This window comes from Pontibacter sp. E15-1 (assembly GCF_022601975.1).
Classification (GTDB): Bacteria; Bacteroidota; Bacteroidia; order Cytophagales; family Hymenobacteraceae; genus Pontibacter.
The window spans coordinates 1-57,671 of the sequence record NZ_JAKVIR010000001.1 but is presented as its reverse complement, the minus strand read 5'-3'; the positions used below and the strand labels follow the sequence as shown (position 1 = coordinate 57,671).

Here is a 57,671-nt window from a genome sequence, read left to right as displayed (position 1 = left end):
GAAAAAGATATTGCTGATAGAGGATCAATTTGAGATACGCGAGAACATCGCTGAGATTTTAGCGCTGGCCAGTTACGAGGTGCTGGAGGCCGAGAACGGGAAAGCCGGTGTGGAACTGGCCAAACGCGAACTACCGGACCTGATTATCTGCGACATCATGATGCCGCAACTGGATGGGTATGGCGTGCTGCGCATGCTAAGCGGAAACACGGCCACGGCCAGTATCCCGTTTATTTTCCTGACCGCGAAATCTGAAAAAGAAGACTTCCGGAAAGGGATGAACCTGGGCGCCGACGACTACCTGATCAAGCCGTTTGACGATCTGGAACTGCTGGATGCGGTGGAGATGCGCCTGAAAAAGAGCGAAACACTCAAGTCAGGTTTCCAGAAGAACGCCGAAGGGCTCAGTGATTTTCTGCAGGAGGCCAAAGGGCAGGAGAACCTGGAGAAACTGACATCGGACAAAAAGAAACTGCAGCGCTTTAAAAAGAAACAGACGCTGTTTCTGGAGGGCAACTACCCGAATGCGCTCTATTTCCTGAACCAGGGCAAGGTAAAAAGCTACAAATCGAATGCGGATGGCCGGGAGTATATCACCAACCTCTACAAAGCCGGCGATTTTATCGGGTACCTCGACCTGATTGAGGATACCGCCTACCGGGAGTCGGCGGTGGTGATGGAGGATGCCGAGATTTACATCATCTCGAAGGAAGACTTCTTCCTGCTGCTGCACAGCAACCGCCTGGTGGCAAACCAGTTCATCAAAATCCTGTCGGACAATCTGGCCGAGCGCGAGGAGCGGCTGCTGAGGCTGGCTTATAACTCCGTTAGGAAGCGGGTGGCCGAGGCGCTGCTGTTTGTCGAGAAGCAGTATGCCGGTAACGCCCAGCGCACGGAGTCGGAGGTGACGATCTCGCGGGAAGACCTGGCCAGTATTGTGGGGGCCTCTAAAGAAACCGTAATCCGCACCCTGGCTGACTTTAAGGACGAGAAGCTGATCAAAAGCCAGGGCAGCAAGATCACCATCATCAACGCGGACAAACTGCGAAGCATGCGGAACTAAAGGCAGGCGCCATACCTCTTTTGTAATCCCGGGTTTCAGCCAATCCCTGCTATTCTGCGCTGTTCAGGATCATGCCGCGCACTGACAAGCATCATCTTTTTTGACTGTTGTTTTGCACAACTTTGCCTGTAAACCGCGGAGAAAGATGCATGCAACCTTAAGAGTACTGACATTATCCTATAAAAATGCCCCCATCGCCATCCGGGAGGCTGTATCCCTGAACGAGGTCGGCTGCCGAAACCTGCTGGACAAGGTGAAAGAGTATACTGCCTGCACGGAAGTGATGGTGCTGTCTACCTGCAACCGCACCGAGGTATACTATACCGCTGAAAAGGCGTGCACACACGAGCTCGTGAAACTTATTGCCCTCGAAAAAGGCTTCATTGCCACTAAAGGGATTTTGCCCTACTTCAAGGCGATCAACGATCCTAAAGCCGCCATGACGCACCTGTTCCGGGTGGCACTCGGGCTGGAGTCGCAGGTGGTAGGCGATATGCAGATTATGAACCAGGTAAAAAACGCGTACCACTGGGCATCGGAGGCCAATGCGGTAGGCCCGTTGCTGCACCGCCTGCTGCACACCGTTTTTCATGCAAACAAGCAGGCAGTGAACACGACAAACTTTCGCGATGGGGCCGCCTCCGTAGCCTATGCTACCGTGGAGATGGTTGAAACCCTGACAGCAAACATAGCCCATCCGCGCGTGCTGTTGGTGGGGCTGGGGGAAATCGGCCGCGATGTGTGCCTCAACTTCCGGAAATCGCGGATAAAGCAGCTTACCGTGGTAAACAGAACGCACCACAAAGCCCTTGAGTTGGCCCAACGGGTAGGAGCCCGCGCCGTGTATTGGGAGGATGTATGGCAGGAGATGGAAAAGGCAGATGTGGTGATATCGAGTGTGCCCGGCGATTGCTTTTTCATTTCAAAAGAGCGGGTAGCCGCATCCCCGCACAAGCCCAGGGTGTTTCTGGACCTCTCGATGCCGCGCAGTATAGATGCGGCGCTGGAGAACCTGCCCGGCATTTCGGTATACAACATCGACACCATACGGAACCGCACTTCCGAAACGCTGGCGTTGCGGCTGGCGTCTGTACCGGCAGTGGAGCTACTTATAGCAGAGGCAGTTGCCGACTTTACGGTATGGGCCGAGGAGATGGCTTTTTCCCCCGTCATTCAGCGGTTCAAGGGCTACCTCGAACAGATCAGGCAGCAGGAACTGGCCCGTTACGTGAAAAAGCTCAACGACGAGCAGGCGCAACTCCTGGATGCCGTGACGCAGCGCATGCTGAACAAGATCGTTAAACTGCCTGCCATGGAACTGAAGGCAGCCTGCCAGCGCGGCGAACCGGGCCAATTATCGGACAGCCTTAGCGCCTTGTTCAATCTGGAACCTGAGAACGCCCAAAACTAAAATTTATACCCCCTCGCTTTTACGATGCAAGCTTTGGTGCTATGCGGTTTTTGTATCGCAGGGCTATCGGCGCGCGTTCGCATTCCGTTGATGATCGGGGAGGTATGGATGCCTCAACATTCTGTACTGCTTCAGCCCATACCCGGGCGGCATGTATAAAACCGTGAACTCGGGCATAGCTTTACATTAACCTGCTATCAAATAAATATTTATGCTTTGGGAAAGTACAGTTTAGCTAGATCAGGGCAAAATGATTCCCAGTTTTCCCGGGAGGCACCGGGGGTAGGGGCCCTCTTCTTGTAGGTGTTGCGGTGCCGAACGTAGTGAGGCAGCCTGAGCAGAGCGAAAGAGGGCCCCTACCCCCCGGCAGCTTCAACTACACAGTGCCGAGCGGGAAAACGCGCCCCAGCTTAAGAAGGGCCCCTACCCCAGGCGTGGAGCGCAAAGCCAGCTATGATAACAAGGTTGTTCAAGTTTAGAAGTAACCGTTATATTTCCGAGTTAAAGTTATAAAATGCGAAGTTGCAAGATCCCAAAACCCCGCACAAACAGCCGGCCATTTCCGGGAGCAGTAACTCACGGAAATGGCCAGCTGTGTTGGTTCTGTTGGGCTGATGCGAATAGCCAGTACTCTAGCTATACCAACGGGTATACCTTCCTGAACCACTCTGGTGGATTAAACAGTATTTATGAAGCCGTGACCTCGGCAAGTTGTAAGTCTTGCTCGGCTTCCAGCAACTCTTTTAGCGTCATCACCTGCCGGGCCACGTCATCTTTATACAGCGCGGGCAGTTGCTGCCTGTAATACTGTATCCCTTTCAGCAGACTTTCCCGGAAGTTTTGCAGGTATTTATACTGCCGGTCGGAGAGCAGCAGTAACTCGTCTTCTCTCTTTTTTGTCCAGTAGGCGACATACATCCGCAGCTCATTCACAAACATGTGCGGCCGGTATGTGGTGTTCAGCGCGTTGAACCGGCCATAGATATGGTCTACCATTTCCCGCAGTTTGAACACGCCTGAGAAGTAGGCCAGATTGGGTCCCGGGCAAACAGTCACGGCGCGCGTGGCCGCTTTTTTACTGGCAATGAATACCTGTGTGGCAGCGTTGGCCAGTCCATCGCACAGGCACTCCTTTGCCAGTACTTTCGCCTCTTCCGCCAGATACGTCGCCGCGTCAGAATGTGTGGCTCGCAGCTGCTCCAGCTTTCGGCGCTGGTATTGGCGCGAGGCCGTGCAAAGAGGCTGTTCTGTAAACTCCATGTCCGATACCAGGTGCTTTTTGATGCAGGGGCTTCCCGGTTTGCCTTGCCCGATGCGGGCATTCTTCAGCCGTTCGCCGGACGTGTTTCGGAGCGCGTTGAACGGCACGCCCAGCGGGGAGATCGGGCTCAGGTACAGATCGTCCTCCCGCGCTGCAGCCAGTTGGAGCAGCGTTGCCCCGTCAACGGTGGTTGCCTCAGGCACCAGCAGAAAAGGGGTCCCCCAGCCGGTGGCATCCAGGCCATAATGCTGCAGCAGGAACCTGTGCTCCTGTGCCGTGCCGATGCCGCCCTGCACCGTGACGCGCTGCCCCGGGATATCGACCGGAACGTGTATACCCTTGCTGGCAAGCGCCGAGCACCAGATGCTGTAAAGCTCAAGGCGCAGCGCCTCCCGGTTTTGCTTAAACTCCTCCAGTATGGGGCCCAGCAGGTAGCCATCGGTGGCAAAAGCGTGGCCACCGCAGTTCAGGCCAGACTCCACCCGAAACTCCGATACCCAAAGCCCTTTCTTGGCCAGCACCTTTCCCTGTACCATCGCCGAGCGGTAGTCGCTTACCTTCAGGATGATCTTCTTCTCGAAAACGCCGGCCGCATTTGGCAAAAAGCACGGGTACTGCTCCATAGAACCAAACAGGCGCATGTTCATACCCGCCGAGAAGATGACCGATGCGTGCAGGTTGCTGTTGGCGAAACCGCGCAGGGCTGCCGTTGCATCAGAAAATTCCTGAGGCAGCGGCTTCCCGTGCTGATCGTAATTAGTTTTGTCAAGCTTTGTCATGATGTTCACATCGATGCTGCCCGGCACGAGGGCGGCGCGGAGTTCCTGCTGCAGCTGTAGCTTTTCCGGCTGCGCCGAAGTATGGCGCATCTGGTTGTATCGCGCTTTCAAGGTGGCCGTGTCTGGCAGCATCTCGAAGTAATTTGTCAGCTCCGAGGCAGGTGTAAACGCTTCGTCACGCAGTTTTTGCATTTGTAGCTGCACCACTTCCTGCACCATGTTCAGGCAGGCCGTGATGCGCCTGGCCCGGTAATCGTCGTCCTTCGGTGCAATGGGCTGGTATGGGAGATCGTATTTCCGGCTGTAGTAGGCGCGCATCTGCTCCAGCAGGGCGTCGTCGGCCAGCGAGAGAGCGGATGCAATGCCAAAGCGGGCAACTTTAAGCGGTGTGTCGATGGAGAATGCCAGCCCCATAACGGGTATATGAAATGTGTGCAAGGTGTCTTGTGCCATATAATGTGTCTTTTTACAGATAAGTGTATAAATATTCGGGTATACATGCGTCGGTCGGCCGCTTAGTCGAGGGGCCTGACGGTAGCAATTATTTGGAGTTGAAAGGTAGGCAAAGGGCCGCCGCTCCGCTATGACCCTGCTCACCAGCGAAAATGACGGATGTCATAGACATTCTTGTATGGGGTATGGATGCCGCCCGTGGGGCAAGAGATAGGTATGAACTGTGTCGGCAGCACGATCATACCCGAGAAGTGAAGTATAATTAAGGAAGGGTATGGGTTGAAAGAATGACGAAGATTACCTGCGGCTAGATCCTGATGCGTTTTATGCTGGATGCCTCCCCATACCTTTATAGTGTTGATCGATTTCTGACACCTAATCGAAACACACACAGAAACCCTGGATGTATCTGGCCTGGAGCCACAGGTGGTGAAGTAAAAGAGACAAAAAAAGCGGTTAGGCCATCGGGTCTGCCCGCGCTGGTTTTGGCCAATTTGCTTTGTGAATCCATTCTTTGCCAAGGGCTATAAAGGCCGCAATGCTTACTGTTTGCTGAATGATTTTCGCCTCCGGAAGCAAATTTTATACATGCGCTGAAAAGGTGTATACCCTATCTCTCTGAATTTTTGCTAACTTCATACCTCAACACGCAATGTTACAGTTGCGAAATTAACGTAGCTCGACGTTAGCATTAGGCTGAACAAAAGGCTTTTTAATTTTTGCATGTCATGATTTTGGACCGACATACAAAAATGAGATTGCGCAATAGCCCTACTTCACCGAAGGTGCAATTTATACATACAGGAAAAACTTTCACCTAGGTTTACCCATCCCTCCGAGGAGGGAATGCGGGAAAAGTAAAAAAAACATTTCTTGGGGTATGGGTGGGTTTATACATAGCAGTTGATCGCAACTTCAGTTATATAGCCCTAATGGCTGTTCCTGAATTCTAAAAACGCTCACGTCAAGGGTAAAATGTCAATAGCCAACGCCCCCGGAAGGGCTTTGGCCGCATCGAAAACCCGGGTTTAAAATACAGCTCATGGACGATCTTTTAGCAGCTCGCCTGCAGATGGCGGTATCCTTAGGGTGGCACATCGTGTTCGCCTGCATCGGCATGACCATGCCCGTGCTGATGGCGTTTAGCGAATGGAAGTGGCTGCGCACCCAGAAGCAGGAATACATCGACATAGCCAAGGCGTGGTCGAAAGGTGTGGCTATCTTCTTTGCGGTGGGCGCAGTGTCCGGCACGGTCCTGTCGTTCGAGCTGGGCCTGCTCTTTCCCGGCTTCATGAAACATGCCGGCCCCATCATCGGGATGCCCTTTTCGTGGGAAGGCACCGCCTTTTTTGTGGAGGCCATCGCACTGGGCGTTTTCCTGTACGGCTGGGACAGGCTGAACAAATGGGCCCACTGGCTGTCAGGGGTTGTGGTGGGTATTTCCGGCGTCATGTCCGGGATATTTGTGGTGGCCGCCAATGCCTGGATGAACAGCCCTGCCGGGTTTACGTGGGAGAACGGCGAGGCAACCAACATTGACCCCGTTGCCGCGATGTTCAACGATGCCTGGTTCTCGCAGGCGCTCCACATGACGCTGGCCGCCTTTGTGGCCACCTCGTTTGCCGTGGCCGGTGTGCACGCGTTTCTGCTGCTGAAAGACAGGGGAAACACTTTCCACCGGACGGCGGTCAGAATAGCCTTGTCGTTTGGCGCGGTGGCGGCCTTTCTGCAACCCATTAGCGGGGACATCTCGGCCAAAGACGTGGCCGAAAGGCAGCCGGCAAAGCTGGCCGCGCTCGAGGCCTTATACCATACAAGCAAACCCGCCGACCTGGTGATAGGCGGTATACCCAACGAACAGGAGGAGCGGGTAGACTATGCGATCCATGTTCCCGGGTTCCTCAGTTTCCTGGCCCATGGCGATTTTGAGTCGGAGGTGATCGGTCTCGACCAGTTCCCGAAATCGGAAAGGCCACCGGTGCTCATCACCCATATTGCCTTCCAGATAATGGTGGGGATCGGCTTTCTGCTTGCCTTCGCGGGCTTGCTGTTTCTGGTGTTCAGCGCCCGCTGGAAGCACCTCCTCTCCAGCACCTGGTGGCTGACGTTTATCGCCTGCCTGACGCCGCTCGGCTTTATCGCTGTGGAAGCGGGCTGGACAGTGACCGAGGTAGGCCGCCAGCCCTGGGTGATCTATGGGGTGATGAAAACCAAAGACGCCGTGTCGCCCATGCCGGGGCTGCAGTACTCCTTCTATACCATCACGACTGTATACGTGCTGCTAACCCTGATCCTTGTCTGGCTCATGCGCAGGCAAATAGCCACCATCGAAACCTACTATCCGTCGGCAAGAAAAAAAGACTGAGCCATGCTGCAGATCATTATCATCATACTCGGCGTTTCCTTCATTTTATATACCCTGCTCGGAGGGGCTGACTTCGGGGCGGGCATAGTGGAGACGTTTGCCGGCAGGAAAGGGGAGCGGACCATCTCGAAGGCGATTGCGCCTGTTTGGGAGGCAAACCATGTATGGCTTATCCTCGCCATAGTGATCCTGTTCTCGGGCTTCCCACAGGTATATGCTGCCATCAGCGTGGCGCTGCACATCCCGCTGATGGTCGTGCTGCTCGGCATTGTCCTGCGCGGGTCCTCGTTCACGTTTCGCCACTACGACGTGACACACGACAGCAGCCATAAATACTATACCTTCTTCTTTAAGGTGTCGAGCTTTGTGACCCCTGTTTTCCTGGGCATCACCCTGGGCGCCATGATCCTTGGGAAGATCAGCCTGGAGAATACAGGAAGCTTTTACGAACAGTATATTATGCCCTGGTTCAATGTGTTCTGCCTCTCGATGGGCTTGTTCTCGGCCGCGCTCTTTGGCTATATCGCGGCGGTGTTCCTGATAAGCGAGGCCACCTACCCGATCGAGCAGAAAAGGTATACCCGGCTAGCAAAGGTGTTCCTGCTCCTGACCCTAGCCATGGGGATGCTCGTTTTCGCCACTGCTGAGGCGGAGGATCACCACCTGTCCAACGCCTTCTTTGCCTCGCGCCTAAGCATCGCCGCCTTTGGCATCGTGGTCCTGCTCACGCCCGTTATCTTCTATCTGTTCCGCCACCCGGACGCGCTGAAGCTCAGGGCAGCCGTGAGTGTGCATGTGACGTTGGTGATGCTGGGGTGGTTCGCCATCCAGTTCCCTATACTGGTGTATGAGCGGAACGGCAACCACCTCACCTTTTACAATACCCAGGCACCCTACGCCACCCTTTACCAGTTGGTGATCGCTCTGTTTGTGGGCTTGCTGTTGGTGCTTCCGTCCTTCTATTTTCTGTTCAAGGTGTTTAAAAAAGGCGACGAGCAGCAACTCCACTCATGACGAAACAGCGCCTGTCCAGCAAATAAAAATGCCAAACCACTTGAAATTCACAAATAGTTTGCTTAATATTGGTTAACCAATTACTGGTTAGCAGTCAAACTTAGCATAAGATTATGGAGGTTATAAATAATTTTCGGGAAATAGTAGTTGAAAAACCTGCTGACAAGATCATCAAGCAGATTAAGCAGCTTATCTCGTCGGGGCAACTGCAGCCGGGGGATAAATTGCCGCCGGAGCGCCAGTTGTGTGAGAAGCTGGGCGTGGGGAGAAGTTATGTCCGGGACGCCATTCGCAAGCTAGAGTTCTACGGTATCGTGAAGACGCTGCCGCAAAGCGGGACGGTTGTGGCAGGCCTGGGTATAACCGCGCTGGAGGGCCTGATCACGGATGTGCTGATGTTGGAAGGGCACGATTTTCAATCGTTGATCGAAACCCGATTGATATTGGAAAAGCAGACGGTGCGGTTGGCAGCCATGCGCAGAACTGCAGACGACCTGATCGACCTGGAAAAGGCGCTGGACGCCTATCGCGCGAAGGTTGAAAACGGAAAGCAGGGCATTGATGAAGACCTGATGTTTCATATCCGGATAGCGGAGGCAAGCAAGAACAGCGTGCTCAAGTCGCTGATGCTGATTGTCACCCCGGATATTCTCACGCACTTTACCGAGCAGAATGTGTGTGGAGGGGGCAAGCCTTACGGAGCCCTGGAGGAACACATGACTATCCTGAAGCATATCCAGGACCAGGATCCGGATAAGGCAGAACTCGCGATGAGCGCGCATCTGAAAGGTATTTCAAGTTTCAAAAACGCATAGCATATAGCTTTATACCACTTGCAGGCGTTTTGGTGTCCTGCACCGGTATAAAGCCCGCAGTATTACTTTTAGCCTTCCTTACCCATTACCTGGTTATGCCGGCGCCGCTGGTATAACCAGGATTTATCAACTTTATAAATTGTGCCAGCAAGGCGCATACCCGCGTTACCCTGATAAATTCGAACGGGATCTTATACCATCCTACTGCGAACTGAGCCACAGAAGATTTTTTTACTCAAAATATTGGTTAACCAATTGCATGTAAACCAAAAATGTGTACCTTAGTGGAATAGCTGCCAGCACATTACGGATTGCCAAAGAAAGTAAGTGCGGGCGCAATCACCAGAGGGAAACAGATTGAGTGCCGCTTCTGAATAGCATTTATAGATAAACACATGAAAAAGCTGATCCTTATACTTATACAAACTGCGCTAACGGTAGCATCCTGCAGCACAGCACAGGTAAGTACGCCGTCCGCTGGCAGCGCTGCTGTCAGCCAAAGCACGTTTGCAGCTGCCGTGGCTGCGGCCCAGCCCGGGGATACCATGCGCATGGCGGCGGGCAGCTGGACAGATGCTCGCCTGGTGTTTGAGGCGAGAGGAACAGCAGACAAGCCTATTGTGCTGATGGCGGAAAAGCCGGGTGCGGTTAGGTTAGAGGGGAAATCAAGTCTGAAGATTGCCGGGGAATACCTGGTGGTGTCGGGGTTGGTGTTTGTAAACGGGCACACGCCGGATGATGCGGTAATCTCCTTTAGAAAGGACAAGGATAACCTGGCCAACAACTGCCGGGTAACCGCCTGTGTGATTGATGGCTATAACCAGGAAGACCGGTTCAAGAGCGACTATTGGGTAGAGCTCTACGGGCGAAACAACCGCGTGGACCATACCTACCTGAACAACAAACTCAACAGCGGGGTGACGCTGGTGGTCAGGCTGAACAGCGAGGCGAGCCAGCAAAATCACCACCGCATAGACCATAACTATTTTGGCGAACGGCCGCGGCTGGGTTCCAACGGGGGCGAGACAATGCGTATCGGCACATCCACGTTTTCGCTAACCTCCAGCCATACCATCGTGGAGAACAATTACTTCTACCGCTGCAACGGCGAGGTAGAGGTGGTTTCCGTCAAGTCCGGCGACAACATCATCCGCAACAACACCTTTTATGAGTCGGAGGGGGTGCTGGCGCTGCGCCACGGCAACAACAACCTCGTGGAAGGCAACTACTTTATAGGTAACAACCGGAGAAATACGGGGGGCATCCGCGTGATCAACGCAGGCCATACCATCCGGAACAACTACTTTCAGGGTTTGGAGGGCGACCGGTTCTTTTCTGCGCTGGGGGTGATGAACGGCGTGCCGAACTCCTCCATCAACCGCTACCACCAGGTGAAGGACGTGCTGATTGAAGACAATGCCTTTATCAACTGCGCCAACGTAACGTTTGGGGTTGGCAGCGACAACGAGCGGACCGCCGTTCCGCAGAATGTCAAGGTCCGGCACAATATCTTCTACAACCCAGGCTCCGAAACGGTTTTCAAGGCCCTGGACGACATCAGCGGCGTCACGTTTGCAGATAATAAGGTGGTCACGGCTTCAGCAAGCTTCAAGGAGAAAGGGTTTGAGCGCGTAAAGCTTTCCCTTTCCAAAAACGCTCAAGGGCTGTGGGCATCGGCAGATGGCACACTTGCCCCGGCATTGCCGGCCGATGCCGCCACAACCGGCGTGAGCTGGTATACACCGGAAAAAGCGCGGGCAACGCAAATCATTACAAAGGTTACACGCGCAGCAAACGCGCTGGAGAAAGCCGTTTTGAACTCCACGGAGGGCGATATAATCGAGCTGCAGGAGGCTGGGGAGTATGTGATCAACCAGACGCTGACACTGCCGCATACGCTAACCATACGCGCAAAAGCGGGCCTTTCCTCCCGGCCGGTAGTGAATATGGCCTATAACGATTCCGGAATGGCGCTGCTCAGTATCCAGAAGGGGGGAAGCATCCGGGTGGAGGGGATTGCTTTCAACGGTTTCTCGGAGGGGGGTATCGCGGAAAACGCCATTCGCACCAGCACCAAACCCATGATCAGGCACTACAACCTCTTTGTAGACAACTGCGCATTTTACGGCTTTAACGAGTCCAGCGCAGGTGCTTTCCGGGCATACCAAAGCACTTTTGCCGACACCATTTCTTTCACCAACTCCACTTTTCAGGATATATCCGGCGTGGCGATCAACCTGGCTGCCGAAAAAGAGGACAAAGGGAAGTATAACGCCGAGTCCGTGACGATCAGCAACTGCCTTTTTGATGCCGTGATGGGCAGTGCCCTGGACCTATACCGGGGTGGCAACGATGAGAGCACCGCCGGGCCCTTTCTGACGGTAGACCATTGCACCTTCAACCAGGTCAATAACACAGAGCTTGGTTCGGTGCTGCGCCTGATCGGGGTGCAGTGGGCGGAGGTGCGCAACAGCATTTTCAGCGACAGCGGCAAAGGGGGCAGGGCCGTGCTGTTCGAGAGCTCGCGGTGGGCGCATAACAAAATCGACTACTGTAACCTGTACCGCTCCGGCAAAATTGAATCCTTCTACAACGACGTGACCGGGAAACACATGTTTGCCGTGAAGCCGGAATACACAGCCCCCGAAAAGGGCAACTTTCAGCTGAAGCCAGGCGCTACGCTGCTCGGGAAAGGCAGCGACGGAAAGCCGCTCGGTGCCCTCTGGAATAACGGATTCCTCAGTTCAAACGAAAAAAACCTATACTAGATGACGGTAGTTCAACAGTTCTTCAAGGCTTGTTTTGTGATGGTTGCGATTCTCGCAGGTATGGCGCAGACGCCGCTCCGGGCCCAGGGCCAGCAGCAGTACCCACGGCTCATCCTGACGCCGGACGGGGTTGCAGCCATCAAAAGCACCCTGGGAAACGCGCCCTTGCTCACTTCCTCGTTCCGGGAGATGAAAGAAAGCACCGACCCGCTGCTGAAAGAGGGTATAAACGTGCCAGTGCCCAAAGATGCGGGCGGCGGGTTTACGCACGAGCAGCACAAGCGCAACTACAAGGCCATGCACCAGGCAGGCGTGCTCTTTCAGGTGACCGGAGAGGAGAAGTACCTGCAGTACGTGAAGGATATGCTGAACGCTTATGCTAAGCTATACCCAACCCTCGGCCTGCACCCGGAGCGCAAAGAGCAATCGCCGGGCAAGCTGTTCTGGCAGAGCCTCAACGACTGCGTGTGGCTAGTGTATACCATACAGGCCTACGACGCCATCAAAGGCAAGCTGAGCCAGCAGGAAATACAGCATCTGGAGAAAAACGTGTTTTTCCCGGCCGCCCGGTTCCTGTCCGAAGAGTCGGCCGAGACCTTTAACAAGATCCACAACCATGGCACCTGGGCCGTTGCGGCCGTGGGTATGACCGGGTATGTGACTGGGAATCAGGAGTTGGTGAAGCAGGCGCTCTACGGCCTGGACCAGAAAGGCAACGGCGGTTTTATGGCGCAGCTGGACCAGCTGTTCTCGCCGGACGGCTACTATACCGAGGGCCCATACTACCAGCGGTATGCGCTGATGCCCTTCGTGGTGTTTGCCCAGGCCATCGCCAACAACGAGCCGCAACGCAAGATCTTCGACTACCGCGACGGCATCCTGCTGAAGGCCATCCGAACCGGTATCCAGCTTACCTATGCCAACAAGTTCTTCCCGTTCAACGACGCGATCAAGGAGAAAGACCTCAGCTCGATAGAGCTGGTGTATGCCACCGACATTGCCTATGCCCATACCCAGGACAAGGGGTTTCTGTCGATCGCCGAAAAGCAGCAGGAGGTCATCCTCTCAGGCGAAGGCGTGCAGGTGGCCCGGGCGCTGGCAGACAAACAGGCGCAGCCCTTCGCTTTCCGCTCGCTTGAGCTGCGCGATGGGGCAAAGGGAACCGAGGGCGCTGTTGGCGTGCTTCGCTCCGGGAAAAATGCAAAAGACGAGGCGTTGGTGATGAAGTATACCTCGCAGGGGATGGGGCACGGCCATTACGACAAGCTCTCGTGGATGTTCTACGACAACGGCACCGAGATCGTGCAGGATTACGGGGCGGCCCGCTACCTTAACGTGGAGGCGAAGTATGGCGGGCATTACCTGCCGGAAAACAAGACATGGGCCAAGCAAACAGTGGCACACAACACGGTGCTGGTGAACGAGGAAAGCCATTTCAAGGGCGACTATGACGTGTCGATGAAGTCGTTCCCAACATCCCGCTTTTTCGATGCGTCCAAAGAAGACATCCAGGTGATGTCTGCCGAGATAAAGGAGGTATACCCTGGGGTGGATTTTACCCGCACCATGGCCATGATCCGGGATGAGGCTTTTGAGTACCCGGTGGTGCTGGACGTGTTTGAGGTGCGCTCCAAACAGCCGCAGCAGCAGTATGATTTGCCCCTATACTACCAGGGGCAGTTGATGGACACCAACGTGAAGGTGCAGAGCAACAGTAAGCAGCTGCAGGCGGTGGGGCAGGCAAACGGGTATGAGCATTTATGGCAGGTAGCCCAGGGCCCGGTTCCGGCGGGCACGGCGCAGGTCACCTGGCTCAACGGCGACAGATTTTATACCTACTCCACGATCGGGAGCGAGAACACGGAAATGCTCTTCACGCGCATCGGCGCCAACGACCCGAACTTCAACCTCCGCAACGAGCCGGGCCTGATCCTCCGGAAAAAGAACATCACAGCACCGGTCGTATTCGTCTCGCTGCTAGAGCCCCATGGCGAGTCCAATGCCCGGGAGGAGTATACCAGGCAGGCCAACAGCCAGATAAAGTCGTTGCGCCTGGAAGAGCAGAACGGGGTGAAGATCATCTGGATCGAGACAAAAAAAGGAGACGTGCGGGCCTTTGCGCTTGCCGCCGACCCGGCGGGCAAGGCAAAGCACAAAGTGAAAACCCAGGCAACCACCCTCACCTGGAACGGCCCATATACCTATTTGAAACTAAAAAAATAAAGATATGCAGCAGCAAAGTCAAGAGTACCTGTTTGGTCAGGAGTTGGAATGGGAAACAGTAGCCCCGGGCGTGAAGCGCCAGTTGATGGGGTATGACGGAACCATTCTGATGGCGAAAGTTATGTTCGAGGCGGGAAGTGTGGGGACGGTGCACGAGCACTTCCATGCCCAGGCGACCTACGTGGTAAGCGGTGCCTTTGAGGTGGAGATAGACGGCGAGAAGAAAGTACTGCGCACAGGCGACGGGTTTTATATCCCCCCGCATGTATACCACGGCGCGGTTTGCCAGGAAGCGGGCGTGCTCATCGATGTGTTCAGCCCCGCCCGGGAAGATTTTTTAAAACCTGAAACGCCAACACCATGAAAGTAAAAGGCTTAAGATGGGTTATAGTAAGCCTGGTAGGCACGGCTACTGTAATCAATTACATCGACAGAAACGCCCTGGCCGTGATGTGGCCCGGAATTGCCGCAGACCTGGACCTGGGCAAAGAGGACTATGCCCTGATCCTTTCCTTTTTTATGGTGGCCTATGCGGTAGGGCAGTCTGCCTTCGGCAAGATATTCGACAGCCTGGGCACCAGGGCCGGGTTTTTACTGTCCATTGTCATCTGGTCGGCCTCTATCGCCCTGCACGCTGTGGCTAAGTCAGTCACTTCCTTCGGGATTTTCAGGTTTACGCTGGGCTTCGGTGAGGCTGGCAACTGGCCGGGTGCCACCAAGAGTAATGCCGAGTGGTTCCCGATCCGGGAGCGGGCCTTTGCCCAGGGCATCTTCAACTCGGGCGCATCCATCGGTGCCGTCGTGTCCGCGCCAATCATCGCTTTGCTCTACGTGGCTGTGGGGTGGCGGGCCACATTTGTACTGATCGCCGGACTGGGCGCCATCTGGATCATCCCCTGGCTGATTATATACAAAGCGCCTCCGGCCACGCATCCCTGGCTGACAGAGGAGGAGCGGCAGTACATCCTGTCGGGGCAGAAGGCAGTGGAAAACCCGAATGAGCCGGCAGACGACTATGCGCCGGGCTGGTTAGAGATGCTGCGCTACCGCCAGAGCTGGGCCGTGATCGCAACGCGGTTTTTCATAGACCCGGTTTGGTGGCTGTTTGTGTCCTGGCTCCCCATTTACCTGGCCGACAGGTTTGGCTTCGACGTGAAGCAGATAGGTTTCTTTGCCTGGGTGCCCTACGTGGGGGCCGCCATCGGCAGCCTTTTCGGAGGCTGGCTGGCCGGCTACTGGCTCAGAAACGGCTGGAGTGTTGACCGGACACGCAAGGTGATCATCACGTTAGGGGGCGTTATCATGCTGCCTGCCCTGATCTTAACCGCGTTCGCCGCTACGCCTCTAACTGCTGTGTTGCTGATTGCCGTCATCCTGTTCGGGTTTCAGATCGCCATCGGCAACATCCAGACCCTGCCCAGCGACTTTTTCTCGGGCAAATCGGTGGGCTCATTGGCCGGTGTCAGTGGTTCAGCTGCCATCCTGGGCACTCTCATCACTACGTGGTTGGTGCCCGTGATCACAGTCGACTCCTATGTGCCCTTCTTTGTGCTGGGGGCCGTGCTGGTTCCGGTGGCCATACTGGCGGTATGGGTGTTGAGCGGAGAGATTAAGCCGATCACGCTGAAATCAAAACAAGAAACAGTACTAAACTAATTTTGCAATAAATAATTTATAACACTCCTAATTAAATCATAAAGGACAATGGAAAATCAATCTGAAAATAGAGTAGCTGTCATAACGGGTGCCACAGGAGGTATTGGGTTTGAGGTGGCAAAAAGGTTAGGTAAAGATAATTTTACTGTAATCTTAAATGGTATCGATGAAAAAGCTGGGGCTGAGAAGGTCGAAGAGCTGCGTAAAGAAGGCATCAAAGCAGAATTTTATGGTTTTGATGTTACCAATGAGGATGAGGTGAACGGCAATTTTAATAGAATTGGCGAAAACTATGGTAGAATCGATGTCTTGGTAAATAATGCCGGAGGACTAGGGGGTAGGTCAAGATTTGAAGAAATGACTACTGAGTTCTACAGGAAAGTGATGGCGCTAAACCTTGATTCAGTGTTTTTTACCTCAAGAGCGGCCATCCCTTATCTTAAAAAAGGAGAAAATGCTTCGATAATCAATTACACGTCAAACGCAGGGTGGAATGCTGGCGGACCTGGAGCGGGTATCTATGGCACTTCGAAAGCCGGGGTTCATGCCATAACCAGAGCACTAGCTAAAGATTTAGCCGAATACGGCATCAGAGTAAATGCCGTGTCTCCTGGTACCATAGATACGCCCTTCCACGCCCAAATCAAATCCACCAAGCCTGAGGTTTTCGCTTCATGGAAGGACAATATTATGCTGGGGAGGTTAGGCAAGCCCGAAGAGGTGGCTTCTGTTGTGGCTTTTTTGGCTAGTAAAGATGCATCGTTTATTACCGCCGAGACAATACAAGTAGGTGGTGGACAGGCTCTTGGTATATAAAATACTTTGAGAATCAGTATCAGACTATTGTAATAAAAGACATTGTGAGTTTAGAAGGAAAACTAGCTACAGCAACTGGAGGTGGTCGTGCTATTGGCACCAACATCGACATTACTGGTGGTGTTTTCTGCTCATAATTAACATAAAGCCTTATGAAAAAAGTAGCCTGCTTTGGGGAAGTGATGCTGCGGCTTTCCACCCCCGGAAACAAGCTGTTCGGACAGTCCGCTAATTTTAACGCGTGTTATGGAGGTGCTGAGGCCAATGTCGCGGTCTCATTGGCTACTTTTGGCATACCCGCCTCCCTGGTTAGCCGGGTGCCGGCCAACGACTTAGGCGAGTGTGTGCTGCAGGAGCTGCGCAGGCACGGCGTGGGTACGCAAGGGGTATACACCGGAGGCGACCGCCTTGGGGTATACTTTCTGGAAAGCGGCGCAGGCTTTAGGTCCAGCAAAGTGATCTACGACCGGGCACATTCCGCCTTTGCGGAGCTAAAGCCAGGTATGATCGATTGGGAGGCGCAGCTTGCCGGGCACGACTGGTTTCACTGGTCGGGCATTACGCCGGCCGTATCGCAGGGGGCCGCAGACGCGTGCCTGGAGGGTATAAAAGTAGCCCACAGCCTGGGCCTAACCGTATCCTGCGACCTCAATTACAGAAGCAAATTGTGGCGGTATGGGGTTTCTCCCCAAGCTATTATGGCGGAGCTCATGGCCTATACCCACGTGGTGCTGGCCAACCCCGACGACGCCCGGCATTATTTCGGTATAGCGGCATCGGGTTATCACATCGATGACCCAGCCTACAACGAGGCAGTGTTACGGCAGCTGGTGCAGGCCTTCCCACAGATCAAAACCGCCGTATCCACCCTGCGCCGCACCGTAAATGCCAGCCATAACTCCTGGGGAGGGCTGTTGCTGCAGGACGGGGAGGCATACACCTCGCCCACCTATGAGTTGAACCCGATTATTGACCGGGTTGGCGGCGGCGACTCCTTTATGGCAGGGCTGATTTATGGCCTGCTAAATTTCGAAAATGATGCACAGAAAGCCCTGAACTACGCCGTGGCGGCTTCGGCCCTGAAACACAGCATAGAAGGGGACGCGAATTTGGTAAAAGCTGCAGATGTGCTGCACATGCTGGAGGGCGCCTCTGTGGCGGCCCGGGTATCCCGTTAAAAAAACAAAATGGCAAGAAAAACAAGAATAGACGTGGCCCTGACCATGGAGGCGACCGGCCTGATCCCCCTGTTTTACCAGGCAGACGCGGCGGTAGGCAAGAAAATACTGGACAGCTGCTATGCCGGTGGCGCCCGGGTGATCGAGTTTACAAACAGAGGGGACTTCGCGCACGAGGTGTTCGCCGAACTGGTGAAGCATGCCCACGCGGCGCTGCCGGGCCTTATCCTCGGGATCGGGTCGGTGACAGATGCCGGCACGGCGGCGCTTTATATGCAACTCGGCGCAGAGTTCATCGTCACCCCCGTGCTTCGGGAAGATATCGCGATTGCGTGCAACCGCAGAAAAGTGCTGTGGTTGCCTGGTTGCCAGACCTTAACCGAAATTTCAAAGGCAGAAGAACTGGGAGCGGAGATTGTGAAGCTTTTCCCGGGAGAGAGTATAAACCCCGCCTTTATCGCCGCCATCAAAGGCCCCTGCCCCTGGACCAAGGTGATGCCCACAGGGGGCGTAGCCATGGACCCGGAAAGCCTGGCAACCTGGTTCAAGGCCGGTGTCACTTGCGTGGGGGCTGGCTCGAAGCTGATAAAGGCCACAGCTGGCGAATACGATTACAAGGCCATCGAACAATCTGTTTCGGAGGCATTGCAGCATATCAAAATTATCCGCGGAGCGCGCGTTTCAGGCTAATCAAAACCAGGTCAGCCACTTGCAAAAAAGCCTCAGAAACGGCGCAATTGCAGAAAACCGCCCAATTCAGTAAGTAAGTACTAAATCACTTTGTAAAATAATAAAGAAATAAACCTACTCAACGCTGGGATATTTAAAAAATCATCCTTATATTGGTTAACCAATTAATAGTATACCAATCAATCGCTTCTGTGTGAAACTGAATTAATCTTAAAACACCTATAGAAATGCAAAACTTGTTACATCCAAAAGCCGAAAGGGGGCCAGCGCTAAGCGTTCTGCTAGTGCTCATGCTCCTTCTTTTAAATTCCGCTTACAGCTTCGGCCAAAGTGCCCCGGGCGACCAGGCGGGAAAAGTTGTTACCGGCAAGGTGACAGACACCGGTGGTGAGCCGTTGCCAGGTGTCACGGTAATGGTGCAGGGCACAGCCACAGGCACCGTGACCGGGGCGGATGGGGCGTTTGAGATTAAGGCAGCTTCCGGAAATACGCTGGTCTTTCGCTACATCGGCTTTAAGAGCAGCGAGGTGCCAGTGGCAGACAAGGCCGTGGTAGACGTGGTGCTGCAATCCGACATGACCCAGCTGGAAGAAGTAGTGGTGGTGGGGTATGGCGAGCAGAAAAAATCGCACCTGACGGGCTCTGTGGCCAGGCTGGAGAACAAAAACATGGAGCAGATAGCCGTCTCGCGGGTTGACCAGGCCATGCAGGGCCAGATTGCCGGTGTGAAAGTGCAGAACACCACCTCCGAGGTAGGCGAAGCCCCGGAGATCAGTATCAGAGGGGTGAGTTCCATCAGCGCGGGCAGTTCTCCGCTGGTGGTGGTAGACGGCTACCCGACCAACGACGGCCTTGAGTTTGTGAACGCGGCCAGCATTGCGTCTATCGAGGTGCTGAAGGACGCCAGCTCTACGGCCATCTATGGCTCGAGGGGAGCGAACGGCGTGATTTTGGTCACTACCAAAGAGGGCAAGGAAAATCAGCCGAGCTATAATTTTCAATCCTCCTTCGGTGTGAAATCCTTTTATAAGAAAGAGGATGTGATGGACGCGTACGAATACACGGACATGCTGCTCCGGGAAAACCAACTGATTGAAAACGCGAAGGCGACAAGAGAAAACAGGGAGGCCAAGGTGCTTGATTTTTCATCGCGTGAAAGAATGATGCGCCTGATTGCCGACAACTCCGGGGTGACTGACTGGCAGGACGAGGCGACACGCGACATAACGACCATGAAAAGCTACCTGATGAACGTGTCTGGCGGCGGAAGCAACATCAATTACTTTATCTCGGGCCAGTATGTGGACGACCAGGGCATGCTAAAGGACAATACCCTGGAGCGCTTTAACCTATCTGCCAAGGTAAATGCCAAGCTCAACAAAAAAGTGCGGATCGGGCTTGACCTGAAACCGACTTATACCACAAACCGCAAGTCGTCGGTGCCCTACGCGGACTTTACCCGGACGCACACCTGGTCGCCGGTGCGGCACAACGCCTATACCTCTGCGGCCACAGGCTACGGCATCGGGGAGTATGCCCACGGCCGGCATTACCGAAACATCGCCTTGACCTATACCGATGCGGAGGGCAACGAGCAGACCGTGACAAACTCCAACATCTGGGGAACGGGCAACAACAATCCGATTTCGCGTATGGAAAACGAGTGGCGCGTGCAGGACGATTACCGCCTGGTGGCCAACTCCTACCTGCAATGGGATATCATCAAAAACCTGCGCTTCAAGACCACGCTGGGTACCTACATCAAGTACCGCGACTTTGACAGATGGCGCAACTCCGAGGCCGACGACTCTGGTCTGCGGCTGTCGTCTAACAGCACCCTGCTCTCCAAAGACATCCTTAACGAGAACACATTGAACTATAACTGGGAGAAAGCCAAGCACAGCATCAACGCGCTGGGGGGCTTTACCTATCAGTACACAGACTACAAGTATTCTTCGCTCGAAGGATCGCAGCAGCCAACTGACTATGTGCCGACCGTGAATGCGGCCACCACCATCAACCTGGCCAACACCTATACCCTGAAAGAGGAGGATGCGCTTATCTCGTATCTGGGGCGCGTGAACTATGCCTACGATGACCGGTACCTGTTGTCGGTGGCGATGCGGACAGACGGTTCATCGCGGTTCGGCGACGAGCGCAAGTATGGCTGGTTCCCTTCGGCCTCCCTGGGCTGGAACATCGCAAACGAGGCTTTCTGGGCCGACAAGCTGAATGCCGTGAACCAGTTTAAGATGCGCTTCAGCGTGGGCCTGACGGGCAATAACAACATCGACAACTACGTGAACGTGAATACATTGTCTGGAGCGAACTACGTGTTTGGCGACGGCATTGGCAGCGTGGCGCAGGGCCTGGGGCAGATCAACGAGACGATATCGAACGACGCGATCACGTGGGAGAAAACGCTGGAGTTTGACTATGGCATAGACCTCGGCTTCTTCTCGAACCGGCTGTCGCTCACGGCAGACTATTACCAGTCCGTGACGCAGGATTTGCTGTACATGCAGAACATCACGGCCACCTCGGGCTACCGCAATTTCTGGAACAACGTCGGCCGCGTGGAGAACAAGGGAATAGAGCTTTCGCTAAACGCCTTTGCGCTCACCAAGCCGGAGCTGTCCTGGCAGATCGGTGGCAACCTGGCCGCTAACAAGAACAAGCTGCTTTCTGTAGGCGGCGCGGCGCAGTTCATCAACACCGGTGAGCGTGGCGAGCAGTACATCTCGAAAGTAGGGGAGCAGATGGTGCAGTTCTATGGGTATAAAATGATCGGCGTATGGCAGAACCAGGACGAGATCAACGCCAACCCGCACTCCGCCGAAGACGCCCCCGGCGGCATCCGTGTCGCGGACGTGAACAACGACGGTGTGATCGACGCCAAAGACCGCATTGGGCTGGGCAGCCCGTTCCCGGACTTTACCTGGGGCTTCACTAACCGGGTTACCTGGAAGAGCTTTGATCTGAGCATCGTGTTCGAGGGATCCCAGGGAGCTGAGGTGTTCAGCGGAGACGGCTACTATACCGAGACACGCTACCTGCACCACGACTTCACGGACGGACGCTGGTTCAGCCCCGACTACGCTGCCTCCAAGCCACGCGAGAAAAACGGGCGCGACTGGGTGAACACAGATTATCTGGTGCAGGACGCCTCTTACGTGTCGTTGCGCAGCGCCGTGCTTGGCTACAGCGTGCCACAGGCATTCGCGGCCAAAATGAAACTGGAGAACATCAGGGTATACTTCTCGGGCTACAACCTGCTGTACCTGATGGCAGACGACTATACCGGCCTGAACCCAGAAGGGTTGATGACCAGCGGGGTATACCAGTCCCCGCTCATCGTGGGCTACCAGCGTGGGGCATACCCTGTTCAGCGCACGCTTTCTATGGGTGTTGATTTGAAATTTTAAGCTGCAAGACAATGAAAAATATAAACAGAGTAGTAAAGAGCTCAGGCATGTGTGTTTGTATGGTAGTGGCGAGCTTTTTCGTCTCTTCCTGCGAGGAACAACTTGACCTGCATCCCATATCGCAGGTAGAGGAGGGGCGCTTCTATCAAAACGCGCAAGACATAAACCAGGCCCTGATCGCCACTTACAACAGCCTGCACAACATGCAGCAGGATGAATGGGCGCTCACCGAGATCCGCTCCGATAACACCTCCGTGACGCCAAACGCGAGCGTGGCGCGGCACACCACCGTCAGAGACCTGGACCGCTTTGTGGTGAACTCTCTGAACGAATACGTGGAGAATTACTGGCGGTCTGCCTATACCACCATTGCCCTGGCCAACGACGTGCTGGACAACATAGCCGTGGTGAGCGACCCCACGCTGCGCGGACAGTATGAAGGCGAAGCCAGGTTTATGCGCGCCCTGGCGTACTTCAACCTGGTGCGCCTGTGGGGCGGCGTCTTCATCGTGGACCATTCCGTGACAGGCCAGGAGGCGATCAAGAAGGATTACAAGCGCAGCACAGAGGCAGAGGTATACGAGTTCCTGCTGCAGGACCTGGAGCAGGCAACCGGAATGCTGCAGGCCACCGCCGCGAAAGGCCGCGTGACGAAGTGGGCGGCGCAGGCGCTCTGGGCCAAGGCCCTCCTGACCGTGAAAGGCAGTGACCGGGTAAGCAAGGCGGAAACGCTGCTGCGCGAAGTGGCGGCACAAGGCAATTACAACCTGCAGAGCTCCTATGCCTCGGTGTTCGACATCAACAACGAATACAGCAACGAGATCCTGTTTGCGGTGCGCTATACCTCCGGAAACGTGGGGCTGGGGTCGCCGTTTGCCAACCTGTTCGGCCCGGACAACAGCGAGAACTATGTGGTGACGGGCGACGGGGAAGAATACAACTACCCCACCGAGGACATCACTAATACCTATGTGCAGAATGGTGACCAGACAAGAAAAGCAGCCTCTATGGCAGAAACCTGGATCGGCAAGAACGGCAAGGTGAACAACATCAAGTACATCACCAAGTACCTGTCGAAGTTTGCCGTGGAGGAGGATGCGGAAAACGACTGGCCTATCCTGCGCTACTCGGATGTGCTGCTGCTGCTTGCGGAGGCGATTAACGAGAACAACGGCGCGCCAACCGCAGAAGCCATCGGGTATCTGAACAGGGTACACAGCCGCTCCGTGCAGGGCAGCGAGCCCTATACCGCAGAAAACGCCGGCAATTACTACAACTTTATTCTTTCTCTGGCAAAGGAGAGGAGACTGGAGTTCGCCTTTGAGAACCAGCGCTGGTTCGACCTGCTGCGCCTCGGGCTGGCGAAGTCCGTGATGAACGCGCACTTCCAGACAGAGCCATACTATAACAATCCGGAGCAGGGCTTTTTCAGCACCGGCCCCATTGCCGACTGGCAGCTGGTATTGCCGATCCCCCAGTTTGAGATTGATGTGAACCCGAGGGTGACCCAGAATATCGGGTACTAACCCGGAGTTTTCAAGGCAGCCACTTCTGAATTATGTACTTATAAAATCACGTTACTATATGAACAGCGCAATACGATTATACCACGCAGGAGCCCAAAACAAGGTGGTTCAGTTTCTTGTGATGCTACTGCTTTTGTCGTCCTGCTACGGCGAGGAAATAGACCAGACCATGGAGGAGATTCAGGGCGTGAGCCCGGTCATCTCTTCCTTTGAGCCGGAAGTGGCAGATGTGAAGGAGCTGGTCACGGTGTATGGGGAGAACCTCAACTTCGTGGACAGCGCCTACATCGGCGGGGTGCTTTGCCCGATCCAACGCCGGGTAAACAGCAACCAGCTGATCATTCAGGTGGCCCCCGAGGCAAAGGGCGGAAAGATCAGCGTGCTCACGGCGGCTAAAAAAGAGGGCGTCTCTGCCGGCACCATCCAGATAAGCTATCCGGTGCCCGCGGTGCAAAGCGAGCTCTCTGACATCAAGGAAGAGGCTTACGCGAATGATGTGGTCATCCTGGGCGGCACGAAGCTCAACGTGATTGACAAAGTGCTGTTCGGCGGAAAGGAAGCGACCATCGTGTACCAGCGGGAAGCCTCCATGGCCGTGCTGGTGCCCTTGTTCGACAACGATCAGGTGGTGGACATCTCCTATACCTACTTTACACAAACGGGCCGCGAGGAAGTGGCCGTCAAGCGTGGCTTGCAGGTGCTCACGCCTTCGCCGCGCGTAAACAACTGGACACCGCTCCTGATCAAGGGAAAGAGCTATGTGCTGGAAGGGGACAACCTGAACATGGTGGAGAAAGTGTTCATCGGTACTACTGAGGCCACCGTGACCGACAAGCAGGCAGGCTCCCTCTCTTTTGTGGCTGCCGGAAACACTACGGGTAATACCACTATCAAGCTGCAGTATACTGCCAACGGGCAGCAGCAGGTTGTGGAGCATCCGGTCGCCTACATCGCATCCAACGTGGAAACCTACTTTGATTTTGAGGACCAGAGCCTGTCGGCGGTTACCATCGGCAAGTCGGCCTTCACGGTGAGCAGCACAATCAACGGCACGGCCGCACAGCCGGCCTTCCCGGCAGGAAGCGCATATTACCACCTCGAGATGCTTGACGGCACCGGCGATGCAGGCGGAAGCTCTGTCTCTTATATCCGCTTCGATAAGCAGGAAAACTCGTCCTGGACGAGCATGTATACCAACAATGCGGGCGGCCAGCCGGTGCTGCACTTCTGGCTGAACGTGAACAACACCACACCCACCGTCAAGCTATACCTGACCAAGAACGACAGCTACTCGCTGAAACTGAGCAACCTGAGCCCGGAGAAGTACAAGGCAACCTTTGGGGAGGATGGCAAGCAGTGGGCCCTTATCGCTGTGCGGCTTTCAGACCTGGCGCCAACCGTGACGGAGGCAGCCGTGGCCGCAGACAAGTATACCCGCATCAACTTTCTGGTGGATAGCCAAACGAATGTGCCGCTGGAAGTGAACATAGACTGGATTTCGATCACGGATAAAGTGCTGACAGGCGTTGGCGCAGTAGACCTGACAGATGCTTTCTAGAACGGAAGGCCAAAGGCGCTTGAGGTATAAACACATAGTTATGAGACACTATACTAAAGGACTTATACTTGCACTGCTGCTTGGCTGTGCAAGTATAAGCATTGCCTGGAAAGCAAGGGGCACGCGCGTGCTTGTCAGAACGCCTGCCGAGCTGAAGGCCGCTATCTCCAAAGCCCAGCCCGGCGATACGCTGGTGATGGCGAACGGAAAGTGGGAGAATGCCGCCATTCTGTTTCAGGGCCACGGCCAGGCCAACGCCCCCATCGTGCTCACCGCTGAGGAAAAGGGGAAAGTTGTTTTGAGCGGGCAAAGTGAGCTCAGCATCGCGGGCGAATACCTGGAGGTACACGGGCTGCACTTCAAAAACGGAATCGCCCCCTCCAAAAGCATTGTTTCCTTTCGAAAAGACGCTAAGTCGGTGGCGAACAACTGCCGGGTGACCGACTGTGTTATTCAGGATTACAGCAATGTGGGGGAAGATGAGAAATGGGTGAACCTGTACGGCAAAAACAACCGCTTCGACCATAACCTGCTGGAAGGCAAAAAAAGCGAAGGAACGACGCTGGTGGTATGGCTCAGCGACACGGCCAGCCGGGAAAACCGCCACCGCATAGACCATAACTACTTTGGCCACAGGCCCCGGCTGGGACAAAATGGCGGCGAGACCATTCGCATTGGCACCTCAGAGCACTCCATGCATACGTCGCAGACGGTGGTGGAGCAGAACTATTTCTTTAGGTGCGATGGCGAGGCCGAAATCATCTCCATTAAATCAGCGGAGAATGTGATTCAGGACAACGTGTTCTATGAGTCGAAGGGGGCCGTGGTGCTGCGGCACGGTAACAACAACACCATCCGGCAGAATTACTTTATTGGCAACAACGTCAAAGAGACCGGAGGCATCCGCGTCATCAACCAGGGCCATCAGGTATATGGCAACCACTTGCAGGAACTGAACGGAAGCGAGAACAAGTCCAGCCTGGTGGTGATGAACGGCGTGGTGAACTCCCCGCTGAACGGCTACCACCAGGTGCGCGATGTAACGGTCAGAGACAATGTTTTCCTGTTTTGCAGCAGCTGGCAGCTGGGCGTGGGCAGCAGGGCACAGCAAATTCTGCAACCTGAGCGCACGCTGATCTCCGGGAACACCTTTTACAACCCCAGGGTGAAGGCGGTATACGAAATGGCTCACCCCTTGCCGGGCATCACCTTCCGCGAGAACAGGTATAACATCGGGGCTACAACCAGCCTGGAGGGCTTTAAGCGAAGTTCCCAAGCCTATGTAAAAGGAAAAAACGGCATCTGGAAAGAGAAAGGCGCCCCAGACATTGAGCTTCCTGTCACACCAGCGTCGGCAGGACCCACCTGGTATAAGCAAGCTATCTGATTGACAATGCTTACAGTGGCGCGTTGGGGCGCAGACGCAGCGGCATTTTTATAAAATCATCACCCTTCTGACGCACACAGCATGGCGCATAGCTACCGTTTTCTTGTTTTGTTGTTCAGTTTTGTCGTGCTGTGGCAGCAGGGTATGGCCCAGGCGCAGCCAGCATCCAGAGGTACCCATCCATCGCTTGTCCTGACAAAGCAGGGGGTGCAGCAAATCAGGCAGAGCCTCGGGCGGTATCCGTTGTTGGACAGTTCGTATGAGGAGCTGAAAAAGGAAGCTGACAAGGCGCTAAAGGCAAAACTGGACGTGCCCTTTCCACGGGATGCGGGGGGAGGACGCACCCACAGGCAGCATCAGAAGAATTATAAAGCGATGTATGCGGCGGGTATGGTATACCAGATAACAAAGGATGAACGGTATGCCCGGTATGTGAAGGACATGCTGCTGGCGTACGCAAAGATCTATACCATCTTGCCACTGCACCCGGCCGCGACCTCCAAAACACCCGGTAAGCTTTTCTGGCAGAGCCTGAACGACTGTGTGTGGCTGGTGCACACCATCCAGGCTTACGACTGTGTGTATGACTGGCTGGGCAAAGACGACATCACCACCCTGAACAAAGCGCTTTTTTACCCGATGGCAGAGTTTCTTTCCGAAGGGTCAGCCTATTCTTTCAACCGCATCCACAACCATGGCACTTGGGCGGTGGCAGCCGTGGGCATGACCGGGTATGTGACAGGAAAACAGGAGTTGGTGGAGCAAGCGTTGCGCGGGTTAGCGAAAGACGGCAAAGGCGGGTTCCTGGCCCAGCTGGACCAGCTTTTCTCCCCGGACGGCTATTATACCGAAGGGCCCTACTACCAGCGCTATGCCATGATGCCGTTTGTGCTTTTTGCCAAAGCCATCGGGCACCGGCAGCCAGCGCTTAACATTTTCGCTTACCGCGACAGCGTGCTGGTGAAAGCGGTGCAGGCCACGCTGCAGCTTACTTACAAGAACACGTTCTTCCCGTTGAACGATGCGATCAAGGGCGAAGACCTTACCACCGATGAAATGGTGTATGCCGTTGACCTGGTATATGGGTATGCGAAGAACCCCGAATTACTGAGCATCGCAGAAACACAGGGGCGGGTGATTTTGACGGCGGAGGGGGTGGAGATTGCCGCCGCGATCAGCAAAGGACTGGCAGCGCCCTTCAGGTGGCATTCCGTGGTTTTGCGCGACGGGGCCCAGGGAACGGAAGGCGGAATTGGCATTCTGCGGAGCGGCGGTGGGCAGGATCATACCTGCGCCGTGATGAAGTATAGCGCGCATGGCCTGAGCCACGGGCATTATGACAAGCTTTCGCTGCTGCTGTATGATCAGGGGCAGGAGGTTTTGCAGGACTATGGGGCGGTGCGCTTCGTGAATAACCCGGACAAAGACGGCGGCCGCTACTTGCCCGAAAACAAAACGTGGGCGCAGCAAACCGTGGCACACAATACCCTCGTCGTGGACGGGCAGTCGCACTTTGGCGGCGATATCCGTTTGTCGGAGCGCATGGCCCCACGCACACTTTACTTTGACAGCAAGACCCCAGAGGTACAACTTACCGCCGCCATTGCGGAAGGGGCATATCCGGGCGTGACGATGAAGCGCTACGTGGCCATGATCCAGGATTCCGTGCTCGAACACCCGGTGGTGGTGGATGTATTTGACGTTGCCTCGGAGAGCAGCCACCAGTATGATTTGCCCTATTATTACCTGGGCGATATCACGGCCACTACCTTTGAGCGGAAAGCGCTGGGCACGTCTCCTTTGGGCAAAGCCAACGGGTATGAGCACCTGCAACTTACCGCCATCGCAAAGCCCGGCAACCAGCCCGCGCAGGTAACCTGGCAACACAACGGGCTATTTTATACCCTCACCACGGCTTCTACCGCTGCTACCGAAATCCTGTTCACTCGGATTGGCGCTCAGGATCCGGACGACAATTTACGAAAAGAGCCGGGGCTGCTGCTCCGGATACCGGAAGCGAGGCAGCACACCTTTGTATCGGTCATCGAGCCACACGGCAAGCATACTCCGGGTACAAAAGCGACGGGGCAGACTGCCAGTCAGTTGAAGGGGGTTTCGCTGGTGGGCAAATCGACCACCGGAATGGCCCTGGAGATAGCCTTTGCATCTGGCGAGCAGAAAATCCTTTTGCTGGCCACTGGCCCAAATCAGGAAAGCCCCTGCCAGCTAACCCTGGATGGCAAGAACGTACGCTGGTCGGGCACGCACTGGTATGGACCCAGGGCAGCCCTGAAGCAAAATTTATAGGCGATACCTAGCCAGCCAAGCAGTAGCACCAATGAACCCTATGAGACGAAACGCAACTTACCATAACCGCCAAAGAATAATGTATACACCTTCCATCGCCACAGCGCCTCGGCTTAGGTCTTGCCTGGTATTTCGGGTGGCTGCCTTACTGGCGCTGTGTGTGCTGGCAAACCTTGGCAGCGTGGCGGCTCAGGCGCAGGTGCCAGCCGACCGGGTGCTGCGCGACGGAGAACTGTTTACCGTTCTGAAGAAAACGGCTGACCCTGCGCTAACCCAGCTCACGCAACTTTATCAGAAAGGCGGAAAAAGAAATCAGGAGAAAGCTAAAAAGGAACTCGCAAACTACTTCCGGCAAAAAGCCGCGCAGCGCTACTACTTTAACTGGCAGCATTTTGACGATAGGCTGGCGGATTACCTGGCCCGTTTCCCGGATAAGAAGGCTGCCCACCCGGTTAGTGCGCACGGGCACATGGACCTTTATCCGGCCCAGACTAACTGGAAGCTTCCCTTCAAAAATCTGAAAGGGGAAGCGGTGAACGCCTATGCCGTCCGGCACCTGTCGCGCCAGCACAAGGCCCCCGACATGGCCCTCAGCTATTTCATCACCCAGGACGAGCGGTACATCAATTACTTCACGGAGCAGGTAGCCTCCCTCAACACTGCCTTTAATGCCCATAAAGTAGAGACGCTGGAAGACGGTAACGGCACCTACGAGGCCTTCAGGGGCGGCAACCGCATGCTGAACTGGCTGTTTGCCCACCATGCCTTTCTGGCCTCTGACCAGTACTCCGACGATGAGCAGCTCCTGCTGATCCGGACGTTTCTGCACCATGCCGCGTTCCTGTACCGCGAGAACCAGCAGTTTAGCTACGGCAACCACCAGACCAAGGGCATGACGGCCCTGGCGATGATCGCCATCCTTTTCCCGGAGGTTGAGGGAGCGGACAAATGGTATGCCCATGCCATGAAACTATTGGGCGAACACCTGGAGAAAGAGGTGAACCCGGACGGCTTTCAGTTTGAGCGCACCGTGCATTACCATATCGGCGACATCGACAACTACTTTATGGTATACCAACTGGCCCGTAAAAACAACATGCCAGTGGATGCCCAGTGGGCCGCAACCCTGCAGCGCATGTTTACGGCGCTGGCCGCAATTGCGCTGCCCAATAAAAACGGCCCGGTGCTGCAGGACGACACGGATGAACCCTGGGCGACGCAAAACGAGATAGGGGAGGCCATGCTGCTGGGGTACCTGCTTTTCCGAGATCCGGCCTATGGCTACTTCGCGTCTGCCGGCATCAGCAGCGAGTATTACTGGTATACCCCCACAGACCAACTGGATGACCTTAAAAATATACGCACCCAGGCCCCGGCTTTTACCTCCACCGCCCTGCCCGAAACCGGGTATTACGTGATGCGTGACGGGTGGAACCCCGAGGATATGTATATGGTCATCTCCACGGGCGTGTCTAAACAGAAACCCGATCACCAGCACGGCGATGTGTTAGGCGTGCAGGCCTATGCCTATGGGGTGCCGCTGCTGCCCAATTACCAGGTACGGTATTCGCTTCCGGACTTGGAGTTGTTCAAAAACTCGTGGGTGAAAAACGTGGCGCTGGCAGACTCTATGCCGCAGGGCCAGAAATGGAAAGGAAACGAAGGCGGCAGTGGCTTTGGCAAATTCGCGGAATTGCCCCAGGCCAATGTCAAGGTATGGCTCCCTGCCGCTGGGTATGATTTGTTTATCGGCTCGCACAACGGCTTTCAGAAGCAGGCGATCAGGTATACCCGCAAGGTGCTTTTCCTGAAAGATGAATTCTGGATCGTGAAAGACGAATTCCAGAGTCCGGAGGAGCACCGCTACCAGCAGGTATGGCAGGGCAATTACTCCCTGGAAGATGCCCCGGCGTTGGCCAGAGCCAATTTTGGAGACGCCACTGGCCTCGATATCCTCCAGTTAACGCCTGTTAAAGCGTTGTCGCTTGCCGGCAACAATGGCAAGAACAGGGTGGTATACCAGGCCGTGCCTGCCAAAAACTTTACTTACCTGACGGTGCTGCGCCCCTACAAAGGCTATTCCAACCGCATCGCCTCGGCGCAAAGCCCATCTGAAGAAAAGGTGGGAGACTGGCAGGTGTTCGCGCAAAACTATACCGCCAAAGACTCGCAGATACGCCTGGAAGCAGCGCACGGCCTGGCAAAAAAGGGAGCGTTTGTCCTCTTCGGCTGCCGAAGCATACAGCTGCCTGACCTCTCGCTGACGCTGGATGCGCCCCGCGACATTATGCTCGCTCTGGAAGGAGGGACGTTAACCGTTACGTCGCTTAGCGCTGAGGTGATCACACTGACCGCTGGCGGTAAAAAACAGGAGAAGTATACCCTGCCTCCCGCTGGCATCTTGCAGGTGATGGTGAAAACGGTGGCAGCCAATAAACAACCTTAGAGCATGTTTAAAATTCATCTTTTGGGCTGCAAATTGTCCATTAAGGAACCTGACTTCGCCTTTTTATCACCCCATAGCGCTGCTATGCGGCTCAAAAAACGCTTCGCCAGAACCCTTCCTGAACAATTTTCGCTTCCAAAAACGAAATTTAAACATGCTCTTAAACGGTAGCGAAGCCAGGCTCCTTAATGGGCATTTTGCAGCCCATAGTATGAATCATAAACGTGCTCATACCTCTGGCAGGGGAGCATCACAATTTTGCAGTTTCTTGAAAATTAAAAATTAAACGCTATGGATGATCAGTTAGCAATACCTGTAGGCACAACGCTGGACAGGTTCATTATGCGCAAGCAGGAAGAGTTCCCGTATGCCACCGGAGAGCTGTCGCAGTTGCTCCGCGACATCGCCCTGGCCACCAAGATCGTGAACCGGGAGATTAACCGGGCAGGCCTGATCGCCCTGGCGGGCACTTTCGGGCAGCAGAATGTGCAGGGCGAGGAGCAGCAGAAGCTCGACGTGATCGCCAATATCCGCTTTATCCGGGCGCTGCGCAACGGCGGCGAGGTATGCACCGTCATCTCGGAGGAGGAGGACCATCTCATCCAGACGGGCAACACAAACGGAAAGTACATCGTGGCCATCGACCCACTGGATGGCTCCTCCAACATCGACGTGAACGTGGCCATCGGCACGATCTTCTCCGTGTACAGGCGTGTGTCTGAGGCTGGTGACGACGGCACCCTGGCCGACTGCCTGCAGAAAGGCGCCAAACAAGTGGCCGCAGGCTATATCATCTTCGGCTCCTCCACCATGCTGGTGTATACCACTGGCTGCGGCGTGAACGGCTTTACGTATGAGCCTTCGCTCGGTGAGTTCTTCCTCTCGCACCCGCTCATCAGTACCCCGAGAGAGGGGAAGATCTACTCCTGCAACGAGGGCAACATCAGGAGCTTCCCGGAAGGGGTGAGGGCGTATCTGGACTACTGCAAGGAGCAGAATTATACCGGGCGCTACATTGGCTCGCTGGTGGCCGACTTCCACCGCAACCTGCTTAAGGGCGGTATCTACATTTACCCGCCTACCACCAACTACCCGAACGGCAAGCTGCGCCTGGTGTATGAGTGCAACGCGCTGGCTATGATTGTGGAGCAGGCGGGCGGCAAAGCCACAGACGGCTCCGGGCGCATCCTCGACAAAACCCCAACGGAATTGCACCAACGCTGCCCGCTGCTCATCGGCTCCCGCGACATGGTGGACAAAGTGCATAAATTTATGGCGAAAGAGGCCGTGCCTACAGCCGGATAGCCGGTGTAGTGCTCTGATAAAAAAATATTTTGTAAAACCCGGATGTGGTGCGTATAGCTTCTGCTGTATGCACCACATCCGGGTTTGTGCGTTTAGGGTAGGTGCAGCATTCTTTTCCAATGGCTTATATGGAAATCCCGGCTACGTTGTAAGACGGGTGAATCGGCGAAAGGGATATGTTAAAACACGCGTGCCGGAGAACCCCGTTGCTTTTAAGAACGAATCAGAAAAACGAATGGGATTTCATACCGTTAGTTTACTTAAAATATGCAGATAGCAGTGAAAATGTTTTATATATTGTAATTTATATACTTTGATAAGTATAATTATATATCTTGGCGCATTAAATGATTGGTTTTTATACTGTGTGAATAATATGCAATAAGAACTTATGTAATTTTAAGAATTAAAGGCTTACCGAAATGCGTGTACATATTTATTGCGTATTATTTGAGCATTTTATAGCATCCATTGTTCCAAAACATTTCAGGATACCTGATTGTTTTTTAGGTGATGTTATTATTTTTGTTCAATATATATTAAGCATGATGGCGCTTAAATTAAAATAATTTAATATTTGGAATATTATAAATTAGTAGGCGTCATTGGTAATCTTACTCCCTCCCTGGTGAAATCATTCTTAGTTTTTGCGTTTTGTTTCATGGTAAACGTCTGCGTTGGCGGCGCAACGGTGCAGGTTAAAAAGTCGGCCCTGTTGCAGCCTGCCGTGGCGGCGTCTGTTGCCCATACCGTGGATTCATTAAACGACCTTGCTTTTAAAGTGAAAAGCCATGACCTGCAGCGCGCCTTTGATTTGCTTCACAGGGCCTCTGTCTTGGCAGATAATCAACGCTACGTGCGGGGGCAAGCCATCAATGCGCTTTACGAGGGCGGCATCTATATGCAGAATGGGTATGACAAGCGGGCCCTGTCGCTCTACTATACATCCCTGGAGCTGAGCCGGAGCATTCTCGACACGCTGAATATTGCCCGCGCAAACCAGCAACTGGCCAATGCCTTTGCCCAGGGAGATGAACCGAAGCAGGCCGAAACGCTATACCTGCAGGCGCTGGAACAGTTCACCCTGCTCAATGAGGCGAAAGATGCCGTCAATATAAAGAACAGCCTCGCCCTTTTTAAACTAAAGCAGCACAAGATACCGGAAGCCCTGGCTTTACTTGATGCTGCGCAGCGGGAGAGTCAGCAGGTGGGGTATACCTACGGCCTCAAGAAAGCTTACTTCCACCGGGGGCTGGTGCATTTGAAACAGAACCACTTGCAGGCGGCAGAGGCAAGCTTTATAAAGGCGCTGGATCTTGACAGGCAGGCAAACGACCGGTATGGGATGTCGCTGGCGGAGAGTAAATTGGCGCAGGTGGCCAGCCGCAAGAACGACTATGCAGCGGCCATTGCCTATGGTGAGGCCGCCTGGCGGGATGCGGAAGCCATCTCCGCCTCTCAACTGATGATAGATGCGGTGGAGGAACTGATCAGCGTATTCCGGCTACAGGATAACCGGGAGGAGTTGGTGCACTGGCAGGCGGTGCAGATAGCCAAGCAGAAAGAGGTTTACGAGAAGGAGAAGAACTATACCCTCGATTTCCTCGATATCCTCAGGCAAAAGCAGGAAGGACAACTGCTTGCCGAAAAGAAAGCATTACAGGCCGAGCGCCTTGCCCGAAACACCAACTATATCCTGCTGGCGGGCACGATGGCGCTTCTGCTCCTGGCTTCGCTGGCCTTGGTATGGTATAATTTTTACCGTAAGGTGAAGGAGTATAGCGTCGAGCTTGAGCTAAAAAACGCATTGATCCAGCATAGCGCTGCCGAGCTCGACAAGCTATACCAGGCCATGGCCGAGCAGAACAAGCGGCTGGAAGAGGCAAACCAATTGAAAAGCAGGCTCTTTTCCATCATCTCCCATGACCTGCGGGGCCCGCTTTCGTCGGTGCATAGCGTACTGGACCTGTTGCTGACGCAGCCAATCCCGGAGGCAGAGCGGCTGCGGGTGCTGGGGATGATGCGCCATGAAATGGGAGGTGTGATGGCGCTGCTGCAAAATCTGCTGCTGTGGTCGAAAGCCCAGATGGAAGGGGAGGAGATCGCGTTGGAGCCCCTGAACCTCCAGCTTTTGGTGCAGGAGAACGTGCAGTTGCTGCAAGGCATGGCAAAGCAAAAAGACATTTCGATCGAGAACACAGTGAATGGCGGCACCTTCGGCCTGGCCGATAAAGAACGGCTGAGCTTCGTGCTGCGCAACCTGCTCATGAATGCCCTGAAGTTTTCGTACCCGGGAGGGCAGGTGCGGGTAACGTCAGAGGAACAGGAGCATACCATCGTAATCAGCGTAAGTGACAATGGCAAAGGAATGTCGGCAGCCGAGATGGAGCGTTTGTTTAAAGGGAGCCGCCATACTACCCTGGGTACAGCCAGGGAGAAGGGCACCGGGTTAGGACTGATGCTCAGCAAGGATTTTGTGGAAAGCCTGCAGGGCAGCATCAGGCTGGAAAGCCGGGAAGGCATAGCCACGGCGTTTCATGTCACCCTTCGGAAGGCACAGGCAGAAGCCGGAATAGCCTCATTACCCGCATAAAAACGGTTTGAGGTTTCGCTCAAAATAAAATTCAATAGCTCTCTTTGCCCTTGCTGCGTCTTCTCGCCAGTAGGCCGAAAAGCGGCTGAGATAAATCGTTTTCCCGAGTCGCGATTTACAAAAGCTTAATAAATCTATTCTCCTGACTTACCTATTCCTCCCAAGAAGGCCCTATCCCCAATAAAGCGAAATTACATTATTCCGAAATTCCCCTCCGAGGAGTGGAATAGCACTACTTGAAAGGAAAGGCTATATGTGCTCATCATTGGATTTTGGTAGTTATACCTACTCTTACGTAATGTCGTTCTTTGTCCCCTTGGGGTAGCGCCCCTCAACGAAGAAGGGGGGGGGCGGGGATGAAACTCGCCACGTATTATCCTAATTTATTCATATTGTAGGAGATGGGTTACGTTTTCGTCCGGTTGATGAGTTCGGCTACCAGCCCGGTCCAGCCTGTCTGATGAGACGCCCCAAGGCCCTGACAGGTGTCTCCGTGGAAATACTCATAAAAGAGGATGAGGTCTTTGAAGTGCGGGTCTTCGCGGTATATGGCATGCGCCCCGTTTACCCGGCGGTTCCCCTGGTTGTCTGCCTTAAAAACTGAGATGAGGCGCTTGCTGAGCTCGTCCGCCACCTCCGACAGGGATAGCAGGGTGCCCGAGCCCGTTGGGTACTCTACCTTGCAGGTCCCTTCGAAGTAGGCGCAGTGCTTCTCCAGCGACTGTATGAGCAGGTAGTTCACCGGAAACCAGACAGGGCCCCGCCAATTGGAGTTGCCGCCAAACAGCGGGGAGTTAGCCTCGCCCGGCTGATAGTCCAACGAAAAGGACTCCCCATCAACAGTTAGTATGTAGGGGGTGGTGTGTATTTTAGAGAGCGACCTGATGCCGCCGGGGGCCAGAAACTCTGTTTCGGAGAGCAGGGCTTGCATGAGTTTCTTGAGCCGATCCCGGGGCACCAGCGACAGGAGTATGTCCTCGTTTTCCTGATCGTTCTCGATCACCCGGTAGGCTTTGTTCTTCCGTCGGTATTTCTGGAACCACTTCAGGCGGCCATAAAAATCAGGCAGCTGCTCAAACTGCTCTTTTTTCAGGATCAAGACCGCGAACAGGGTCGTCAGGCCAACCAGCGAGCGGATTTTGATGGGGATGTTGGTGCCGTTGGGTAGCGCGAGCACATCATAAAAAAAGCTATCCTCTTCGTCCCAGGAGCCCGCCCAGTGCTCGTGTATCTGGTTCAGGGACTCGGTGATATAGATAAAGTGCTCAAAAAACTTGGTGGCCACATCCTCATAGCTCTTGTTATACTGCGAGAGCTCCAGGGCTATTTCCAGCATGTTCAGGCTGTACATGGCCATCCAGGCGGTGCCGTCGGCCTGTTCCAGCGTGCCCCCGCCGGGTATGTGCTCGCTGCGGTCAAACACGCCGATATTGTCGAGGCCCAGAAAGCCGCCCTCGAAGATGTTGTTGCCCTGGCTGTCTTTCCGGTTCACCCACCAAGTAAAGTTTATCAGCAGTTTGTGAAACGCCTTCTCCAGGAAATGGTAATCTGCCCGGCCAGTTTTCTGTTGGTCGATCCGGTATACCTCCAGGCAACTCCAGGCATGCACCGGCGGGTTCACGTCGTCGAAACTCCACTCATAGGCGGGCAGCTGCCCGTTCGGGTGCATATACCATTCCCGCAGGAAAAGAATCAGCTGGCTTTTCGCAAAGTCCAGATCCACCATCGCCAGCGCCACACAATGAAATCCCAGATCCCAGGCGGCATACCAGGGGTATTCCCATTTATCGGGCATGGAGATGATGTCCTCGTTGTTCAGGGTGTTCCAGTGGGTGTTCCTGCCGTTGTAGCGACTGTCGGGTGGAGGCGGCTGCCCGGGGTCGCCGGAGAGCCAGCGGGGCACGTCGTAGTTGTAATACTGCTTGCTCCAGAGCATCCCCGCCAGCGCCTGCCGTTGGATCAGCAGTTCTTCGGGGTCATTGGTTTTCGCGATGTCGCCATAAAACTGATCAGCCTCCTGGATGCGCTGCCTGAAAAGAGCGTTGAAGCCCGGCCCAAACGGCTCTCCGTCCGTGTCCTGCCTGCGCAGTCGCAACTGCACCACTTTCTGCTCCCCGCCAGCCACGTCAAAGCGGTAGACCGGGGCAAACTTTGTCCCGGCTGTGTTGCCGTGCAGCAGCTCTGGACTGTCGCCCACCACCACATCATGGAAAGCGTCTTTCACGAAAGGGGTTGCGTTGGGGTAATCAAACAGCCGTTCCTTGTTGGTGTCGTTCTCGGTGAAGAGGCACTGTGTGGGGGTGTCAAAATACAGCGAGTAGGCACCGACCTTGGGGTATAGCAGCGTGGCACAGCCATATGCGGCGTCCTGGTTGCCGAGGCGGATCACGGGTTTTTCGGACGCTAGCCCAAAACTCCACCGGTTGCTGCACCAGAGTGTGGGCAGCAACGTAATGGGGGCGGGGTCCTGGCCGCGGTTACAGAGGGTGATCCGGATGCAGATGTCCTCTTCCGAGGCTTTGGCATACTCCGTGAACACGTCGAAGTACCTGCCCTCGTCGAAAATGCCTGTATCCAGAAGCTCATACTCGGGGTCGTGGTAGCCGCGTGCGCTGTTCTGCTCCAGAAGCTTCGCGTACGGGAAAGCCTGCTGCGGATACTTGTACAGGTGCTTCATGTACGTATGGGTGGGGGTGTTGTCGAGGTAATAGTATAGCTCTTTCACATCCTCCCCATGGTTGCCTTCCTTACCGGTGAGCCCATACAGCCGCTCCTTCAGGATCGGGTCCTGGTGGTTCCAGAGGGCAATGGCAAAGCAGATGTGCTGCCGGTGGTCGCTGATCCCCGCGATGCCATCCTCCCCCCAGCGATATGCCCTGCTACGGGCATGGTCGTGCGGGAAATACGTCCAGGCATTGCCCTCGGCACTGTAGTCCTCGCGCACCGTGCCCCATTGGCGCTCGCTCAGGTAGGGGCCCCACTTCAGCCAGCCGCCTTTCCCGGTGGTATAGTTTTCAGCCAGTCTTTGTTCTTCAGCATTCATACAGGTGTCGGTTTTGAGCGGTGGCAGTGCCCCGGTGCGCTAATTTGCCCAACTGCGCATGCGCCGGGTGCCACCTTATCTACCGAAGAGAGCCGCCAAGGTTTCCGGAATTGCAGCAGGGCGAGGATTTTGGTATCCAGCGCTTTATAAACTGAGAAGCCCAACTCCGTTGAGGGCAGGAGCCGCAGGCGAGAACCGCATCACACCTTGCAATCCGCTGCACTACGAGCGCCAGAGAACTGTCATCCGCATTTCGGGGTGTGCGTGCTGGTTTATGTAGCCCTACTGCCCGCAGCAAAAGATCCGCTTTATACCTGTCCCTTCATCAGCTTTGTCCGGACGAGCACCTCGCTATGCAGGGTCTTGTGGACGGGGCATTTGTCTGCGATTTCCAGGAGCCGTTGCAGCTGCGTCTCGTCCAGAGGGCCAGTCATTTTGATCTCCCTTTCAAAGATGTCAATTTTCGCGCTTTGGTCTTCCTCATGTATGGAGTCGTCGGCATGGTCTTTTTTGTACGTTATGTGCACCTCAATGTCCTCCAGCGGCCAACCCTTGCGGGCAGCGTACATTTTAACCGTCATGGCGGAGCAGGCAGCCAGCCCGGAGGCCACCAGCTGGTATGGAGTAGGGCCGAAGTTCTTGCCCTGTACCGCCACGGGCTCGTCGGCCGTCAGGTAATGGTCGCCAGCCTTGATGGTGGTGGTATAGGCAGCGTCTTGTTGCAGCAGCGCAACCACCTCATGAACACTGTGAAGCTCGGGAACGGGCCGGGCCGGGAGGTAGCGCCTGGCCCACGAGGCGATCACATCGCCGGCATACAGCGAGTCCTCCTCGCGGTTCAGCAGGTGATCGGCCCCATCCAGTGAAACGAAACTTTTCGGGTGGTGGGCCTGGGTAAACAGCATCGAGGCGTTCTCGATGCCCACCACGGTGTCCTGCGGAGAATGCAGCACAAGGAGGGACTTGCGCAGGTGTCGGAGCATCTGCGGAAACGTCTGCTCCGAAAGATCGTCCAGAAACTGCTTTTTGATGGTAAAGGGCCTGCCGCCAATATTGACAAGCGCCTCACCGGTTTGATTGATCTCCTGCAAGTTGGCCTGGAACAGATGGGCTACGTGCTGGGGCGAAGCGGGCGCCCCGATTGTCGCGACGGCCCGCACAGAATCCAGCTGCGAAGCCGCCACGATAGCCGCTGCCCCGCCCAGCGAGTGCCCTATCACCAGTGTCGGGCTTTGGTAAGCCTCCTCCAGAAAGTGTGCCGCGGCCACCAAATCGGCTACATTGCCCGAAAAGTTTGAGTCTGCAAAATCCCCCTTGCTTGCCCCAAGCCCGGTAAAATCGATCTGAAAAACCCCGAACCCCCGCAGCGTGAGCGCCCGGCTTACATTCCGGACCGCATTGAAGTTTTTGTTGCACGTAAAGCAGTGGGCGAACAGCACAAAATTATGCGGCTTTTGGTCGGCAGGCAGGTCCAGGTGGCCGCTGAGCTGGATGCCTTTGCTGTTTTTGAAGTATAGCTTGTTTGCTTGCATGGGGGTATGGGCTTTAAAATCTGGCCTTGGCCATATAGGTATAAACGTAGTGCGTTTGCTTAGGAAATGCGCCATACCTATGTATGGCCGTTATGGAGTGCTGTGGTTTCCTGAACGGGATTGGGCCAGCCGGGTTAAATTTCCAGGGGTTGATGCTTTTCATAAGCGCAGTTTTCAATCTCAGTTAAGATCATACTCTAAAAAAACAATGGCTTCTCCGGGCAAGGGCGCTGTATACCCTCCTCCCGAAAAAGCCATTGTCTTACGCTTTAGCTTCTGTTATTTAGCTGCACCGGAGGATTAGTTCTTGCTCCAGGCGCGGCCGCTGAACACCGCATCCACTTCAGTGCCGAAGATATGGTTGGAGTAGTTGCTGAGTGTCTTCACGGCCAGAGCGAGGATAATCTCCAGGACGTGCTGCTCCGCATACCCGGCTTCCGTAAATGCCTGCACCTCGCTGTGCGAAGGGTTGCCGCGCTTGTCGAACATCACGCGTGTAAACGTGGCCAGCGCATTCAGCTTGGCGTCCTCGATTTGCTTGCCGTCGCGAATGGCATTGGTCACCTCCACCGGCACCTTCGACACGTTGTCGGCTATGTAGCTGTGCGCGGCGGCGCAATACTCGCATCCGTTTTCCACACTGATCGTGACGAAGACCACTTCCTGCTCTACCGGCGAGAAGCCGCTGTTCTTGCGGAAACGGTCGTAGCCCACGGCATAGGTTTCCATCACGCCCGGCGAGTTGACCATATTGGCATACATGTTCGGGATCATACCCATTTGTTTTTGGGATGTCTCCAGTAGAGGCTTTTGTGCGTCGTTGGCGTTATCTAAAGTTACTGCGTTCAAAGATGTTTTGAATTTCTGGTTATCCATTGTGAGGTGTAGTGTAATGTAAAGTTTCGTGTATGGTTCGGGATTTTCCCGGATGCAGGATGTCCTGATCACAACAACCAACCGGCGTCCTGCCGAATTGTTTTGTGGGAAAAACTACGCTACAAAGGTGCGAAGCCGGCAGGTATGAATTTGTCTGCCACGCGACATAACGCATTTTCTCTCGCCGCGTGGGTATGGCAAAGCCCACCTGCCGCTGCGCTGGGTCCTTTGATAGATCAGTGCAAAACGGGAAGTGGGCTTTGGAGGAAATATCTGGCTGCTGTTACTTTTTTCGATAGGATTTCCGGAGCCATGTCGCCAGCGCATCGGCTGTTAGGCCCGTGGCCACAGCGTAGATAGCATGAAACATAGCGTCCTGGGCAATGGCTTTGGTCGACCATTTGGTAATCGGCTCCGACACGTCCATGGCTGGCAGCATGCCCAGCTCGGTGCCCCACACGGCGCTGAAGTGTGCGGTGGTGCCCGCGATGCTGTTGGTGCCGAAGGCGGCCATGATGCCCCGAGGTATACCCCAGGTGGTGCCGTAGGCGAAGTGGGTCACGTTGGTCAGGAGTTCTTTGTCCTCCTCCGACTGTGCCTTGATGCCGAAGGTTTTTTTCACGGCTTTGTAAGGCGTGTTGCTGGGTTCACGCCCGCTGATCTGCATTTCTAGCATCTGCGCGGCGGTTAGCACGGCGGTGCCCACCAATCCGGCCACAACGCCAATCCCGATGCCGCCCGCAGTACGGGCTATCGTGGTCTCGGTGCTGTCAACATTTTTGTTCATTTTGCTCTTTTTCTTGGTTTGCTTTTTCATAGCGTTTCGTTTTTCTTGCTTTGTAGTGGGTATACTCGATCCGGGGAGTGACTGTTCGGTAAGCAGCCAAAAAGGGCAGCCCTGTAGGAAACGGATATTCCTGCAGGGCTGTCCTTTTTTCATACATCTGATCTTGGCTTTAGATCGTTTTGGCACTGGGGTTTTCATGGGTTGTATGGTGCTCCTGCAGCCCTTTATAGGCCCAGGCGGCCCCGATACCAAAACTGACATGCGCGAATGCTGATACCCAGTTTCGGGCCATGGCAAACCATGGGAAGATGCCGGTCATGACGTAGAAGTTCACGAAGTAGATAACCAGGCCAATGACGGCACCCACCGCCAGTGCTTTCGTCAGCGTCATGCCCTTCACCAGGAAGCCAATGACCGCGGCATAAACGATGGAGAGAATCATGTGCAGCACAATGGCCACCAGCACGACCCCAATATCAAACGTGGCGGGAGGTGGGAGCACGCCTTTGCCCAGTGCAATGGCCCCGATCATGCGCGGCGGCCCCCATGGGCTACCCCCCAGAAACAGAGGCACCATCACCATCTCGAGTACCAAAAATATAAGTCCCGCAATAATACCGGCAAGAACTGCCGCTTTCATGTTGATTGCTTTCATGGTTGTAAGTAGTTTAGTGAAACATCCAATGAAGATTCTGGTTTTTATCCGGCATCTGCTGCCTGTGTGGGTAATAATCCCGGTTAAAAAAAAGGCGTTTCGTTTCGGGGTATGGTGGGTATAGCTACAGGTTGCGTGTGTCTGTTTTTGAATTGCCTGACGAAGCAGAAACAGCGCACCGATTGTTCTTTGTGCTAAAAACCATATTCAAAATAGGTTTTGTGCATACTCTAGTGTACGGGTATGTATGGGCATTGTTTATGGGTAATACCTTGTTTTATAGGTAGGTATAAAAAATGCTTGGTTTTTTAGGCGTGATTAATGCTGTGAAATGGTATGTACAGACTTAAAGGCAATCCCATCATGACGCATTATACCCTTATCCTTTTTCTGGCCACAACGATGGCTATCCTCTCTCAGACTGCTCATGCCCAGCTGCAGAACCCACGCCAGATCCCTTACCGTTGGAAGACCGACACGACAAAGAAATCGGTCCCGCTGGCGGCGTTCACGGTGGCGGTGCCCAAAGGGACTTTCCCGGTGCTCAACAACCCAAAATTTGTGCCGGCAAAGGAGGGATTGCCCATGTATTTCAGGCACGAGCCGGTCATCAGCATCACGCTGGACGGACAAGCCAGAGCATACCCCCTGAACGTGCTGACCGTGCACGAAATCGCCAACGACACGATGGGCGGAGAGCCGATCCTGGTCACGTACTGCCCGCTATGCAATGCCAGTGTGGTCTACAGCCGGCGTGTCCGGCACCTGGGGCAGGAGCATGTGCTGCACTTTGAGGTGTCGGGGATGCTGCGCCACAGCGACATGGTGATGTATGATACCCAGACAGAGTCGTGGTGGCAGCAGCTGACGGGCGAGGCGCTGGTTGGCAAACTGGCAGGGACAGAGCTGAAGGTGATCCCCTCGCTGGTGATCTCGGTGGCGGAGTTTTTTCAGCGCTACCCCCACGGCCAGATTCTGTCGCGGAACACAGGCGTGGCGGGTGCTGAAAGGAGCTATGGCACAAACCCGTACGCAGGGTATGACCAACCGGGAAACACCCCGTACGATGTTTTTATCAAGCAAGGCTTGGTAGACAAGCGGCTACCCGCCATGGAGCGCGTGGTGGATGTGGAAAGCAAGGGCAAACGCAAGATTTACCCCTTCTCGGCCATCGCGAAGAAAGGCGTGGTAAACGATTCTTTTGAGGGCAAGCACATCGTGATCTTCTATACCTCCGGCACCGTGTCGGTGCTGGACGAGCGGGATATCAGTCGCTCCCGGAAGGTGGGCACGGCCACGCTTTTCAATGCCGTTTTAAACGGGCGCAAGCTGACTTTCCTGAAAAAGGGGAATGATTTTGTGGACGAGCAAACAGGCTCTGTCTGGGATGTTACCGGACGCAGCATAGCCGGGCCGCTACAAGGAAGGCAGCTCCCTACGGAGCCGCATAGCAATCACCTGGCCTTCGCCTGGCTGGCATTTTACCCTGATTCTGAGATATACAAATAGGCGTTCCTGTTAGCTGCAGCCCTGCTTTTATGCCAGCGGCTTAGTTCTCCCTATACCATATAGGCCACATCAGACCCCATGGTAGGGTAGGAGAAAGGGAAGCTCTGAATATCCCTTGCCTGCATCCCGCCTTTCATGGCCAGCGCGAACAGGTTGATGGTTTCTTCGGCGTGTGGCCCAACGAGGTGTGCCCCTATTATGGTATTATTTTCTTTGTCTGTCAGCACTTTGTAAGCGTATGCTTTTGCCTGGGTGCGGCGCCCGTTATACCATTTTGTGGCGTCTCCGGTACTCACCTTAAAATTCAGGTCCTGCGCAATAGCTTGTTCCTCGGTAAGCCCCACCGAAGCAAGAGCTGGAATAGTGAACACCACTGTCGGTATTTCAGAGTAATTGAGTTTCCGGTTATTGCCTTTTACAACGTTGGAGGCGAGTACATGCCCTTCGTAAACTGCGATCGGCGTCAGGGGCAGCCCGGCTGTATCGGCCACATCGCCAGCGGCATAAACGCGCGGGTTAGAGGTGCTCTGTAGGAACTCATTTACGGCAATCCCCTTCTTGCTGTGGGTTACGTTCCCTTTGTCCAGTGCAAGCTGTTCGGTTTCGGGCACGCGCCCGATGGCACGCACCACCAGCCCGGTTTCAAGGGTTTGTTCATCGCCTCCGTTCACCAGGGTAAGTGCATACCCCTTGCCCTGCGCTTTGATCTCCCGTGCCGCTGTGTTCAGTTTTACATCAATGCCAGCCTCTTTGGAGACACGCAAAACGTGCTTTACCATATCCTGCTCGAAGTGCTTCAGGGCATGGGCGCCGTGGTCGATGATCGTGACGCTTATTCCTGCGCGAGCTACCAAGTGCGCAAATTCAAAGGAGATATAGCCGCCGCCCAGAAACGTGATGTGCCTGGGTAGCTTGTCGAGGTTCAGAAAATCATCGCTGGTGATGGTATGCTCCTTACCGGCTATATCCAGTTGGCGCGGCCTGGCCCCTGTCACGACCACGATCTTCTCTGCGCTTATCTGCTCATCACCTGCCTGCAGCGTTTTTTCATCCACGAAAGAGATGGGGCAGTGGTAGGTGTCTATTCCGGCTTTCCCGAAGCCCTTTTCCATCTTTTCGGGTACTGGGTCGGTGAAGGTGTTTTTAAATGCCATCAGAGCCTGCCAATTTATACTGCTATCGCCATCCAGGCCTTTGCCAAGGTGTAACCGGGTCTTTTCATGCAGGTTGGCTGCATCCACTAACACTTTTTTTGGGTCGCAGCCGCGCAGGGCACAGGTGCCGCCGTAAGGTCTGTAATCAGAAATGGCGGTTTTCAATCCTTTGGAAGCGCACTTTTTGGCAACAGCGGCACCGGCCATGCCAGCCCCAATCACAAACACATCGTATTTTCTCATATAACGTATATTTAAGTACTTGCTTAATTACTGTATAATGTTTACATTTGTTGTATAAAGTTGAAAGATGGAAGAAGATAAAGCGTGTATTCGAGTGTATGCCGACAAGGAAAGGCTGGAGGCCTGTACCCAGAAACTGTTGGCAGCACAGGAACATATTCAGCGGCTAAGTCAGGTGCTAAGCCTTGCCGGGAGTGAAACCAGGCTGCAAATACTTTATTTGCTGGAAGAAGAGGGGGAACTGTGTGTTTGTGATATCAGCGATGTCCTGCAGATGACGATGCCTGCGGTTTCGCAGCAGCTTCGCAAGCTCAAAGACGCCCACATCATCAAAAGCAAGAAGGTGGGCCAGACGGTGTTTTATTCCCTGAAAGATGAGCATCTGGAAATTATCCGGCCTTTATTTCAGCACATACAACGGGCATCTGCCTCAAAAGTAGAAATATTATGAAAAGTAGCGTTCAAACCAAATTTATGGGAGGAGGCCTCCTGGCCGCGGTGCTGGCTTCCGTTTGCTGTATAGCCCCGTTGCTGGCCATCGTGGGAGGTGCCGCAGGTGCCCTGTCTGCATTTGATTGGCTAGAGCCCTTGCGCCCATACCTGATCGGACTTACAGTTATACTGCTTTCGGCCGCCTGGTACCAGCGTTTAAAACCGGCCAAAACTGCCGCTGACTGCGCCTGCGAGGACGACGATAAGCCTTCACTGGTAAAATCGAACAAGTTCCTGCTCATGGTCTCCGTCATGGCTCTCCTGTTCCTGAGCTTCCCGTATTATGCCGATGCCTTTTACAAGCAACCGGCAAAGAGCAGCATGGTCCAAACAGGCTTTCAGCAAACCGTGCAATTGGAGGTTAAAGGGATGACCTGCTCGGGGTGTGAGGCCCACGTGAATCAGGAAGTCGGCAAACTGCCCGGCGTGTCTGGGGTAAACACCTCCTACAAAGCCGGCAGCGCCACTGTAACCTACGACAGCACCAAGGTAAAACCGCAGCAGCTTGTGGAAGCCGCCCGCAAAACGGGGTATAAAGTAAGTGTTAAAGGAAAAGAATAAGCATGCAAGCGATAAAAGACACCTCCCTGATTACCTGCCCAAAGTGCGGGCACAGCAAAGAAGAATCCATGCCGACAGACGCCTGTCAGTATTTTTACGAGTGCGAGAATTGTAACGAAGTGCTCAAGCCCTTGCCCGGCGACTGCTGCGTGTACTGTTCCTACGGCTCGGTGGCCTGCCCGCCCATCCAGCAAAACAAAAGCTGCTGCTAATTTGGGTGCTGGTGATGCATAGCGGCTAGGAAATTATCCAAAATCATACTTAAAGAACTCTCACGGCTCTTCCGGACTTCCCAGTCCGGAAGCCACCTGCCGGGGATTTCCTAATCCCCGTGGTCCTGCTAACGCGGATTAGGAAATCCGCTTCAGGAAAAGTTACGGATTAAGAAATCCGTAACAGCGGGTGTAGCAGAAACATATTCATTTCGGAGATGCTTATTCGCCAGAATCAACTTCGGCATTCTCCGGTTTCTCGAACTGCGCCTGGTCTGGCTGCTCCTTTTTCAACGCTAGCCCATCAAACGTGAAGCCATACCGCAGGTCGCCTATCTGGCCATTCTCATACTTGTAGCTCGTGAGTTTTGTCGGGAAAAGGAGGCCCTGGTTTTCTTTGTAATCCTCGAATTTCAGGGCTTTAAACTCATCGCTCTGCTTTTTGTCGAAGTACGTGATCGTGTACAGCAGCCATGCCATCCGGTTTGTAGCCGGGTCGATGAACAGCTGATACTGGTCCTCCGGCGTTTCTCCCACGCCCGATCCGAACGAAATGCCGATCACGTTGTAGGTTTTGCCCTGCACCGAGATCGTATCCAGTTTTTCATAGTTCACGCCGGGGTCTGCCAGCACAAAGGGCATGGCGTGGAAGTAGAAGTATAGGTTGTGGTAAAATGTGGCCGACTGATCAGGGAAGGCCGCCTTGTTCGGGCTCACCCATACCTGATGGCCATCATAGCCAATGGTATACTTGTCCGCTTTTACTAAATCTTTGCGGTTCTTCAGGTCGATGAGATGCGTTTCGGTCTCGCCCTTTTTCGTGATCTGGTATTGCATGCTGCCGAACTGCTTCCATTTCTCCAATCCTCCGTGCGCGTCCAGCACCTCTTTGAAATAAGACGGGTATTCCTGCGCGTTCGCTTCGGTGGTATGGGCAGCGTTGTCCTCGGCAGGCTGACAGGCAGTAACAAGAAGGGTGGCCAGGGCCAGATAAATAAGCTTCATTGGTTGTGTTTTATGTTAATACAGTGCATTCGATCCGCAATGTGACTCCAGGGTGAGGCACCAGCGTGTTTCCTAGCATACGAAAGTATGCCGATTCGAATGGGGTATTTGTCATCTACCCGACAACTCTTCCGCTTTGATCCTGTTTTCTTTGTAGGTATGGATGAATCTGCAGTGGGCTCAGCAATTACCGGGATGAAGATAAGCGTAATCGTGCCGCTGCACGAAAGCGTGGGGTATGCGCAGGCATTGCTCCAAGCAGTGCGCAACAACAGTTCGCCTGCACATATAAAGGAGGTTATATTTGTCGGTGCCTCAGAAAACCTGCCGTTACAACAGTTGGAGGAAACCGGAAAGGTGCGGGTGCTGGTGTTTGCGGGCGCAGGCCATCGGGCATGCCTGGAGGCTGGCGCTTTTGAAGCCAAAGGCGATGTGCTTTTTTTTGTAGCCCCTGGCACGTTCCCGGAAAAGGGCTTTGATACCGCTATCCTCACCACCATCCACCAGCGGCAGGCGGGCATTGTGCGGAGGTCGCTGGCCACCGGTTGGGTACAGTGGCTTACGTCGGTGCTGCCGCTCCGCTGCCTGCTGTGCTTTATAAAGACAGACAATTTTTTTTCCACCCGATGGTTGTTTCATCATAAAAGCAAGAGGGTGCCCCGCCGCCAGACAGTGTCTTTTACACAGCTGATGCACCAGTACGCGATTGCTTTCGGGGCGCAGGTGGTATGATTCTGGCAGCTATACCGGTTTGGGCTGTATACCACCTTCAGCATTTAGGTGGCATCGCCCGAAAATGAGCTGTTCTGCTTCGTATGTAGCGTTAAGCGCGGAAAAGTCGGTTAGCCGACAGTATGCTTGCTGCAGAAAGGCTACTTTAGGGCATGTTTAAATTTCGTTTTTGGAAGCGAAAATTGTTCAGGAAGGGTTCTGGCGAAGCGTTTTTTGAGCCGCATAGCAGCGCTATGGGGTGATAAAAAGGTGAAGTCAGGTTCCTTTATGAACAATTTGCAGCCCAAAAGATGAATTTTAAACATGCTCTTAGATATATATTCAAAATTCATACCCATGAGAATACTGATTTTATTGCTCCTGACATTTCTGACCGGCAGTTGCCAGGGTTCCTCCACGCTGGAAGCCCAGGGCACAACGCCCCCCTCGCACCAAGCCTGGGACGAGTTGCTGCAGCAGCACGTGAGCAAATCCGGCATCGTCGACTACAAAGGCTTTATCCGCGACAAAGCTAAGCTGCAGCGCTACCTGAGCGCCATCAGCAGCACCCCGCCCGACAAGCAGAAGTGGAGCAGGGAGGAGCAGATGGCCTATTGGATAAACGCCTACAACGCCTATACCGTCAAGCTGATCATAGACAACTATCCGCTGAAAAGTATCCAGGACTTGCACCCCACGCTGAAGGTGCCGGGCATCAATACCGTATGGCACAAGAAATTCTTCAGGATTGGAGGGCAGGAGGCGAGCCTGGATGAGATCGAGCACAAGATTTTGCGCAAGGAGTTCGACGACCCGCGCATCCACTTCGCCATCAACTGTGCCTCGTTTTCGTGCCCGCCGCTTCGCAACGAGGCCTTCGTGGCGAGTAAGTTAGACAGGCAGCTGAGCGAGCAGGCCAAGGCCTTTATCAATGACCCCTCACGGAACAAAATCACAGCGGACAAAGCAGAGGTGTCGCAGATCTTCAGCTGGTTTAAAGGCGATTTTACCAAAAAAGGGAGCCTGGTGGATTTCCTGAACAAATACGCAACCACCAAAATCAAGCCGGGTGCGAAGATCTCGTACATGGACTATGACTGGAGCCTGAACGAGTAGGTATGCGGAAAGTTAGCGTCATCATACCTGTTTATAACGACAGCGAGGTGCTGCAGGCGCTGCTCCGGCATTTGGCCCTGGCCGATCATCCGGACATGTTGGAAATACTGGTGGTGGCAGGCGGCAGCGCCGATAACCTTTCAGGGGAAATGCCCCGGGGCATCAGGCTGCTGCGAACCAGCGCCGCCTGCCGCGCAGTGCAACTGAACGCAGGGGCGCGGGCCGCCACCGGAAAGGTGCTCTGCTTTGTGCACGCCGACTGCCTGCCACCCCTGACGCTAGTGGCCGACATTAACCAAGCGCTGGATGCAGGCCACTGGATAGGGTGCTACCGGCTAAAGCTGACGCCCGGAAACTGGCTGCTGGCGCTTAACTCCTATTTTTCACGCTTCGTGACGGCCTTCAGCGGCGGCGGGGACCAAACGCTATACCTGCCCAAAAAGGTGTTCGAAACGATGGGCGGCTTCAACGAAAGCTTTTGCATTATGGAGGATTTTGAGCTCGTCCATCGGCTGATGCCCGTTTACGGCTACCACGTGCTGCCAAAAGATGTGCTGGTTTCATCCAGAAAATACAGGCAAAACAGTTATTTAAAAGTAAATTTAGCCAATTACCGCTGCTTCAGGCTTTATTGGAAGCAGGCACCGCCACAGCTAATAAAAGAACGCTATTACAACTGGCTACATCAGGTTAAGTAAACGGACATGAAGGAGACAAAAGCAATCGGGGATTTCTGCACGAATGGAAAAGGGAGCCGCATCGTGATCATCGGGAACGGAATCTCGGGCATCACCTGCGCACGGCATTTGCGCAAACGCGACAGCGCGGCCCAAATCACGATTGTCTCCGGCGAAACCGAGCACTTCTTCTCCCGCACCGCCCTGATGTATATCTACATGGGGCATATGAAGTATGCCCACACAAAGCCCTACGAGGATTGGTTCTGGGAAAAGAATCGCCTGTGCCTGGTGCACGATTGGGTGACGCAGGTTGATTTTGAGCAGAAGCAGTTGCAGTTAAAACAACAGGAACCTATACCATACGACACCCTGATTCTGGCCCTGGGCTCCAAAACAAACAAGTTCGGCTGGCCGGGCCAGGACCTCAAAGGGGTGCAGGGCCTGTACAGTTTTCAGGACCTGGAGAGCATGGAGGCCCATACCCAGAATTGTGCGCGTGCCGTGGTGGTGGGCGGCGGCCTGATCGGGATAGAAATGGCCGAGATGCTGCGCAGCCGCAAAATACCCGTCACGTTTCTGGTGCGGGAGCAGCGTTTCTGGGACAATGTGCTTCCGAAGGAGGAAGCCGAACTGGTAGGGCGCCACATACGGGAGCACCACATCGACCTGCGACTAGGGGAGGAACTGGACAGTATACTGGAGGATGAGGCAGGCAACGTGCGGGCTGTCATGACCAAAGCTGGCGAGGAGATCCCGTGCCAGTTCGTGGGCCTGACGGCTGGCGTGAGCCCGAACATCGACCTGGTAAAAAACACGGCGCTGGAAGTGAACAAGGGCATTCTGGTGGATGCGTTTTTTGCCACCAACATCCCCGACGTGTACGCCATCGGCGACTGTGTGGAGTACCGCACTCCGCCGCCGCTCCGCCGTCCGGTTGAGCAGGTATGGTATACCGGCCGCATGCACGGCGAAACACTGGCTCGCACAATTGCCGCGGAGCCTGTACCGTATAAACCCGGTCCCTGGTTTAACTCCGCCAAATTCCTCGACATCGAATACCAGACATATGGACAGGTGCCCAACACGTGGGAGGAGCCCGTGGACTCGTTCTACTGGGAGCACCCCGACGGCAAAAAATGCTTCCGGGCCTTGTTTAACAGCGAAAGTCGGCAGCTGCAGGGTATAAACGCGTTTGGCTTGCGCCTCCGGCACGCTTTTTTTGATGAGGCGCTGCAGCAGCATACCCCCGTGGAAGCTGTGATGGAGCGCTTGCAGGAGGCCAACTTCGATCCGGAGTTTTATGACAGGTTCCACCCGCAGATTTTGCAGGCCTTCAACACACAGTTTGGCACCAGCCTGAAGCCAAAGAAAAACAAGAAAAAAGGGCTGCTGGCCATTTTCGGATTATAACGCATCATCATGAAAGCAATACAGAAAGTCGGTCTCGGGTTATTTTTAATGGCGTTGCTCTTTTTCAACGCACTGCTCTTTTTAGGCGAGTACCAACTCACGGAGGCGAAACTGCAGGAAGTAAGCAGTGAGCAGAATTACACGGTGCTGCGCACAGAACTGAAGCCCATGCTGGGCAAGACCTATGGCAGCAGCTTCGCCTTCGTGAGCGATTTCAACAAGTACTTTGACGCCTACAATACCCGGCAGCAGGAAAATGAGCAATGGGACCGCGTGATCTGGGACGACTATACCTTTGCTGCCACAAAAGCCGCCAGCGAGGGCATCGTGAAGGAGAACAGGGGGGTATGGCTACTGCTCACCGTGATCCTGGGCACGGCTGGCGCGCTGCTGTATATACTGCCGCTCTACCGCAACGAGACAGCCGGCATCAAGCACGATGGGATCATGTTCTCCTCTAACAAGGCGCGCGGCGTGATTGGGATAACGCTTGGGGTATACCTCATTCTGCTCTACGTGGTGCTTTACTGGTTTCCGGCCTACATCGTCAACTGGACGCTGCTTGTGGACCCGCTGAGTCGCTTTTTGTCGGGCGGTCCGGCCAGCCAGTGGTTCCTGTACGGCACCATTTATACCCTTGCCATCCTGGTGATGGGCATCCGGATGTTCCGCAAGTACCGGGGCAATAAGTACCAGACCCTCCGCACATCCTCCGTCATGTTTTTCCAGTTGAGTTTTGCTTTTCTGCTCCCCGAGATATTGGTGTTGCTCAACAAGCCCTGGCACGACTTCAAAAACATCTGGCCCCTCGATTATACCTTCTTTTTCGATTACCGCGTCGAGAGTATGGTGAGCAGTGGCACCATCGGTATGTTTATGTTTGTCTGGGGCATCCTGCTGATTATACTGGGCGTGCCGCTGATGACCTATTTCTATGGAAAGCGCTGGTACTGCAGCTGGGTGTGCGGCTGCGGCGGCCTGGCCGAAACCGCCGGCGACCCCTACCGGCACCTCTCCGACAAATCCTTGAAAGCCTGGAGCATTGAGCGCATCATGGTGCACAGCGTGCTGGTGTTTGCCGTCGTGATGACCCTCGTGACCATTGCCAACTACTTTTCGGGTTTTGCCTTGCTGGGCCAGGCCACCGGTGTGCTGCACCAATGGTATGGCTTCCTGATCGGGGCCGCTTTTGCCGGAGTGGTGGGCGTGGGCTTTTACCCCCTGATGGGCAACCGGATGTGGTGCCGCTTCGGGTGCCCGCTGGCGGCTTACCTGGGCATTGTGCAGCGCTTCAAATCACGGTTCCGCATTACCACAAATGGCGGGCAGTGCATCTCCTGCGGCAATTGCTCCACCTACTGCGAGATGGGCATCGATGTGCGCTGGTATGCGCAGCGCGGTCAGAACATCGTGCGGGCCTCGTGCGTGGGCTGTGGCGTGTGCGCCTCCGTTTGTCCGCGCGGCGTGCTGAAGCTCGAAAACGGGCCTGAGCAAACGCGTATCACCGATATCCCGATTCTGGTCGGCAACGAGTCTTTTTAATGAGCAAGTTCATACTACGTTTTCGAAAGCGAACACCCACGTGCGCAAAGCGCAAATAAAACAATTGCATACCGCGTGAGTTCTTACAGCAGGAGCTACGCAACGCTCCATCGGCCGTTTTTGAGGAACGCCACGGGCACGCAGTGAGGGAGGCACGCAGAAGTTATACCTTCCACCCAACCCTAAACCCCACAGACCATGACGCAGAAACTGCAATTCGTATACAATGCCGAGACGGGCTACTTCAATAAACTCACCGACTTCGCGCACAAGATCATTTCACCGGACACCTACGCCTGTAGCCTCTGCGCCCTGACGTATGGTAAGTTCACGATGAAGAAGGAATGGGCGGACTATATTCAGCAACTGCCCATAGAGGTGGAATTCGTGTATCGGAACGAGTGGAAATTTGCCCCGATCCGAAAAGACTACCCGGTAATTGCGCTCAAGTCAGGGGACAACCGTATCGAGGTTTTGCTTGAGGCCGATGAACTAAACGGGATAAAATCGCTTGACCAACTGAAAGAGGCCTTAAGCAGGACGCTGGAAAGCGCTTGTTGCTGAGGAGGCTTTCAGCAAACGCTGAGACTTATGAAACACCTACTTTTCTTGCTGCTTTTTGTGGCAGCCTGCAAGCCTGGAGATGATGCCACCACTGCTTCTGATGATGTCGCCCGCACCCTCGATTTCGATACGTTCGGCGATTACTGGTACCAGGGGAAGGCGGAGCTGAACACGTATGATCTGGAGCAATACCGCTACGGCGAAAAGCGGGATGCAGAGGCAGTGCTGATCTTTGTGACCGAGGATTTCTCCAAAGACAAACAGGTGAAGCTGGATGAGCCCCAACGAAACCAGCGGGATGCCCAGAAGGTGCTGAAGATGAACATGACCAAAAAGTTCGTGACCGGCATCTACCCTTATTCCATGATGCTCTCGGTGTTTACGCCGGTGTACGACAGCATTCCGGCGGTGAAGGTAACGGCCAGCTCGCAGGAGTGGTGCGGCCATACCTTTACGCAGCTCAACCGGGAGGCGGGTGTATACAGGGCGCAGCTGTTTTCTTATTTCGAAAAAGAGAGTGACCAGAACCTGACGCTTGACGCGATGCCGGAAGATAACATCTGGACGCTGCTGCGCCTGAACCCAAACCAGGTGCCAACCGGCGACCTGAAACTTATACCCGGCCTGCTGGACCAGCGCCTCACGCACGAGCCCCTGGAGGCAGAAGACGCGACGATCCGTAAAACCGATGCCCCCACTGGTATGGCGGGTTATTCGGCGAAAGGCCTTAAAATGCTCACGGTGAGGTATAAAAACTACCCCCGTGAGCTGCGCATTTATTATACCGTTGGCTTCCCGTATGAGATTGTGGGTTGGGAAGAGATCAGACGCCTGGATGGCGGGAAAGAAGAGGTAAGCCGCGCCACCCGAAAAGCCAAGCTCATCACCGATTACTGGACGAAGAACAAAAACGAGCATGCCCCATTGCGCCGGGAATTGAAGCTGAAAAATCAGTAAGCCGTCGCTGACTACAGTTGGCTGAACTGCCTCACGAAAATCCGGTTGCGATCGTAGGAAATGGTGCCGTGCTTTTCGAGGTCGTTGAGGACGGTGGTGACCGTTTGGCGGCTGGTGGCGGACAGCTTGGCGATGTCGTCGTGGGTGAGCCGCATTTTCACGACGCGCTCCTCGGGGTTGTTGAGGATCTCGCGGCCATGCTCTTCGGCTAGCTCCTTGATAAAGAAGCGCACCCGCTGGTCGGCCGTCTTGAAGATCAGGTTCTCCAGGCGGCTTTGAATTTTCTTCAGCCTGAACCCGATGAGCTTGGTGACCTGCAGGTTAAACTTGGGGTTCATCTCCATCATCTGCTGGAAATCGGAGATGCTGACAGAGCAGATCACGGCGTCTTCCGTTGCCTCGGCAATCTCCTCGCGCTTGGTTTGCCCCGTGATGGAGAGCTCCCCGAAAATCTCACCCGGGCCAAGCAGGGCCAGAATCATCTCCTTGCCAGACTCCGACATTTTTGAGATTTTGACCTTGCCCGCCTTCAGCAGAAAAACCGTGTTCGAGGTGTCTTCCGGAAAGTAAATGACCTGGTTCTTCGGCATGTTGCGCATCACCGCCATCGCGTCCAGGGCTTTCATTTCCGCCTTGCTTAGGATGCTGAGCATGCTGAAGTTTTCCAGATGCCAGAGTTTTGTTTGAGCCATGTTTTTCTTGAGTTGGCTTAAAATTACTGTTTTTATGGCAAACAACATCCAGAAAACTACCTCAGAATCGCCGCTGCCCTTCTTTAGCATACGTCCGGAGCGGCAAGGCTTTATGGGCCGATGGCAATTATCTGAGAAAATAAGCACAGCAGCCGGATGCGCGCGTAGCAAGGGTTGGGAAGCGTCTTGCGCGGTCCCGGCCTATAACTACGAGTGCGCACCCCACGTTCAGACATGTACCAAAACCCATACCCATACCCTCAACCAGCGGAATCAGGTGAGGGTATGGGTATGGGCAAATCATACATCCAAAAAACACAACACGTATGCACGATAAGAAAGTGATGATCCAGGACCTGGGCATGATCGGCGACCGCCGCACCTGCGCCATGATAGACAAGGGCGGCAACATTGTGTGGTATTGCCCCAGGCGTTTTGATGAGCCTTCCTTTTTCGCCTCTTTGCTTGATGCGGGGCAGGGGGGAGCCTGGAGGATGAACTTGCCAGGCATGCAATTCCAAAAACGGGCCTATCTTGAAGACAGCGGGCTTCTGCAGACCTATTTCGTTGCTGAAACCGACAGCCTTGTCTTAGAGGATTGGATGCCGCTGTACGGGAGCTTTTATGGCATCTGCCGGACAGCTTCCAAAGCCCCCGTACCCTACAGGATGGAAATCGATGTCCGGCCAAACTACAACCGCCAGCCTGCCCTGCCAGATTTGAAGGATACCCGCCATGTGGTGGTGGCCTACGATTACCATGTATATGCCTCGCATCCGCTGCATTTAGAGGAAGGTATGATTGTGTGCGCAGTGCCAGCAGGCGAGGCAGCCTGGTTTGTACTGTCAGAAAGAGCCTTGGATAAACCCGAGACCCGCCTGCGCGAAAGCCGGGAACTAACCCTGGAAAACTGGCGCGAAATTGCGGGCCACATCACCTACACGGGCCCCTACGCCGATGCCGTTTCCAAGTCGCTACGTTTGCTGCGCATGCTTACCTATGCCCAGAACGGAGGCATCATCGCGGCAGCCACCACCTCGTTGCCAGAGGTGCTCGGCGGCAAACGCAATTACGACTACCGGTATGTATGGCTCCGCGACGCGGCCATGATCGTGAGTGCGCTGGCCCGGGCGGGCAGCGATGGGGAGGAAGAGCGAAAATTCCTGAGCTTCATCTGCTCGGCCATGCACCGCATCCCCGAACCGGTGGTGCCCATGCTCACCCTGGACGAGCAACCCGCCGGTATGGAGCAGGCCGTTGATTTTGAAGGATATAAAAACAGCACACCGGTACGGTATGGGAACGGTGCGAACAGCCAACTGCAACTGGATGCCAACAGCAATGTGATCATCGCGGCCAAGGTTATTTACAACCGCTATAACACAAGAGAACACTGGGAAACGGTGCAAGCCATGGCCGATTTTCTGGTGGAGAATTGGGACAAGCCCGACCACGGTATATGGGAGGAAACAGAAAAACACCAGTATAGCTCCAGCAAGGTCGTCGCCGCTGTCAGTTTGGAGTACATCGCCGACCACTCTGAGGATGAAGCAGAAAAAAAGCGTTGGCTGGAAACCGCTGCCCGCATCAGGCAGTATGTAGCCGACAACTGCATCACTTCGGATGGGGCCTATGCTGTGTATGCCGGAAGTGAGGCGGTGGATGTGAGCGCGGTGCTTTTCCCGATCTGGGGATTTACGGATGCCGACACCCCGCAAATGCTGAAGACCATGGCCAGGCTTGAGCAGGAGTATAGCCAAAACAACCTTTACCGCAGGCATCTGGTAGAATTCGACTCGCGGAAGGAAGGCGCTTTTCTGGCGGGCACTTTCTGGGTGGCGCAGTACTGGGTCATGCGCGGCAACCGCGAAAAGGTAGAGCAGATTCTGGAGGCAGCCCTGAGATTCATGAACGATGTGGGCCTGATGCCAGAGGAGGGCGATCCGGAAACCGGAGAGTTTTTGGGTAATATTCCGCAATCCTTTGTACACGCCTCGCTGATTGGTGCTGTGATAGACTACAAAACAGCTTTCGCTGAAAACGAATAGACTGGCGGGCAATGCCGCAAACGCGGATTCCGTGAGGCGGCGGGTATACCCTGGCTATCAGCTCGGACCCGTTGCTTCCCGAGCTCCATTTATCCACCGTATAACTGCTTTAACTTCCTGATTTGTCATCTTCACGACAATAAACGCTTGCTTGTTTCTATACCTTTAGGAAAGCATTCATACTATCTGCTGTTTAAAGTTCAGAAGAATTTTTTGAAAAGCGAAGACCGCAAACGGCTGCAATCCATTCATGCCGCTGCAGTCGTATTTGGGGATAGTTTGTTGGATGCAAAAAGATGAATCAAGTAAACAATAACCAATGGGTTCCACGATAAAATCCCTTAAAAAACAAGAACACGCTTACGCCGACCCGCTCATTCAGCTGGATGTGCTCCAGCAGCCCAGCAGCCAGGGGGAGCAGTTCCCGGCCTTTGCCGGTAAGCTGCGCGAGCAAGGGCTCTTTCCGCTGCGTCCCACGGGCACCAGCATCCTGCAGGTGAACATGGGCAAGATGTGCAACCAGACCTGCAAGCACTGCCACGTGGACGCCGGCCCGGACCGCAAGGAGATCATGACCCGCGAAACCATGCACCTTTGCCTGGATGCCCTGGGGCACTCTCCCCAGGTAACGACGGTGGACCTGACGGGCGGGGCCCCGGAGATGAACCCCGACTTCCGCTGGTTTGTGGAGGAGCTCTATAAACTCGGTCGGCAGGTGATCGTGCGCTGTAACCTGACCATCATCCTGGCCAACAAGAAATACCACGACCTGCCGGAGTTCTTCAAGGCCCACGGGGTGCACGTGGTCTCCTCGCTGCCCTACTTCCAGGCCTCGCGCACCGA

General features: G+C 54.5%; 44 protein-coding genes (1 of these 44 running past the window's edge). 34 read left to right on the top strand and 10 right to left on the bottom strand.

The window, feature by feature from the left end; all coding sequences use genetic code 11:
- Positions 1-1,063: the 3' portion of a response regulator gene (locus MKJ04_RS00220; RefSeq protein ID WP_241638132.1), read on the top strand. It extends 2 nt beyond the left edge of the window; only the last 1,063 of its 1,065 coding nucleotides appear in the window; the start codon is cut by the window's left edge — 1 of its three bases falls inside, at position 1; it ends in the stop codon at positions 1,061-1,063.
- 145 nt (positions 1,064-1,208) lie between these two features.
- Complete coding sequence (hemA, locus tag MKJ04_RS00215; RefSeq protein WP_241638130.1) at positions 1,209-2,474, top strand: glutamyl-tRNA reductase; 1,266 nt, start codon at positions 1,209-1,211, stop codon at positions 2,472-2,474.
- A gap of 687 nt (positions 2,475-3,161) precedes the next feature.
- Here hemA and MKJ04_RS00210 read toward each other — a convergent pair.
- Entirely contained in the window at positions 3,162-4,967 is a 1,806-nt protein-coding gene (locus tag MKJ04_RS00210; RefSeq protein WP_241638128.1) for a hypothetical protein, read from the bottom strand.
- Positions 4,968-6,009: 1,042 nt separating this feature from the next.
- Here MKJ04_RS00210 and MKJ04_RS00205 point away from each other — a divergent pair.
- From MKJ04_RS00205 to MKJ04_RS00120, 18 genes are all read left to right on the top strand, one after another.
- Positions 6,010-7,332, top strand: coding sequence for a cytochrome ubiquinol oxidase subunit I (locus MKJ04_RS00205; RefSeq protein WP_241638126.1), 1,323 nt, complete (start codon positions 6,010-6,012; stop codon positions 7,330-7,332).
- 3 nt (positions 7,333-7,335) lie between these two features.
- Positions 7,336-8,346, top strand: coding sequence for a cytochrome d ubiquinol oxidase subunit II (locus MKJ04_RS00200; protein WP_241638124.1), 1,011 nt, complete (start codon positions 7,336-7,338; stop codon positions 8,344-8,346).
- Positions 8,347-8,459: 113 nt separating this feature from the next.
- Complete coding sequence (locus MKJ04_RS00195) at positions 8,460-9,161, top strand: FadR/GntR family transcriptional regulator (RefSeq protein ID WP_241638122.1); 702 nt, start codon at positions 8,460-8,462, stop codon at positions 9,159-9,161.
- A gap of 395 nt (positions 9,162-9,556) precedes the next feature.
- Positions 9,557-11,929 (top strand): polysaccharide lyase 6 family protein, encoded by a 2,373-nt coding sequence (locus tag MKJ04_RS00190; RefSeq protein WP_241638120.1) that lies wholly within the window; start codon positions 9,557-9,559, stop codon positions 11,927-11,929.
- Positions 11,930-14,152, top strand: coding sequence for a heparinase II/III family protein (locus MKJ04_RS00185; RefSeq protein WP_241638118.1), 2,223 nt, complete (start codon positions 11,930-11,932; stop codon positions 14,150-14,152).
- Positions 14,153-14,156: 4 nt separating this feature from the next.
- A complete protein-coding gene (locus MKJ04_RS00180) occupies positions 14,157-14,516 on the top strand; it encodes a cupin domain-containing protein (RefSeq protein ID WP_241638116.1) in 360 nt (119 codons plus the stop codon).
- Positions 14,513-15,808, top strand: coding sequence for an MFS transporter (locus MKJ04_RS00175; RefSeq protein ID WP_241638115.1), 1,296 nt, complete (start codon positions 14,513-14,515; stop codon positions 15,806-15,808). Before MKJ04_RS00180 ends, MKJ04_RS00175 begins: the two co-directional genes overlap by 4 nt.
- 48 nt (positions 15,809-15,856) lie before the next feature.
- Entirely contained in the window at positions 15,857-16,624 is a 768-nt protein-coding gene (locus MKJ04_RS00170) for an SDR family NAD(P)-dependent oxidoreductase (protein ID WP_241638113.1), read from the top strand.
- Positions 16,625-16,776: 152 nt separating this feature from the next.
- Positions 16,777-17,802 (top strand): sugar kinase, encoded by a 1,026-nt coding sequence (locus MKJ04_RS00165; RefSeq protein WP_241638111.1) that lies wholly within the window; start codon positions 16,777-16,779, stop codon positions 17,800-17,802.
- A gap of 9 nt (positions 17,803-17,811) precedes the next feature.
- Positions 17,812-18,492 carry a bifunctional 4-hydroxy-2-oxoglutarate aldolase/2-dehydro-3-deoxy-phosphogluconate aldolase gene (locus MKJ04_RS00160; RefSeq protein WP_241638109.1) on the top strand — a complete coding sequence of 227 codons (681 nt, stop codon included), beginning with the start codon at positions 17,812-17,814 and terminating at the stop codon, positions 18,490-18,492.
- Positions 18,493-18,782: 290 nt separating this feature from the next.
- Complete coding sequence (locus MKJ04_RS00155; protein WP_241638107.1) at positions 18,783-21,917, top strand: SusC/RagA family TonB-linked outer membrane protein; 3,135 nt, start codon at positions 18,783-18,785, stop codon at positions 21,915-21,917.
- 11 nt (positions 21,918-21,928) lie between these two features.
- Positions 21,929-23,443 (top strand): RagB/SusD family nutrient uptake outer membrane protein, encoded by a 1,515-nt coding sequence (locus MKJ04_RS00150; RefSeq protein WP_241638105.1) that lies wholly within the window; start codon positions 21,929-21,931, stop codon positions 23,441-23,443.
- A 58-nt stretch (positions 23,444-23,501) separates the two neighbouring features.
- Positions 23,502-25,001: an IPT/TIG domain-containing protein gene (locus MKJ04_RS00145; protein ID WP_241638103.1), complete on the top strand. Its 1,500-nt coding sequence runs from the start codon at positions 23,502-23,504 to the stop codon at positions 24,999-25,001.
- Between the two features lie 40 nt (positions 25,002-25,041).
- Positions 25,042-26,388: a polysaccharide lyase 6 family protein gene (locus MKJ04_RS00140; protein WP_241638101.1), complete on the top strand. Its 1,347-nt coding sequence runs from the start codon at positions 25,042-25,044 to the stop codon at positions 26,386-26,388.
- Positions 26,389-26,469: 81 nt separating this feature from the next.
- Positions 26,470-28,695, top strand: coding sequence for an alginate lyase family protein (locus MKJ04_RS00135; RefSeq protein ID WP_241638099.1), 2,226 nt, complete (start codon positions 26,470-26,472; stop codon positions 28,693-28,695).
- Positions 28,696-28,774: 79 nt separating this feature from the next.
- A complete protein-coding gene (locus MKJ04_RS00130) occupies positions 28,775-31,141 on the top strand; it encodes a heparinase II/III family protein (RefSeq protein WP_241638097.1) in 2,367 nt (788 codons plus the stop codon).
- Positions 31,142-31,432: 291 nt separating this feature from the next.
- Complete coding sequence (gene fbp / locus MKJ04_RS00125; RefSeq protein ID WP_241638095.1) at positions 31,433-32,446, top strand: class 1 fructose-bisphosphatase; 1,014 nt, start codon at positions 31,433-31,435, stop codon at positions 32,444-32,446.
- A 661-nt stretch (positions 32,447-33,107) separates the two neighbouring features.
- The gene (locus MKJ04_RS00120) at positions 33,108-35,039 is read left to right on the top strand and encodes a tetratricopeptide repeat-containing sensor histidine kinase (RefSeq protein ID WP_241638093.1); all 1,932 of its coding nucleotides are present in this window, start codon (positions 33,108-33,110) and stop codon (positions 35,037-35,039) included.
- Between the two features lie 406 nt (positions 35,040-35,445).
- Here the strand turns inward: MKJ04_RS00120 and MKJ04_RS00115 are convergent, their stop codons facing one another.
- The 6 genes from MKJ04_RS00115 to MKJ04_RS00090 form a co-directional block, all read right to left on the bottom strand.
- On the bottom strand, positions 35,446-38,082 hold the full coding sequence (locus tag MKJ04_RS00115) for an MGH1-like glycoside hydrolase domain-containing protein (protein ID WP_241638091.1): 2,637 nt from the start codon (positions 38,080-38,082) through the stop codon (positions 35,446-35,448).
- Positions 38,083-38,390: 308 nt separating this feature from the next.
- Positions 38,391-39,614, bottom strand: a complete 1,224-nt coding sequence (locus MKJ04_RS00110) for a bifunctional alpha/beta hydrolase/OsmC family protein (protein ID WP_241638090.1) — start codon at positions 39,612-39,614, stop codon at positions 38,391-38,393.
- Positions 39,615-39,627: 13 nt separating this feature from the next.
- Complete coding sequence (locus tag MKJ04_RS00105) at positions 39,628-39,777, bottom strand: hypothetical protein (RefSeq protein ID WP_241638089.1); 150 nt, start codon at positions 39,775-39,777, stop codon at positions 39,628-39,630.
- Between the two features lie 137 nt (positions 39,778-39,914).
- Entirely contained in the window at positions 39,915-40,490 is a 576-nt protein-coding gene (locus tag MKJ04_RS00100; RefSeq protein ID WP_241638088.1) for a carboxymuconolactone decarboxylase family protein, read from the bottom strand.
- Between the two features lie 283 nt (positions 40,491-40,773).
- Entirely contained in the window at positions 40,774-41,307 is a 534-nt protein-coding gene (locus MKJ04_RS00095; protein ID WP_241638087.1) for a hypothetical protein, read from the bottom strand.
- A 139-nt stretch (positions 41,308-41,446) separates the two neighbouring features.
- The gene (locus MKJ04_RS00090; protein ID WP_241638086.1) at positions 41,447-41,932 is read right to left on the bottom strand and encodes a hypothetical protein; all 486 of its coding nucleotides are present in this window, start codon (positions 41,930-41,932) and stop codon (positions 41,447-41,449) included.
- A 336-nt stretch (positions 41,933-42,268) separates the two neighbouring features.
- On the opposite strand from MKJ04_RS00090, the gene MKJ04_RS00085 reads away from it, so the two are divergent.
- Complete coding sequence (locus tag MKJ04_RS00085; protein ID WP_241638085.1) at positions 42,269-43,441, top strand: DUF3179 domain-containing protein; 1,173 nt, start codon at positions 42,269-42,271, stop codon at positions 43,439-43,441.
- Between the two features lie 50 nt (positions 43,442-43,491).
- Here the strand turns inward: MKJ04_RS00085 and MKJ04_RS00080 are convergent, their stop codons facing one another.
- Positions 43,492-44,838, bottom strand: coding sequence for a dihydrolipoyl dehydrogenase family protein (locus MKJ04_RS00080; RefSeq protein WP_241638084.1), 1,347 nt, complete (start codon positions 44,836-44,838; stop codon positions 43,492-43,494).
- A 67-nt stretch (positions 44,839-44,905) separates the two neighbouring features.
- Here MKJ04_RS00080 and MKJ04_RS00075 point away from each other — a divergent pair, with 67 nt between their 5' ends.
- The 3 genes from MKJ04_RS00075 to MKJ04_RS00065 are packed head-to-tail and all read left to right on the top strand — an operon-like array spanning position 44,906 to position 46,103.
- On the top strand, positions 44,906-45,289 hold the full coding sequence (locus MKJ04_RS00075; protein ID WP_241638083.1) for an ArsR/SmtB family transcription factor: 384 nt from the start codon (positions 44,906-44,908) through the stop codon (positions 45,287-45,289).
- A complete protein-coding gene (gene merTP / locus MKJ04_RS00070) occupies positions 45,286-45,891 on the top strand; it encodes a mercuric transport protein MerTP (RefSeq protein WP_241638082.1) in 606 nt (201 codons plus the stop codon). Before MKJ04_RS00075 ends, merTP begins: the two co-directional genes overlap by 4 nt.
- 2 nt (positions 45,892-45,893) lie before the next feature.
- On the top strand, positions 45,894-46,103 hold the full coding sequence (locus MKJ04_RS00065) for a GDCCVxC domain-containing (seleno)protein (protein ID WP_241638081.1): 210 nt from the start codon (positions 45,894-45,896) through the stop codon (positions 46,101-46,103).
- Between the two features lie 222 nt (positions 46,104-46,325).
- Here the strand turns inward: MKJ04_RS00065 and MKJ04_RS00060 are convergent, their stop codons facing one another.
- A complete protein-coding gene (locus MKJ04_RS00060; protein ID WP_241638080.1) occupies positions 46,326-47,108 on the bottom strand; it encodes a DUF6503 family protein in 783 nt (260 codons plus the stop codon).
- A gap of 159 nt (positions 47,109-47,267) precedes the next feature.
- Between MKJ04_RS00060 and MKJ04_RS00055 the strand changes: the two genes are divergently transcribed.
- The 7 genes from MKJ04_RS00055 to MKJ04_RS00025 all read left to right on the top strand — a co-directional run bounded on the left by MKJ04_RS00055 (position 47,268) and on the right by MKJ04_RS00025 (position 54,088).
- On the top strand, positions 47,268-47,840 hold the full coding sequence (locus MKJ04_RS00055) for a glycosyltransferase family 2 protein (protein ID WP_241638079.1): 573 nt from the start codon (positions 47,268-47,270) through the stop codon (positions 47,838-47,840).
- A 336-nt stretch (positions 47,841-48,176) separates the two neighbouring features.
- The gene (locus MKJ04_RS00050; RefSeq protein WP_241638078.1) at positions 48,177-48,935 is read left to right on the top strand and encodes a DUF547 domain-containing protein; all 759 of its coding nucleotides are present in this window, start codon (positions 48,177-48,179) and stop codon (positions 48,933-48,935) included.
- A gap of 2 nt (positions 48,936-48,937) precedes the next feature.
- Positions 48,938-49,633 (top strand): TIGR04283 family arsenosugar biosynthesis glycosyltransferase, encoded by a 696-nt coding sequence (locus MKJ04_RS00045; RefSeq protein WP_241638077.1) that lies wholly within the window; start codon positions 48,938-48,940, stop codon positions 49,631-49,633.
- Between the two features lie 6 nt (positions 49,634-49,639).
- On the top strand, positions 49,640-51,025 hold the full coding sequence (locus MKJ04_RS00040; RefSeq protein WP_241638076.1) for an NAD(P)/FAD-dependent oxidoreductase: 1,386 nt from the start codon (positions 49,640-49,642) through the stop codon (positions 51,023-51,025).
- Between the two features lie 9 nt (positions 51,026-51,034).
- Complete coding sequence (locus MKJ04_RS00035; protein WP_241638075.1) at positions 51,035-52,567, top strand: 4Fe-4S binding protein; 1,533 nt, start codon at positions 51,035-51,037, stop codon at positions 52,565-52,567.
- Between the two features lie 198 nt (positions 52,568-52,765).
- Positions 52,766-53,131 carry a hypothetical protein gene (locus MKJ04_RS00030; protein ID WP_241638074.1) on the top strand — a complete coding sequence of 122 codons (366 nt, stop codon included), beginning with the start codon at positions 52,766-52,768 and terminating at the stop codon, positions 53,129-53,131.
- Positions 53,132-53,158: 27 nt separating this feature from the next.
- The gene (locus MKJ04_RS00025) at positions 53,159-54,088 is read left to right on the top strand and encodes a hypothetical protein (protein WP_241638073.1); all 930 of its coding nucleotides are present in this window, start codon (positions 53,159-53,161) and stop codon (positions 54,086-54,088) included.
- Positions 54,089-54,099: 11 nt separating this feature from the next.
- On the opposite strand, the gene MKJ04_RS00020 is transcribed toward MKJ04_RS00025, so the two are convergent.
- Positions 54,100-54,780, bottom strand: a complete 681-nt coding sequence (locus MKJ04_RS00020; RefSeq protein WP_241638072.1) for a Crp/Fnr family transcriptional regulator — start codon at positions 54,778-54,780, stop codon at positions 54,100-54,102.
- Positions 54,781-54,814: 34 nt separating this feature from the next.
- On the opposite strand from MKJ04_RS00020, the gene MKJ04_RS00015 reads away from it, so the two are divergent.
- From MKJ04_RS00015 to MKJ04_RS00005, 3 genes are all read left to right on the top strand, one after another.
- Positions 54,815-55,117 (top strand): hypothetical protein, encoded by a 303-nt coding sequence (locus MKJ04_RS00015; protein WP_241638071.1) that lies wholly within the window; start codon positions 54,815-54,817, stop codon positions 55,115-55,117.
- The gene (locus tag MKJ04_RS00010) at positions 55,107-56,828 is read left to right on the top strand and encodes a glycoside hydrolase family 15 protein (protein WP_241638070.1); all 1,722 of its coding nucleotides are present in this window, start codon (positions 55,107-55,109) and stop codon (positions 56,826-56,828) included. Before MKJ04_RS00015 ends, MKJ04_RS00010 begins: the two co-directional genes overlap by 11 nt.
- A gap of 331 nt (positions 56,829-57,159) precedes the next feature.
- A partial coding sequence (locus tag MKJ04_RS00005) for a radical SAM protein (protein WP_241638574.1) occupies positions 57,160-57,671 on the top strand: 512 nt, incomplete at its 3' end.

What these genes read in the sequence shown, in the direction of transcription:
- hemA (WP_241638130.1), top strand. Translation starts at nt 1,209, where the DNA reads ATGCATGCAACCTTAAGAGTACTGACATTATCCTATAAAAATGCCCCC.
- MKJ04_RS00210 (WP_241638128.1), bottom strand. Translation starts at nt 4,967, where the DNA reads ATGGCACAAGACACCTTGCACACATTTCATATACCCGTTATGGGGCTG.
- MKJ04_RS00205 (WP_241638126.1), top strand. Translation starts at nt 6,010, where the DNA reads ATGGACGATCTTTTAGCAGCTCGCCTGCAGATGGCGGTATCCTTAGGG.
- MKJ04_RS00200 (WP_241638124.1), top strand. Translation starts at nt 7,336, where the DNA reads ATGCTGCAGATCATTATCATCATACTCGGCGTTTCCTTCATTTTATAT.
- MKJ04_RS00195 (WP_241638122.1), top strand. Translation starts at nt 8,460, where the DNA reads ATGGAGGTTATAAATAATTTTCGGGAAATAGTAGTTGAAAAACCTGCT.
- MKJ04_RS00190 (WP_241638120.1), top strand. Translation starts at nt 9,557, where the DNA reads ATGAAAAAGCTGATCCTTATACTTATACAAACTGCGCTAACGGTAGCA.
- MKJ04_RS00185 (WP_241638118.1), top strand. Translation starts at nt 11,930, where the DNA reads ATGACGGTAGTTCAACAGTTCTTCAAGGCTTGTTTTGTGATGGTTGCG.
- MKJ04_RS00180 (WP_241638116.1), top strand. Translation starts at nt 14,157, where the DNA reads ATGCAGCAGCAAAGTCAAGAGTACCTGTTTGGTCAGGAGTTGGAATGG.
- MKJ04_RS00175 (WP_241638115.1), top strand. Translation starts at nt 14,513, where the DNA reads ATGAAAGTAAAAGGCTTAAGATGGGTTATAGTAAGCCTGGTAGGCACG.
- MKJ04_RS00170 (WP_241638113.1), top strand. Translation starts at nt 15,857, where the DNA reads ATGGAAAATCAATCTGAAAATAGAGTAGCTGTCATAACGGGTGCCACA.
- MKJ04_RS00165 (WP_241638111.1), top strand. Translation starts at nt 16,777, where the DNA reads ATGAAAAAAGTAGCCTGCTTTGGGGAAGTGATGCTGCGGCTTTCCACC.
- MKJ04_RS00160 (WP_241638109.1), top strand. Translation starts at nt 17,812, where the DNA reads ATGGCAAGAAAAACAAGAATAGACGTGGCCCTGACCATGGAGGCGACC.
- MKJ04_RS00155 (WP_241638107.1), top strand. Translation starts at nt 18,783, where the DNA reads ATGCTCCTTCTTTTAAATTCCGCTTACAGCTTCGGCCAAAGTGCCCCG.
- MKJ04_RS00150 (WP_241638105.1), top strand. Translation starts at nt 21,929, where the DNA reads ATGAAAAATATAAACAGAGTAGTAAAGAGCTCAGGCATGTGTGTTTGT.
- MKJ04_RS00145 (WP_241638103.1), top strand. Translation starts at nt 23,502, where the DNA reads ATGAACAGCGCAATACGATTATACCACGCAGGAGCCCAAAACAAGGTG.
- MKJ04_RS00140 (WP_241638101.1), top strand. Translation starts at nt 25,042, where the DNA reads ATGAGACACTATACTAAAGGACTTATACTTGCACTGCTGCTTGGCTGT.
- MKJ04_RS00135 (WP_241638099.1), top strand. Translation starts at nt 26,470, where the DNA reads ATGGCGCATAGCTACCGTTTTCTTGTTTTGTTGTTCAGTTTTGTCGTG.
- MKJ04_RS00130 (WP_241638097.1), top strand. Translation starts at nt 28,775, where the DNA reads ATGTATACACCTTCCATCGCCACAGCGCCTCGGCTTAGGTCTTGCCTG.
- fbp (WP_241638095.1), top strand. Translation starts at nt 31,433, where the DNA reads ATGGATGATCAGTTAGCAATACCTGTAGGCACAACGCTGGACAGGTTC.
- MKJ04_RS00120 (WP_241638093.1), top strand. Translation starts at nt 33,108, where the DNA reads ATGGTAAACGTCTGCGTTGGCGGCGCAACGGTGCAGGTTAAAAAGTCG.
- MKJ04_RS00115 (WP_241638091.1), bottom strand. Translation starts at nt 38,082, where the DNA reads ATGAATGCTGAAGAACAAAGACTGGCTGAAAACTATACCACCGGGAAA.
- MKJ04_RS00110 (WP_241638090.1), bottom strand. Translation starts at nt 39,614, where the DNA reads ATGCAAGCAAACAAGCTATACTTCAAAAACAGCAAAGGCATCCAGCTC.
- MKJ04_RS00105 (WP_241638089.1), bottom strand. Translation starts at nt 39,777, where the DNA reads ATGAAAAGCATCAACCCCTGGAAATTTAACCCGGCTGGCCCAATCCCG.
- MKJ04_RS00100 (WP_241638088.1), bottom strand. Translation starts at nt 40,490, where the DNA reads ATGGATAACCAGAAATTCAAAACATCTTTGAACGCAGTAACTTTAGAT.
- MKJ04_RS00095 (WP_241638087.1), bottom strand. Translation starts at nt 41,307, where the DNA reads ATGAAAAAGCAAACCAAGAAAAAGAGCAAAATGAACAAAAATGTTGAC.
- MKJ04_RS00090 (WP_241638086.1), bottom strand. Translation starts at nt 41,932, where the DNA reads ATGAAAGCAATCAACATGAAAGCGGCAGTTCTTGCCGGTATTATTGCG.
- MKJ04_RS00085 (WP_241638085.1), top strand. Translation starts at nt 42,269, where the DNA reads ATGTACAGACTTAAAGGCAATCCCATCATGACGCATTATACCCTTATC.
- MKJ04_RS00080 (WP_241638084.1), bottom strand. Translation starts at nt 44,838, where the DNA reads ATGAGAAAATACGATGTGTTTGTGATTGGGGCTGGCATGGCCGGTGCC.
- MKJ04_RS00075 (WP_241638083.1), top strand. Translation starts at nt 44,906, where the DNA reads ATGGAAGAAGATAAAGCGTGTATTCGAGTGTATGCCGACAAGGAAAGG.
- merTP (WP_241638082.1), top strand. Translation starts at nt 45,286, where the DNA reads ATGAAAAGTAGCGTTCAAACCAAATTTATGGGAGGAGGCCTCCTGGCC.
- MKJ04_RS00065 (WP_241638081.1), top strand. Translation starts at nt 45,894, where the DNA reads ATGCAAGCGATAAAAGACACCTCCCTGATTACCTGCCCAAAGTGCGGG.
- MKJ04_RS00060 (WP_241638080.1), bottom strand. Translation starts at nt 47,108, where the DNA reads ATGAAGCTTATTTATCTGGCCCTGGCCACCCTTCTTGTTACTGCCTGT.
- MKJ04_RS00055 (WP_241638079.1), top strand. Translation starts at nt 47,268, where the DNA reads ATGGATGAATCTGCAGTGGGCTCAGCAATTACCGGGATGAAGATAAGC.
- MKJ04_RS00050 (WP_241638078.1), top strand. Translation starts at nt 48,177, where the DNA reads ATGAGAATACTGATTTTATTGCTCCTGACATTTCTGACCGGCAGTTGC.
- MKJ04_RS00045 (WP_241638077.1), top strand. Translation starts at nt 48,938, where the DNA reads ATGCGGAAAGTTAGCGTCATCATACCTGTTTATAACGACAGCGAGGTG.
- MKJ04_RS00040 (WP_241638076.1), top strand. Translation starts at nt 49,640, where the DNA reads ATGAAGGAGACAAAAGCAATCGGGGATTTCTGCACGAATGGAAAAGGG.
- MKJ04_RS00035 (WP_241638075.1), top strand. Translation starts at nt 51,035, where the DNA reads ATGAAAGCAATACAGAAAGTCGGTCTCGGGTTATTTTTAATGGCGTTG.
- MKJ04_RS00030 (WP_241638074.1), top strand. Translation starts at nt 52,766, where the DNA reads ATGACGCAGAAACTGCAATTCGTATACAATGCCGAGACGGGCTACTTC.
- MKJ04_RS00025 (WP_241638073.1), top strand. Translation starts at nt 53,159, where the DNA reads ATGAAACACCTACTTTTCTTGCTGCTTTTTGTGGCAGCCTGCAAGCCT.
- MKJ04_RS00020 (WP_241638072.1), bottom strand. Translation starts at nt 54,780, where the DNA reads ATGGCTCAAACAAAACTCTGGCATCTGGAAAACTTCAGCATGCTCAGC.
- MKJ04_RS00015 (WP_241638071.1), top strand. Translation starts at nt 54,815, where the DNA reads ATGGCAAACAACATCCAGAAAACTACCTCAGAATCGCCGCTGCCCTTC.
- MKJ04_RS00010 (WP_241638070.1), top strand. Translation starts at nt 55,107, where the DNA reads ATGCACGATAAGAAAGTGATGATCCAGGACCTGGGCATGATCGGCGAC.